This window comes from Roseivirga echinicomitans (genome assembly GCF_001592935.1).
GTDB lineage: Bacteria > Bacteroidota > Bacteroidia > Cytophagales > Cyclobacteriaceae > Roseivirga > Roseivirga echinicomitans.
Genome location: NZ_LRDB01000003.1, coordinates 1 through 56,805 on the forward strand (window position 1 = coordinate 1; position 56,805 = coordinate 56,805).

Genomic DNA, 56,805 nt, shown 5'->3' on the forward strand with positions numbered 1-56,805 from the left:
GGTAATCAGGTAATCAGGTAAGGCGAACTTTAGGACGGAAATAGGGTTACCAATTTCAGAGTTTTATTCTCCGAAATATTCTACAAAATTTCTTGGGGTTTCATAAAGACGCAAGCTATGGAGTTTTCCTGTGCTAGTGATTTTGGCTACTTCAGGTTCTAGAATCTTCCAGATTTCCATTACCAAAATTTCGCAGCTGGCCATTTTACCTTGCATGAAATCCACATCGATATTCAGGTTCTTGTGGTCTAATTTTTCGATCACTTCTGCCCTAATTACATTGGAAAGCTGTTTTAGGTCTACCACAAACCCAGTTTCAGGATCTGGTTTTCCTTTCACAGTCGTAATCAATTCGAAATTATGGCCGTGCCAATTGGCATTAGCACATGGCCCAAAAACTTCAACGTTTTTTTCTTCCGACCAATTAGGATTGTACAGCTTGTGTGCTGCGTTAAAATGCTCTTTCCTACTGATGTAGATCATACCTTCTCTTCAATTTCGGTGCAAATATAATGGGTATTTGCTTAACTTTGGCAAGCACAAATTCAGATACTTTATGATTGTAGTAACGGGAGCAGCGGGTTTTATTGGAAGTTGTCTAGTAAGCAAATTGAATAGTGAAGGTTTCAATCACATCATCGTGGTTGATAAGTTCGACAATGAAGAAAAAAACAAAAATCTAGAGGGTAAACTTATTCTCGAGTCTATCGACAGAGACGACTTTTTTACTTGGCTCGATACCGTAGGCGAAAAAGTGGAATTCATTTTCCACCTAGGCGCCAGAACAGATACCGCTGAGTTTGACAAAGCCTTGTTAAGTAAAATGAATACAGAATACACCAAACAGATTTGGGAGAAATGTATTCAGTATCAAATCCCAATGGTTTATGCTTCCTCTGCTGCTACTTATGGTTTGGGCGAATATGGCTATGATGATAACCAAGAAAACATCCCTAAACTGATTCCTCTTAACCCCTATGGAGAATCTAAAAACGACTTTGATAAGTGGGCGATCAAGCAAGAAAAGCAACCTTTCTTCTGGGCTGGTTTGAAGTTCTTTAACGTGTATGGCCCTAATGAATATCACAAAGGCAGAATGGCTTCAGTGATCATGCACGCCTTCAACCAAATAGAGAAAACAAGCGCAATGAAACTCTTCAGATCTCACAATCCTGACTTTAAGGACGGTGAGCAAATGAGAGATTTCGTTTATGTAAAAGATGTGGTTGACGTTTGTTATTTCTTAATGCATCACCGAAAAGACTCTGCCATCTACAACTTAGGAAGTGGCAAAGCCAGAACTTTCTTAGATCTTGTAAAGGCCACTTTCAAGGCAATGGACAAGAAAGAAGAGATTTCATTTATAGATACACCTGCCGACATTCGCGACAAGTATCAATATTTTACTGAAGCCAATATGGCCAAGCTAAAGTCGATTGGCTTTACGCAAGAGTTCACTTCTTTAGAAGCTGGTGTGGAAGATTATGTGAAGAACTATCTGTCCAACCATAGTTATTACTAGTATTCCCAGCAGCGTATAGACATGAAAAAAGGTAGAGCGCAAACTCTACCTTTTTTGTTTTAAAGTTCTTCAGTTGCTGATCAACCCCCAATCCATTCGGCTACGAAGAGATTGGTATCTCTTGTCCCTCCGTTATTTCTGTTGGAAGAGAACACCAAGTATTTACCATCATTCGAGAACACAGGAAAAGCATCAAAAGTATCGTCTTGTGTAATTCGGGTTAAGCCAGTTCCATCAATATTGATCATGTATAAATTGAAAGGAAAACCACGCGTAGCCGTATGGTTTGAAGCGAAAATGATTTTCTCGCCAGAAGGATGAAAGAAAGGTGCCCAGTTGGCTTGCCCTAAATCTGTAAGTTTTTTCAGGTCAGAACCATCTGCATTACAAATGTAAAGCTCCATGTTGGTAGGCATTACCAAACCTTCTTTGAGTAAGTCCTGATAAATCTTAATGTCTTCTTCCGTCTTAGGTCTAGAAGATCTGAAAATCAATTTCTCGCCATCAGGAGAGAAAAAAGCACCGCCATCATAACCCAACTCATTCGTAATTTGCTTTACATCAGAGCCATCAATATTCATAGTGAAAAGCTCCAAATCACCAGTTCTCATGGAAGTAAAAACGATTCTATCTCCTTTTGGAGATACGGTAGCCTCCGCATCGTAGCCAGGATTATCAGTAAGTTGAGCGATGATCTCACCATCCATATTGGCCGTGAAAATATCGTAGTCAGGATAAATAGGCCAAATATACTTACCGTCTTCGCGAGGCCCAGGAACAGGAGGACAATTCTCATCCCCTAAATGGGTAGAGCCATAAACGAAGGTGTTGTCTGGCAGAAAATAAGCACAAGTAGTTCTTCCCATGCCGGTGCTCACTATTTCCGGTTTATTGTTTTTTAAATCGTCATTACGCCAGTCTGTAATAAACATTTGATCACAACTAACACCCCATTCAGCATAATCTGATTGAAACACTAGGTAGTTGTCATCAAAGCTCCAGTAAGCTTCGGCATTATTTCCTCCAAAAGTCAATTGCTTAATGTTCTTAAGGAATTTCATTTCCTCTGGCTTTAACAGAAGTGAATCCAAATTTTCTTGTGACTCTACTTCTGTAGTTTTCTGCTTGGGGGAATTACAGCTAAAAACAACAAACAGCGTTAATAGCAGACAATACTTATTCTTCATTATGATGTCGTAAATTGAAGCTGCGAAGATAAGGATTATTATCTTTGACCATAAATTCTAAGACATGAGAAAAATCACTTTTTACATAAGCATCATCAGTTTTATTGGGCTGGGCAGCTGTACTAGCTATACTACCGATAAGGAAATCCGCACGGGTGTAGAAAAAGACGTAGCCTACTTGGCCGATGACAAATTAGAAGGCAGGGCCATTGGAACTCCAGGAGAAGAATTGGCAGCCGAATACATAGCCGCAGCTTTTAAAAAGTATGGTCTTGAGCCTAAAGGCACTGACGGTTATATGCAGCCTTTCAATGTGAAAAAATCAACCAGCCCGCATGAAGAAGCCGTCATTGGCGATGCTGAAGGTGGAATTACCGGAAGAAACGTAGTTGGATACATTGATAACGGAGCCGAAAACACGGTAGTCATTGGCGCTCATTTCGACCATTTAGGATATGGGGAAGAGGGCTCTCTTTACCGAGGAGAAAAGGCTATTCACAATGGAGCCGATGATAATGCCAGCGGTACGGCTGCCATGATTCAATTGGCAAGAATTCTTAAGAATAAAGGGAAAGATAAAAACTACCTTTTCATGGCTTTCTCTGGAGAAGAGAACGGGCTTTGGGGTTCGAATTACTTCTCTAAAAACTCAACCATTGATTTAGGTACCGTGGATTACATGATCAACATGGACATGGTAGGTAGAATGAATGACGAAAAAACAGTAGCCATTAATGGCGTTGGCACCAGTCCAGTATGGATGGATAAAATCGAAGCCGCCAACACAGATACTTTGAAGTTAGTAACTTCTGAGTCTGGCATTGGCCCATCCGATCACACTTCGTTCTACCTACAGGATTTACCCGTGCTGCATTTCTTTACAGGCCAACATGAAGACTATCACCGTCCTTCGGATGATGCTGATAAAATCAATTACCATGGCATAGTGAAAGTGGTTCGACTTATTGAACGTCTCGTATTGTCGCTAGATCAAGAAGAGAAAATCGCCTTTACCAAAACAAAAGACGAATCCGGTGATAGCCCACGATTCACAGTTTCCCTTGGCGTAGTGCCCGATTACCTTTACGATGGCCAAGGCATGAGAATAGACGGTGTTTCTGAAGAAAAGCCAGCGCAAAAAGCAGGCATGCAAAAAGGAGATATTGTAATGAAGCTTGGCGACTCTACCATTGTGGATATGATGAGTTATATGAGGGCCCTTGCGGCTTTCCAACTTGGTGACGAAACCAAAGTGGAATTTAAACGAGGCGAAGAATTAAAAACGGTGGATATTAAATTCTAAGGGAATTGTCCTTAGTACCGTAGATTATCTAGGTGCTCACGATATGTGAGCACCTATTTTTTTTTGTACTTTAGATAAATAATAACCAGCAATGTATAGTGAGTGATAATTAGAATGGAAGAGGAAAATCAAATACTAAAAATTATTCATCTATCTAGTGACTTTCGAGGTCCTGATAACAATCAATCTATTTATAACTTACTAGAATCAACAGGCTATTTTTCAAATTTCGACCAAATAAGTATAGACGCTATTCAAGCTGGACTTACAAAGCATCCAAAAGTCATTGAAGAATGGCTTGAATGGTCTGAAAGTAAACGGGGCAATTCGGGTTGGTATTTCAAAAATGATAATGAGAAGTCAGTTGTAGGTTATTATACTGGATCGGAAGACACAAGCTCTTCGATAAATTATTCAGACTTACATGAAGCATGTGCAACATTTATTAAGAATGAAATTGAAGATGTCAGAATGAATGAGTGATGCACCACACTCAAACAAGCCGCTTACCAAAAGCTCTTCAAGCAGATTTAGTGGTCAGTTAAATCATATAGTCGCAGCGAGACGCAACGGCTAGTGGGGGCGCCATGGCTTGTGGGGCTGAATCACCAATAATCACAATGACAAGTTCAGCCAGAAAATATTCATTTTTTAAATGGCTGATTTTTACTTACTTATAACCCTTAATAGCGTACCTAAACCTAAAAAGGTTATTTTTTAGCTTTGCTTCGTTTAGCCTTGGTCAAAACTTTTAAAATCAGAAATATATTTTTTACTCGTAAAAACTCAATCACATGTATCATCAACAACCTTGGTCGGGTACTCAAAAAGTAGGATTTAGATTCACATTTATATTCTTTCTGCTCTTCATTCTACCCTTTCCATTTTCCACAATTTTTGGTGTTTTCGATCTCTATATTTTAGATCAGTTATTCTCCAGTTTCTGGCAATGGTTTGCACAACTAATCGCAAGCACATTTTTAGGGATAAGCGAATTGTCTGTTAACCCAACGGGCAGTGGAGATAAAACTGTCGACTGGATCTTCTATATCTCGTTTTTCGCTTTAGCCATTTTTGGAAGTCTTATTTGGACAGCATTAGATCGCAAACGCACCAATTACTACAGATTATGGAGGATTTTCGTGATGATAGTGGTTTACTATCTGGTTTATTATATGGCCATTTATGGTTTCATCAAGGTTTTCTGGCTACAAATGCCAGAGCTTCATATAGATAGACTCCTCAAAACTTATGGACAGTCATCTCCTATGGGGCTTCTGTGGACTTTTATGGGCGCTTCTAAAACGTACTCTGTGTATGCAGGCCTCAGTGAGGTGATTGCAGGAACACTGCTACTTTTTAAGCGAACCCGCACGCTGGGCGGCATGGTCACTTTCGGGGTAATGTTCAATGTGTTTATGATGAACATGGCCTATGACGTTCCCGTAAAATTGTTCTCTGCCCAGTTAATGATTATGGGGCTTTACATTGCTATGATAGACTATAAAGCAATCTTTGGCCTGCTCATTTTCAGAAAAAGCGAAGACCTTATTGCTTGGCCGCCATTCTTTAAATCTTCCCGTAATAACGCCATATTATTGACCTTGATGGTACTTTTTGTTGCATACAACTATTACCAAAGAATTGATGCTGGAATTTCAGGCAGAGCTCAATATGGAGAGTTAAGACCAAAATCGAGTTTATATGGGCTTTATGATGTAGAACACTTCGTTCAAAATGGTGATACCATACCTCCACTGATGACAGACGATATACGCTGGCAAAGAATGATATTTGACTCCCCTGTGAATACGCAGGTGATGTACATGGATGATCGACTTCAATATTATACTACACAGATCGATACAGTAGAAAGGCTCATTACTTTCAAGATAGGTAGAGACAGTTTACAAAAGAGCTATGATCTGAATTACGAAAAGCTCGAGGATGGCATGAAAATTAGTGGAGTATTCGAAAGTGACACCTTGAACATCAGGCTTAAAACTTACGACCTCTCCAATTTCTACCTCACCAACCGTGGTTTTCATTTGCTCAACGAAGTGCCATGGCATAGGTATGATCCAATACCAAAACCTAATTGGTAGGCATTATCTAGTCTTAGGTACTGTCTTAAAAAGCAAGTATATATTTTAGATTTTCATTAGACTTCTACCATTCACATCTTGGGCTTATGTTCATGCGAGAAAGTCTTAATCTAATTGTATATTGATTTTTCTATCCTAGCATCATTGCTACCTCTTAAGTTCTGGCGCTATCTTTTCATTGTTTTTTAAACCATAAGTATCACCATATGTGTTTTTCTGCTGGAGCAAGTTTTGGAGCAAGTGCAGTGCTAGCAACTGTGGGGGTTGTCACCCTGAGGAAGGTACAAACACCAAATCAACTACCTTTCGCAAGCATACCCATACTATTTGCTATTCAGCAATTCTCTGAAGGCATGCTTTGGGTTGCTTTATCCAATTCAGATTATAGTGCTTGGCAAAACATTTCTATGTATGTTTTTCTCACTTTTGCACAGGTTATTTGGCCTTTATTGGTCCCTCTTTCAATATGGATGGTTGAAAAAAGAGAAAAAGAGAAAAGGATTTTACTCTTTCTGACTGGGGTCGGTGTAATTGTTGCCTCTTATTTAGCTTATTGTATTGTTGCTTACCCTCTCCATGCACAGATTGTTGGATATCATATCAGCTATACACTTGAATTCCCTTATCAACTAGTCCAAATCAGTGGTATTTTATATTTTATTTCTACAGTGTTATCACCATTCATGTCAAGTCAAAAAAGGATGAAATTGCTCGGGGTTACCATTTTAGCTGCTCATTTTATTAGCAAAATGTTCTTTTCCGAATTTGCACTTTCGGTATGGTGCTTTTTTGCAGCTGGGCTTAGTATAATTGTTTTGTCTGTTATCACCCTCCAGAGCAAGGATTCACAGCAAACAGTAAAGTTATTCTCTTGGAGAGACTGAGCTTTCGGCTCTGAACACTTTTAGTGCGACAAACGAGGGAAGGAAATAGAGAAGAGAGGGAAGCGTAGCAATAGGCTAATTTTTTAGTAATTTTAAAGTAAAACTCCAGGTTGATTATCCTCAGAACGATACTATCCTTTCTACGCGACAAGCATTACAGAAATTTACTTTTTGCAACGGTATCGGTATTGGTCATAGGCACTGTTACCTATCATTATTTGGAACAATGGACTTGGTTAGATTCGCTCTACTTTTCAATCATCACTTTAACCACTGTGGGTTACGGAGATTTTTCACCTCAAACCGATTGGGGTAAAATCTTCACTATCATCTATATCATTATTGGAGTTGGCCTTATTCTTACCTTTATCAATACTGTATACAACCATTTCAAAAACATCCCCCAAGACCACTTTAACCAGAAGAATTAAATTGTTTATTGTATTTGGCATTATTGAGCCAAACTCACAATTGATCTAAGTGTAGTATTTAGACGAATACTGAAAACCACTTTCGTCATATTTAGTGATAAGTATTAACTTACATAGTCGCTGCGAGACGCATCGACTAGCAGAAAATAATGACGATCATAAAATGAATAAAACCCATAAGTATGAGCCTTAAAACTCTAGCTCTGATATCAATGGTAGTGGGGTTAACAAAGCTTGGGATTCGATTTTATGATCTCATCGTTAAAAAGCCTGCTTGGGAGTCTCATGTTCCTCAGACCATTTTTTTAAGCAAGAAAATAATTATTTTATATCTAAAGTTGCTAATAAGCACATTCCCGATTTTCTCATTCAGAATTACGAACCGCACATTGCAATGGATTCATAATATATTGGTAGTTCTAATCTATGTAACAGCTCTGCTGGTAAATCAGAAACTTCAGAATATTCACTAATGCTCACTTGTATAATAAGTTAATGAGCCCGAAAAATGAAGAGAGATAAAGAAGTAGTTGAAGATAAAAAAGAACCAGAATTTGAAGAAAAGAATTTTGGCTTAGCTGCAAAAGCTTATTTGTTTGCCTTAATAGGCTTGGGAATAATTGCCTTGATCGTTTGGCTAGTAAAGCTATTTCGATAAGAACGGGAGGAACCTAACTAGTCGAAACGAAACGCCACAACTAGTGACATCACAAACCCACAATTTCATGAACCATCTTATTCCCGTAGCAGTTTGAATACCATGCAAAACCATTTTGATTTAGTAATTATAGGAGGCGGCCCCATCGGACTTAATTGTGCTATTGAAGCCACAAAAGCCAACTTAAATTACGTGGTGTTGGAAAAAGGAACTTTGGTGAATTCCATCTATCACTTCCCTACCAATATGACCTTCTTTTCCACCTCCAATTTGTTAGAAATTGGTGGCGTACCCTTTATCTCCCATACGGATAAACCCACAAGAAGGGAAGCCTTAGAATATTTTAGAAGGGTTCAAGAAAGCTGGAAACTGAACATAAAACCCTACACCAGGGTAGATAAAATGACTTCTGAAAACGAAGTGTATCACATCGAGACAAAGAAAGGCACATACACCGCCAACAGCGTAATTGTCGCGACTGGCTTTTATGATACACCCCGACTCTTAGGCATTCCAGGCGAAAACCTACCGAAGGTGAAGCATTTTTATGATGATCCTCATCCTTATGTAGATCAAAACCTGGTGGTAATTGGTTCGGCCAACTCGGCCTGCGATGTGGCTTTAGAAACCTATTACAAAGGAGCGGAAGTCACTATGGTTATTCGTGAGTCAGAAATTTACCCTAAGGTGAAGTACTGGATCAAACCCAATATTGAAAATAGAATTAAAGAAGGGGCAATCAAGGCTTATTTTAATTCCACAGTTACTGAAATTACAGAACACCAAGTTCGGATCAATACACCTGACGGCCCATTAACCATTGAGAACGATTTCGTTTTGGCCATGACAGGCTACAAACCCAACTATGCTTTATTCGAAGCCTTGGGCATTCATATTTCAGAAGATGAGTTAAAAATCCCTGTGCATCATGCAGACACGCTGGAAACCAATTTGCCCAATGTATATGTGGCTGGAGTGATTAATTCTGGAATGCAGACAAGCACGCTGTTTATTGAGAATACAAGGGTGCATTCTGAAATGATTATTAAGGCTATTCAGGCTAAGAACCCATCTTTATAGTCGCAGTGATAGCAAAGAACCCTCCAAGGGTTTGAAACCCTTGGAGGGTTGAGTGATTTGTATCCCCATCTGGTCTAAGCGTCTGGCTTAGACCAATTCTTCATAGTCGCAGCATGAAGCTACGACTAGTGGAGCAATTTGTATCGCTATCCTACCTTCCATTTGATATTACAGCCCACACTTGGTCGCTGTTCAAAATCAATTTTCTCGTTATTCAACACGCAATCTAAGGCAGAGCGTAATTCTTTGCCTGTTACAGGCAGGCCATTCCCCGGCCTTGAATCATCAAATTGGCCACGATACACGCATTTTAATTCGGCATCAAACACGTAGAAATCGGGCGTGCAAGCCGCTTGATAAGCTTTGGCCACTTCTTGGGTTTCATCAAACAGGTAAGGAAAAGTATAACCTACTTTTTCGGCCTCCACTTTCATTAAGTCTGGCGAATCCTGCGGGTAGTTTTCAACATCGTTTGAGCTGATGGCTATAAAAGACACACCTTTCACTTGATAGTCTTTTGCCAAAGCTACAATTCCTTCGTCCACGTGCTTTACAAAAGGGCAGTGATTACAGATAAACATAATCACCGTGGCTTTGTCAGATTTCAGTTCATTCAATGAAAGCATTTGACCAGAAACGGTATCCAGTAATTTAAAATCAGGAGCCGTTGTCCCCAGTGGTAACATGTTGGAAGGAATTCTTGACATGTTTACTGTTTACTGTTTACTGTTTACTGTTTACTGTTTACTGTTTACGAAGAAACGCATTAGCATTAAGTCAGCCGATGGTTATTTCCTGTGTTATCAAACCAAATGCGCCAACGCCAAACCAGCGAAAGTTAGGGCTAGGAAGAAACCGAGCATATCGGTAACTGTCGTTAAAATTGGGCCGGAAGCCAAAGCTGGATCTACTTTCATTTTCTTTAAAAACAATGGAATTGTACCTCCAATAGCAACGGCAACAACCGTGTTAATGGCCAATGCACCACCCACGACTAAGCCTAAATAGGCATTGCCCTGCCAAAAGAAAGCCGCCAAACCAATCAGTGCGCCAAGCACTACTCCGTTGATCAAGCCCACTTTGACTTCTTGCCAAAGCACACGCATTAATTCATAAGGCTTTACCACCCCCAGCGAAAGCTCTCTTAAACTTACCGCTACGGCTTGGTTACCAGAACAGCCGCTCATATCCGAAATTACTGGAAGGAAAACAGCCAAGGCAATCACTTCCTGAAGGGTGTCTTGATAAAAAGCAATGATACTCGCTGCTAAGATGTTCAAGAGTATGTTGACACTCAGCCAAGAAAGTCTTCTGCGTGAACGAAGCAAAACGGGCATGGTACGCAGCTCTTCCCCGCCCACAATACCTTGCGTTTCTAATAATTCTGTATTAAAACGATCATTTTCCGCTTCTCTCACATGCTTCCGCATGACGATACCGAGCAATATATTCGCCTCGTTGACTACGGGTACTCCATAAAAATCGTATTTATCGAAAAAGCTGATGAGGTCAGTAAGGTGATCTGTATCCTTTACTGTAAGCGCATTTTTTATTACAATTTTTGAAAGCGGAACGGACGCTTTTGAAAGCAGCAAGTCCCGCATTTGGAGCACACCAACAAACTCTCCCTTGTCCACTACATAAATGTACTGAACATTATAGTCCTCATATTCTTCAGAGTTATCTCGCAGTTTCGTGGTGATTTGGCCAACGGTTTCGTTGCTTTCAAAAGCCAAATACTCCGTAATCATTACCCCGCCAGCACAGTCCGAATCGTAGTGAATTAGTCTCCGAATATTCTCCGCCTCCTTAGGGTACATTTCCTCCAAAATGGCGTGTGCGTCATCGTCATCCAGTTCAGAAATAATGTCTACCTGCTCATCGGAATAGAGTTGGTTTAGAATAGAAGCAGCTGTTTCCGTCTCCGTGTCTTCTATGAGCTGGACGGCCTGTGATTGCGGAATTCGCTCTAGTAAGCTTGCGCCATCTTCGGCACTCATCAAACCCAGCAAATCATTCTGCTCGGTTCTATTCAAATGGCTAAAAGCATGGACAATGTCTTCCGACTTATTCTCATCCATGTAATCATGAATACCCTCTTGATCCGAAGAAGCAATCAACTCAGCCAGTTGCTCCCACGATTTCACTTCCTTCTCCATGCTACTTTTTCTCTTTTACTTTCTTACCCCAATATGCATCAGGGCATCCCCTTGGTGAACGATTGGATTGTTATTCAAACCTATCACATAACCAGAAACAGGGCTTTTAATTTTAATTTTTGAACCACCAAAAGGATCACTGATATGACCGATAAGCTGGTTTTTCTCTACTTCTGAACCATAGGGAACCATGGTTAAGAAAACCCCTGAGGTTTTCGCTCTAATCCAAGAGGAGCTATTGATGATTTTGGTCACATGTGGCGCTTCTGGTGCGCGTTCACGCATGCCCAAATGTTTCATCACTCTCAAAGCCCCGTTGATGCCTTGCTGTATTGCAAATTCGTCAAATCGAGCCGATTCTCCCCCCTCATACACCAAAATTTGCTTGCCCATTTTAGCAGCCGTTTGGCGCATAGATTTAGGTCTAAAAGGGCTATTCAGGATAAATGAAGGCTGAAATATTTCAGCAAGTTGCTGGTTCTTAGGCTCCTTCATCGCGCAACGAATCTGCGGATAGTTCGTGCGGTCCGCTCCTCCGGTATGGAAGTCCAAACCCATATCGATTTTAGGAATTATATCCGTAGTAAGAAAATGGGCTACTCTAGCGGCCAAAGAACCATTCTTGTTTCCCGGAAATGATCTGTTCACATCTTTGCCATCGGGCACATAGCGGCTAAAATGTATAAAGCCAAACATATTAATGATGGGAATACAAATGACGGTTCCCACCCGCGGTATGTGTTGATCTTTCTCTATAATTCTACGGACAATTTCGGTACCGTTAATTTCATCACCATGCATACCTCCACTGAGGAGCAAAGTAGGCCCGTCAATTTCTGAACGGGCTACTGTGATGTGTAAATCAATTGGCGAATGCGAAGGAAGTCGCGCAATATTAATATTGATTTTAGTCTCTTGACCTGGCAATATTTGTTTGCCTCCGATTACTAATGGCGCTCTCAATACTTATTTCTTTTTCAGTTGAATATCGTAAACATCCGTTCTTCGGTCTTTCAAATTGCGCACCGCACCTTTGTTGTGCAATGTCCAAAGCAAGTCTAAGTCTACATCGGCCACCAAAATCATTTCTGTGTTGGCCGTGGCTTCAGCCTTAATTCCTGTGGTTGGGAAAGCAAAATCGCAAGGAGTAAACACAACTGACTGAGCAAACTGGATGTCCATGTTTTCTACCTTCGGAAGGTTACCCACAGAGCCAGCAATGGCCACGTAGCATTCGTTTTCGATTGCCCTTGCTCTAGCGCAATAACGCACACGAGAGTAACCATTTTGAGTATCGGTCAGGAAGGGAACGAACAGAATATTCATGCCATCATTCGCCAAAATCCTTGGCAGCTCGGGGAATTCCACATCGTAACAAATCAACACGCCAATTGGGCCGCAATCTGTTTCATAGACTTTAACAGTATCTCCACCCGTCAAGCCCCAATATTTAGCTTCATCTGGGGTGACGTGCATTTTGGTGTATTCTTCAAAAGTACCATCTCTTCGGCACAAAAAGCCCACATTATATAGCTTAGGGCCATCCATTTTAGGCATACTGCCTGTAATGATGTTTACATTATAGCTAATGGCCAGTTTGGAAAAGCGCTCTCTAATTTCTTCGGTAAACTCTGCCAACTTACGAATGGCTTCGGCCTCAGAAAGGTGATTGTACTTGGCCATTAAAGGCGCGTTGAAGAATTCTGGAAACAAAGCGAAGTCACTTTTGTAACCCGAAACGGCATCCACAAAAAACTCAATCTGCTCAAAAAGCTCATCGATTCCATTGTACGGCCGCATTTGCCACTGAATCAATCCTAAGCGAACTACTTTCTTTTGATCGCTAAGCTGAGGTTCCTGTTCAACATAATAAATGTTGTTCCATTCTAAAAGTACTGCATAATCCTCCGACTCGTCATCACCTGGCATGTAGCCCTTGATCACTTTGTTGACGTGGAAATCATTACTCAACTGAAAGGTAAGGGTAGGATCGTAAAGCTGCTTAAGCTTCACTTGATCTATATATTGTCTTGGCGTAAGCTCATTTGAATACTTGTGATAGTTCGGAATTCGCCCACCGAAAACAACCGCCTCTAGGTTCAAGTTTTCGCAAAGCTCCTTACGGGCATCATAAAGTCTTCGACCTAAGCGCAAGCCTCTAAAGCCCGGCTTAATAAACACCTCAATACCATAAATCACATCGCCATTTGGGTCGTGGGTAGAGAAAGAATAATTACCTGTTATTTTTGCATAGGTGTGGTTGTCACCGAATTTATCGTAGTCTACAATTAAACTCAGCGCACAACCCGCTATTTCATCGTCAGCCACAATGACCAACTGACCTTCAGGGAAAATATCTATGAGCTTCTGGATATGGTGTTCGTCCCACCATCCGCCTGACCAATTTTCATAGGCCGCTTTCATAGATTCTGTTAAGTTTTTGAAGTCACTGATTTCAAGTTGCCTCAGTTCAATTTTCTGTATTTCCCTCATATCCTATTAAGATAGTAAATGCCTGCAATGTTCAAATAAAAAATGATTGATTGTAAGAATATTTTCTCTTAGAAAACACCCCAAACCTTGTTATGGATCATTTTATCTAAGACAGTCATTCTAAGGAAAAGTCACTTCTACACCCCTTGTTTTTTAACAATCCTTAACACCTTCATACCGCAAGTAAATTGTCAAAGCCTACATCTAAGCTTTCAAACGAATGAGAATTTAAAAGTCAAAAATTATGAAAAAGTCAAAAATGAAATGGTTAGGAACACTAGGGCTTGCAGTATTATTAGCGTCTAATTTAAATGTAAATGCACAAGGATTCAGAGGGGATCAAAAGCCTCCTTCAGATCATCCAATGGAGATGAATAATGGGCAAAAACCAGAACAGAGAGGACCAGAACGTAGGGGGTTAGAAATTCCAAACCTGACTACCGCGCAAGAGAGTCAGCTGAAAGAATTTCACTTACAAGAAGTGAAGAAAGCGCAGCCCATGGAAAATCTGGTCGCAGAAAAAGAAGCTCGACTCAATACACTTACCTCAGCTGAAAAATATGATGAGAAAGCGGTGAACAAGGTGATTGAAGAAATTGGTGATTTGAAAACTGACTTGGCCAAGTTGAAAGTAGCTGGTCAACAGAAAATCAAAAGTATTCTAACCGATGAGCAGTTGGTGATCTTTAACCAACATCAGAAAAAAGGACCTAAAGAAAATGGGCCTAGAAGAAATTAAAAATCAGTAGCTTAGTTTTCATAAGGGTTTAGGTAGCATAATCAGCTACCTAAACCTTATCATATCAACCATTACTTGTCAGAAAACCAACTCATATCGGCATTGAAAGAAGGCTCAGAAAGTGCCTTCCGTGACTTGGTAGAAACTTACCAAAATCGCGTATACAATACCTGTCTTGGTATGCTGCAAAACGAGTCGGATGCTGAAGAAACTGCGCAAGATGTATTTATTGAGGTGCACCGTTCTATTGGTGCTTTTCGTGGAGAGTCTAAATTATCGACTTGGCTTTATAGAATTGCCACTACAAAGTCATTAGAGCTGATCAGGAAAAACAAACGCCAAAAGCGTTTTGCCTTTCTTCAGTCTTTGGCAGGAAATGATGAAAAAAGTGACAGCCTAAAGCAAGCGCATTTTGTTCACCCTGGTATTGAAATGGAACAAAAGGAAAATGCGGAAGCACTTTTTCAGGCCATTGGCCAATTACCAGAAACTCAAAAAGTGGCTTTTACCTTACATAAAATTGAAGGCCTAGCCTACCAGCAAATTTCCGAAATTATGGAAACGAGTGTTTCTTCGGTAGAATCACTCATGTTTAGGAGCAAAAAGAATTTGCAAAAGACTTTAAAGAGTTACTATGAAAAAAACTTTAGGGATTAGCGCAAGTATTTTTGAAGAACAGCATCGAATAGAATGAGCATGAAAAACGAGAACAACATAGAGAACAAAATCAGTCAAGCCCTCAATAGCATTGAAGGCATTGAGTCGGCTGAAGTGAAGCCATTTTTCTATACCCGCTTACAGGCGAAAATGGAAAATGAGATTGCTCCTTCTTACGGACGTTTCTCTATTCTAGCCAACTTAAAGTTGAGTTTGGCCATGCTGGCTGTAATAATGGTTTTCAACCTTACCAGTTTAGTGTTTCTTACGAGTAGTCAAGACACCAGTTCAACAGCAACCTCTGCCCTTGATGAGTTTTCTGAGGAGTATTTCTCAAGCCCGAATAATTACGATTACCTAAACGAATACTGAGATGGATTTTATCAAACGCAATAAACTTTTAGGTGGTGCAGTTATAGTGCTAGTAATTTTTAATGCTGCCCTCTTGGTTTTCTTGTGGCTTGGCCGACTCGAGAACAACCGGATGAATAATGGCCCTGAGGCCAAGGGTAGATTTTTAGAAGAGAGCTTAAGCCTTTCACCAGAACAAATCGATCAGTTAGAAATTCTTAAAGCAGCGCATTTCAAACGGATTAACCAATACCAACGAGATTTCAATGAAGCAAGAAGACAACTTCATGGTCTTTTGATGACAGAAAATTCAGACCAAAAAGCCAAAGCGCTATCTGTAAAGATGGGTAATATTCAATCTAAAATTGAAATCTCAACCTTTGATCATTTTGCTTCAATTAGGGCAATATGTACACCAGAGCAGCAACAAACTTTTGATAGAATTATATCAGAAGTACTCCGCAAAGAACCAAGCGGAAACGGACCTCAAGGCGTGAGACCACCCCCACAAGGCGGCCCAGAGGGTAAGAAACCACCTCCCAGAGGAGGCCGGTAAATACAAACCGATTGTCAATTACCCACACGACAATCTGTTACTGATAGCCAATACCTAAAGGAACAAACACATGAAAAAATTACTTCTATTTAGTGCCCTTATGGGGCTAATGTATCAATCATGTACAAACTCTACTATTGAGGGGGAAGAAGAGTTTGAAAACATTATGAAATCTGATTTTTCGAGCATTCTCGATTTGCCTAATGTTTCATATAATTATGCCAACCCCGATTTACCTTCCCATTTTAGAAGTAATGCCTTAGAAAGCATTGACAATACGCCAAGCAATAACCTTATCACCGATGCAGGAGCTACTTTGGGGAGGGTGCTTTTCTACGACAAAAATCTTTCGGCCAATAACACAATCGCCTGTGCATCATGCCACATTCAAGCCAAGGGTTTTGCAGATGCAAACAAATTAAGCGAAGGCTTTTTAGGGGGTAATACGGGAAGAAATTCAATGGCTTTGGCCAATGCGCGGTATTATGATAACGGGAGGTTCTTTTGGGACGAACGAGCGAGAAGCCTTGAAGAACAAGTGTTATTGCCCATTCAGGATGAGGTAGAAATGGGGCTGTCATTATCAGAACTCGTTGACAAACTACAGGCCTTAGATTATTACACTCCGTTATTCCAAGCCGCATTTGGTTCAGCCGAGGTAACGGAAGATCGTGTATCAAAATCATTAAGTCAGTTTGTGAGAAGTATGGTTTCATACCAAGCAAAATTCGATGCAGGTGCAACTCAAGTGAATAATATTGGCAATGATGATTTTCCTAATTTTTCACAAATCGAAAATCAAGGCAAAAGGCTTTTCTTTAGCGGCAGAACTCAATGTAGTAATTGCCATGAAACGGTTGCTTTTTCAGGAGATCAGGCAAGAAATAATGGACTAGATGCCCTTACCAAAGATGCTGGCACGGGAGGAATCACTGGTAGAAACCAAGATTTAGGAAAATTCAAAGTAAGCTCTTTGCGTAATATAGGTCTTACAGCACCTTATATGCACGATGGAAGGTTCAATTCTTTAAGAGAAGTAGTACAGTTTTATAATAACGGAATTCAGGATCACCCCAACTTAGACAATAGACTTGCGCAAAGAAACGGGCGGCCTATTCGCATGAACTTAAATAATCAAGAAATTGATGCAATTGTTGCCTTTTTAAATACGCTAACCGATCAAGAGTTCGTTACAGATGTGAAGTTCTCAAGCCCCTTTGTGGCAAGATGATTTTAACAAATATGTTTTGGTTGATAAGGAGTTCATACGGGACTCCTTTCTATTTTTAGCCCAGCGTATAAAAGAAAACCCCAGCCAAAGGCCAGGGTTTTTATATGTGTAGAGTAGGGTGCCTATTATTCTTTAGGCCCTTCTTCTTTCTTTTTACTTGCTCTTTTCTTCTTCGCTTTTAACGTCAAAGCTTCACCTTCTCCACTGTAATCAGCAATAAGGGTATCGCCTTCATTCACACTCCCTTTCAGGATTTCTTCGGCAATTTGATCTTCCAAATATTTCTGAATTGCTCTGTTCAAAGGTCTGGCACCAAACTGAGGATCAAAACCTTTATCGGCCAAGAAATCTTTGGCTTTTTCAGTCAACTCAATTTTATATCCCATCTCTTCAACACGAGCGAACAACTTCGCGAGCGTAATGTCGATGATTTTGTGAATGTCTTCTCTTCCCAAAGAATTGAAAATAATCACATCATCCAAACGGTTTAAAAACTCAGGGCTGAAAGTCTTTTTCAATGCACGTTGGATCGTGTCCTTCATCACTGAATCTTCATTCTCCTTTCTTGTCTGTGTACTGAAACCTATTCCAGAACCGAAATCCTTCAAATCACGCACTCCAATATTTGAAGTCATAATAATGATGGTGTTTCTAAAATCCACTTTTCGGCCCAAGCCATCAGTAAGAATACCATCATCCAATACCTGCAATAGAATATTGAAAACGTCTGGGTGTGCTTTTTCTATTTCATCTAGCAACACTACAGAGTAAGGTTTTCTTCTCACTTTTTCAGTAAGCTGCCCACCTTCTTCATAACCCACATAGCCCGGAGGCGCTCCTACCAAACGAGACACAGAGAATTTCTCCATGTACTCACTCATGTCTATTCTTACCAAAGAATCCTCTTTGTCGAATAAATAGGTGGAAAGCTTTTTCGCCAATTCTGTTTTACCTACACCCGTTGGGCCTAAGAAAACAAATGATCCGATTGGTTTCCCTGGATCTTTCAATCCAACTCTGGTACGCTGAATCGCTTTGGTCAATTTGGCAATTGCCTCGTCCTGACCAATCACACGCTTCTTCAATTGTTCGCCCATTCCCACCAGTTTCGACTGCTCTTTTTGAGCAATACGTTTTGTAGGAATTCCTGTCATCATTGCGATAACTTCGGCTACATTTTCTTCATCAACAGTATAGCGTTTGGCTTTACTTTCGTCTTCCCATTTGGCCTTAGCTCTGTCAAGCTGGTCAATGAGTTTCTTTTCTTTATCTCTTAACTGAGCAGCCTCTTCGTACTTCTGACTTTTAACTACTCGGTTTTTCTCCTTCTTAATATCCTCAATGGCAGCCTCCAAAGTAACAATATCATCTGGCACATGGATATTGTTGATATGTACTCTCGCACCTGCTTCATCTAAAACGTCTATGGCCTTATCAGGCAGAAAACGATCAGAAATGTAGCGATCAGAAAGCGCAACACAGGCCTTAATGGCTTCCGGAGTATAATTCACATGGTGATGCTCTTCATACTTTTCTTTGATGTTATCAAGGATCATAACAGTTTCTTCTACCGTAGTAGGGTCTACCATAACCTGCTGAAAACGTCTGGCCAAAGCACCATCTTTCTCAATGTACTGACGGTACTCATCTAGAGTTGTCGCCCCAATGCATTGAATTTCGCCACGGGCTAAAGCCGGTTTGAACATGTTGGAAGCATCTAGCGACCCCGAGGCCCCACCTGCACCAACAATCGTATGTAGTTCATCAATAAACAGAATCACTTCAGGAGACTTTTCAAGCTCGTTCATCACGGCTTTCATTCGTTCTTCAAACTGACCTCTGTATTTGGTTCCAGCCACAAGAGATGCCAAATCAAGCGTCACCACTCTTTTATTAAATAGTATTCTCGACACCTTCTTCTGAATAATTCTTAAAGCCAAACCTTCGGCAATGGCAGATTTACCAACACCTGGTTCTCCAATAAGAATTGGATTGTTCTTTTTTCTTCTACTCAAAATCTGAGCGACTCGCTCAATTTCTTTCTCTCTACCAACAATAGGGTCGAGTTTATCTTCTTCCGCATATTTAGTCAAATCACGACCGAAGTTATCGAGCACGGGTGTGCGAGACTTCTCGGTTCCTTTTTGCCCTGGTTTGTCAGAAGAAGCTCCTGCCCCACCTCCAAACATTTTTGAAGAATCATCATCTGAGTCGTCTGTGTCAGACGAAGCTAATGGTGTATCACTGTCTGTCTGGTATTCTAGCATTTCCTTGACCACCTCGTAGTTCACATCAAATTTCTCTAAGATCTGAGTAGCAATATTGTCTTCATCTCTTAAAATAGACAACAACAAATGCTCAGTACCAATCAATTGGCTCTTAAATATTTTTGCTTCTAGGTAAGTGATTTTGAGCACTTTCTCTGACTGACGGGTAAGCGGAATATTTGCCAAATTTTTGACATTATGATTGGCCGTACCTTTGGTAGCACGTTCCACCGATTCTCGCAACTCTTCCAGCGAAGTACCAAGCTTTTTCAAGATACTCACTGCAATGCCTTCTCCTTCTCTGATCATTCCCAACAAAAGGTGCTCTGTGCCTATGTAATCATGGCCTAAACGGAGCGCCTCTTCACGGCTCAACGAAATGACTTCTTTTACTCTATTCGAAAATTTAGCTTCCATTTATTCCTTTCTGAATGGCTTGTTCTAATAATTATAGGATAGATCAATATAGTATTTTCTAGTAATGATCTACCACAAAACGTAATCAAATCACTATTTGTTCTCTAATGTAACAATTGACCTTTTTAAAACCTCTATGGCTTCTGGCCCTGTACAAAACAAAAGGTCTAAGATATTAAGGTTAGAAACAAAGTTACTGCCAAATATTTGTTGGTAGGGTTTAGGAGCGAACCAAGACAGTTCGGAAATAGGCTTTCTTGGATGAATATCACCCCTCATATCCGTTAAATCGGGTTTATCCTTTTCATCAAGGTTTTCTTCCCAAAACACAGGTGTGTCAATTTGCAGAAACTTAAGACACATTGTCAGTAGTGACTTGTTGAGGTTGAATAAATGGCTTGACTCAGCATACAGAATAGCCTTAAATTCTTCTGAATAGAAATCAAAGAAGGGGGATTTACCATAAGCAGACTGAATGGCACGCCAATGATTATTCATCCATTTTTCATGATAATCTATTTTCACTTCTTGAATTGGGATCCTTTTATTAGCGCCAAACACAGGCACTGACAAGTCAAGCGGTCCGTTGGCAGTTAAAATGGTGCTTCTATTTAAATATGTTCTTTTTTCAAACCTCCCTTGACTCGCAATAGAGATTTCATCTGCTTTATAGATAGCAGCAAAATACGCAACGCTTGGCAAGTAGTGTAAATCGAGTAAAATGCTCTGCATCAAAACAACCCTTCTACTTCTCCCAAACCTTCTCTAATAATTTCGAACTGGTCGTTAGAGCAATCAATAACGGTAGAAGGCACGTTGCCCCCATACCCCCCATCAATTACGATATCCACTAAGTTTTCATACTTCTCGAAAATTAAGCTTGGGTCGGTTGAATATTCAATCACATCATCTTCTCCTTGAATTGAAGAAGTAATGATTGGCCTTCCTAATTCTTTCACTAAAAGGCGCGGAATACTATTGTTAGGCACCCTAATACCTACCGTTTTCTTTTTAGCGTTCAAAATTTTTGGTACGCTGCTATTAGAGTTCAAAATAAACGTGTAAGGACCAGGAAGCACCTTTTTCATGACTTTGAACACAGGAGTACTAAGCTGCTTTACGTATTCAGAAATTTCACTCAAGTCGTAACAAATGAACGATAGGTTCTGTGGTTTTACGTTTTTTATTTTACAAACTCGCTCTACAGCTTTGGTATTCGAGAAATCACAGCCAATACCATATACCGTATCAGTTGGATAAATAATCACCCCACCATCTCTCAAAACCGACACTATGTAATCGATTTTTTCCTGTTCAGGGTTTTCAGGATAAATTCTTATTAACTCGGCTTGCATTAGTATTCATTTAACGAATCGAAGTTATGACAAAAACCCTATTTTTGTAACCCAATGAAGAAAAGAAAGATTTTCCTATTAGCCATGGTGGTGTTTTCAGTAATGCTCACCTCCTTTAGTTTTTACTTCTACCAAGTGTTTTATGGCGCCAATATTCTAATTGAGCGAGAAAACACAACCGTTACCATTCACTATGGTGAAAGTTTTGATGAGGTGCGCAACAAGTTTTATGATGCTCAAGTAATCAACGATGTAATCTCCTTCAGCTTTGTTTCGAAAACTTTAGGTTATCAGGATGCAGTAAAACCTGGCGTATATTATCTAAAGACAGGCATGTCGAATATTGAAACGGTAAGAATGCTCAGGGCTGGAGACCAAATCCCTGTTAGAATCACTTTCAATAATGTAAGGTTGAAATCCGAACTGGCTGATAAAATCACCGACAATACGGGTATTGAACCAGAGGTATTTGAAGCACTTTTAAATGATGATGCTTTTTTAGCTGACTATGGAGTGAATTCAGAAAATGTAATGACATTGTTTTTGCCCAACACTTATGAAGTGTATTGGACGATTAAAGCCGAGGAGCTTTTTTCCAAAATGGCAGAAGAACACAAGAAATTCTGGACAGCCGACCGTGTTGCAAAAGCAAAAGCACTAGACTTAACTCCTGTTCAAGTGTCAGTTTTAGCCTCTATTGTTCAAGCCGAAAGTATCAAAAATGACGAGCGACCAACAATTGCGGGGCTTTACCTCAACCGCCTTGAAAGAAATATCGCACTTCAGGCCGACCCAACATTGGTATTTGCTTTGGGCGATTTCACTATTCAAAGGGTGCTGAATGAACATAAGAGAGTTCAAAGCCCATATAACACCTATTTAAATAGAGGTTTACCTCCAGGGCCAATCAACTTACCAACGATATCTTCCATAGATGCAGTACTGAATTACGAAAAGCATGATTATATTTATATGTGCGCCAAAGAAGATTTTTCCGGGTATCACAGGTTTGCAAAAACATTGGTACAGCACAATAAGAATGCAGCCTTATTCCAAAGAGCACTCAACGAAAGAAGAATATTCAGATAATGTACACTGCTTCCACCCAAATCAGGGTAAGATATGCCGAAACCGACCAAATGTCTTATGTCTATTATGGCAACTATGCTATGTATTACGAAGTAGCAAGAGTTGAGGCATTGAAAAAAATCGGGTTCAGTTATGGAAAATTAGAAAAAGCAGGGATTATGATGCCTGTTCATGAAAACTATAGCAAATATCATAATCCAGCCAAGTATGATCAGCTGCTCACCATTCAAGTAACCGTACCAGAAATACCTAAGGTAAGAATGCGCTTCAATTACGAAATACGAAATGAACAGAATGAACTTATTAATGAGGGTATGACTTCGTTGGTTTTCGTAAATATGGAATCCAATAAGCTGACCAAGGCACCAAAAGAATTAGTTCAGGTATTAGAACCCTATTTCGATGAAAAGTAGGATTCTTAAGTTTGTGTTTGAAAACAAGTACTACCTGAAACTGGTCGCCTTTCTCCAGAAGATCAAGCTGGGGAAAGATAAAATTGGTCTTTATGACGCTATCCTTATCTTTATTAGGAAGATGTCTAATGACGAAATTCTAGATCGCGCTAATGGCGTTGCCTTTAGTTTCACCATGGCCATTTTCCCAGCGATCATTTTCCTTTTTACTTTAACACCATATATACAAACCTTCTTTCCCGAACTCACCAACAATGAGATTATTGGATTTTTGAAAGACATTCTGCCTTCAAATTTATACAACGCAGCAGAAACGACAATCCATGACATTATTGGTAAACAGCGTGGCGGACTCCTCTCCATTGGTTTTATTCTTACGCTGATTTTATCTACAAATGGCATGGCCTCATTGATGAGTGCCTTCAATGCATGCTATAAAACCAATGAAACTAGGGGCTTTTTCTCCGTAAGGTTCATCGCTACCATATTAATTTTCATTCTTGCGCTATCTTTTATCATATCCATTGCACTCCTAATTGTAGGGCAACAAATGATCCAAGACTCGGAAATAAGATCCATTATAAATGATAACATTTCAGTAGATTTGGTCTTTATTTTGAGGTTCGTTTTCCTTTACCTTATCTTTCAAATTGCCATATCATCCATTTACTATTTAGCACCTGCTATTCACGAAAAGTGGCATTTCCTGAGTATAGGATCAGTATTTTCAACATTAGCCATTATCGTTTCTTCATTTGGATTCTCTTATTACGTCAACAATTTTGGGAACTATAATAAGCTTTATGGTTCCATTGGAGCGCTACTCGTTTTAATGCTATGGTTGTTCATAATTTCCCTAATTCTACTGGTAGGTTTCGAGATGAATGCCGCTATTGATAAGGCCAAAATGGAAATTCGGGAAGCAAATGATAAATAATTTTGCCTAGGCTATTTGCAAAAATAAAATTACCACTATCTTTGCAGTCCCAAACGGGAGATCACACACAGAGGAGTGGCAGAGTGGTCGAATGCGGCGGTCTTGAAAACCGTTGTACCGCGAGGTACCGGGGGTTCGAATCCCTCCTCCTCTGCACTATTAAGGGTCCGTTCGTCTAGGGGTTAGGACACTGGGTTTTCATCTCAGCAACAGGGGTTCGATTCCCCTACGGACTACTTCAAAAAGCTCAGCAAATGCTGGGCTTTTTTTGTTTTAATTGCCTTATGTTGAATATCCCGGGGAGCCTCCCTACAAGCTGGCTCAATTCTAAATTCTTCCAGCGGAAGAATTCTTAACGAATTGCCCTCCTACGGACTACTTCAAAAAGCTCAGCAAATGCTGGGCTTTTTTGTTTTTAACCCCTTCATATTGAATACTTCGGGAAACCCACATTAAAACCTGGAGCAACTTAGATTGAGATCTTTTTGTGCCTTTTCGACAAAGAGTAATTGTTTATTTTTAACTAGATCGAAAGAATTTTAGCGATTCTAAACTCGTCAGCATCAATTTTCTTAATGGTTTTAACGGCTTCGTTAATGGGCGTATAGACTACGTTACTATTTACCACGCCAACCATAACATTTGATTCACCATTTAACAAGCCCTCAACAGCAGCCACGCCTAAACGGCTGGCCAATACCCTATCAGAAGTAGTAGGGGAACCACCTCGCTGTAAATGCCCTAAAACGGAAACGCGAATATCAAAATAATCTAGCTGAGCTTTTACTTTGGCTGCTATTTCATAAGCAGAACCAAGCTTACAGCCTTCTGCCACAATTACAATGTTAGAAGCCTTTTGATTGGAGGCTCCTCTTTGAAGTCTTCTGATCAAATCATCAATTCCCCAATTATGCTCTGGCAATAACATCGCCACGGCACCACCACTTATTCCAGAATTTACGGCAATAAAACCAGCATCACGCCCCATGACTTCTACGAAGAACAGCCTTTCGTGAGAAGAAGCTGTATCTCTTATTTTATCAATAGCTTCAGTAGCAGTATTGCATGCCGTATCATACCCAATTGTAAAGTCTGTTCCTGCCAAGTCATTATCAATAGTGCCTGGAATTCCTAAAACAGGCACATCATATTCCTGACTAAACACATCGGCACCAGTGAACGAACCGTCACCACCAATCACCACTAAGGCATCTAGATCATTTACTTTGAAATTTTCATAGGCCTTGGCCCTCCCTTCTTTTGTTCTGAACTCATCACTTCTAGCGGAAAGTAGGAACGTGCCTCCACGACTTAGAATATTAGATACTGAGCGCACTTGAAGCTGCTCTATGTCTCCATTAATAAGGCCATCATAACCCTTATAGAATCCATAGACATCGAGGTTATAATAGACACTAGACCTTACAACTGCCCTAACAGCCGCGTTCATTCCTGGTGCATCGCCCCCTGAGGTTAAAACAGCAATTTTCTTGATGTTGGCTTTCATACTATTCATTCAATAGAGTTTCTAAATCTAAGTGATGCTCAAATAAAAAGGTGACCCTTTCGAATCACCTTAAATATAAGTTCAATATGTTTAATTCTTTTAAACTCCTTCAGCTACTACTTCTCTTACATCATTAGGAAGCATTCTTTTTAGTAAGTTCTCAATACCTGACTTTAAGGTAACCGCTGAGGCTGGGCAGCCACTGCAAGAACCTTGAAGATTCACCTTCACCACTCCATCATTGAAAGAAGCGAAGCCAATGGCTCCACCGTCTTGTTCTACTGCTGGGCGGATATATTCGTCCAAAATACCTTTGATTTGTTTTACTACTTCAGAATCGTTTTCATCAAACAATGGATCTTTATCCAACTCCTGAAGAATCAAAGGCTTCTCGTTCTCCAAATATGGCTTAATTACATTTTTAACCTCGTTCTGAATTTCCGGCCATTCAACCGATTCAGACTTAGTCACTGTAATGAAGTTACTCATGTAGAATACTCTTTCAACCGAAGGAATATTGAGTAATTCTTGGGCCAAAGGAGAATCCTTTGCCGACTCCATATCTGGATAATCAAAACTAACGCCCTCTTGTAGAAGCATAAAATTCACCACAAATTTCATTGAATTTGGGTTAGGGTTAGCCTCCATGTATATGTTTACCGCTTTCATATCTAACTGTCTAGTCCTTTTGAACTACAAAGGTAATCGAAAAGTTTCTCAGTCTTCCTTTAATTCGTTTTCAGATTTAGCAACTAAGGTGGCTACCGTGGCATCACCCGTTACATTCACCACCGTTCTTAACATATCTAAAGGTCTATCTACAGGGAAAATAATAGCGATCCATGCTGGATTCAAGCCAACAGATTGAAGTACGACTACCATCATTACGATACCAGCGCTTGGCACTGCTGCCGAACCGATTGAAGCTAAAGTAGCAGTAAGGACAATTGTAAGCTGTTGTGTTATAGATAAATCTACCATGTGCATTTGCGCCATAAACACAACCGCTACTGCTTGATACAAACTCGTACCATCCATATTAACTGTTGCTCCGATAGGCAAAACAAAGCTCGAAACGTTTTTAGATACCCCTAGATTATCTTCAACACACTCCATAGTCACCGGCAAAGTTGCTGCACTAGAACTGGTTGAGAAGGCTAAGAATTGAGCCGGACTGATCTTTTGAAAGAATTTTCTATAAGTAAGACTCTTAACGAAAGTCTTAACAATAAGCGGGTAGAATATAAAAATCAAGAAAAGCAGACCTAATACTAGCGTTACGGAATAAGACGCGAGGCCTTTAAATATTTCCAAAACCTCTCCTGGTGTATCCGCCATTTTGGAGATTACCCCCGCAAGCAAGGCAAAAACAAAGAATGGCGCAGACTTCATAATGATGTCTACCATTTTAAGGAACACCTCGTTGGTTGCATCAACGAAACTCTTTAAACCAACTGCTTTTTCGTCTGGCACCAGGGCCAAACAGACCCCGAAGAATATCGCAAAGAATATTACTTGTAGCATTAACTTATCATTGGAAAGGGATAAGATGATGTTCTGAGGCACCATATCAACTAAAAATGACAACGGCCCTTCATCTTTCTTCTCTAAGGCGGTTGCTTTCTTTTCCTCAACTAGTTTCTTTTCGGCTTCAGTCATTTCCTGTCGGAAATCAAGCCCATTATACTTAGGGTCATCTAAGTAATGCTTTCCATCCAAAATTTCAACTCCATCTGTAGCTGAAACCCATTCTTCATACTGTAGACGGTTCTTAATTCTTTGCTCTTCATCTATAAAATCCCCAGGCCTAATTACGTTCACTAACACTAGACCAATACCTACGGCAAAAACAGTGGTTACTAGGTAGAACGAAAGCGTTTTACCACCCATTCGGCCTAATTTAGACATGTCTTTTAAACCAGAAATACCACCAATGATTGAAAACAACACCAATGGTACAGCGATGTATTTCAACATTCTAATAAAAATCTGCCCGAAAGGATCGATCCAATTCGTGGTAAATTCATTCCAGCCTAAAGCACTTGATATAAATGCCCATATAACACCAGCCAAAAGGCCAATCATTATTTTGACATGAAGAGGAAGCTTTTTCATATAAAACGGGGATAGTCTAAATTCGATTAGTCACGCTAATTAGCAAATAATCAGCAATTACCAAAGCGGCCATTGCTTCAACAATAGGCACCGCACGTGGTACCACACAAGGATCATGGCGACCTTTACCCTCAACGGTAACAGTACCTCCATCTTCATTGATGCTCTCTTGATCAGTCATGATTGTGGCAACGGGCTTAAAGGCTACATTGAAGTAGATATCTTGTCCATTAGATATGCCACCCTGTATGCCGCCAGAGTAGTTAGTTCTGGTTTTCACCACGTTATTGTCCATATAAAAGGCATCGTTATGTTCCGATCCATTCAATTTTATACCTTCAAAACCACTCCCATACTCAAAGCCTTTTACCGCATTAATAGATAGCATGGCTTTGCCAATTTCGGCATGAAGTTTATCGAAAACCGGCTCTCCCAAACCAGCTGGAACACCCTGAATTACCCCAGTAACAATTCCACCAATGGTATCACGGTTTTTACGAGTTTGGTCAATTAACTCAATCATTTTCTCGGCCATTTCTGCATCGGGGCAACGAAGAATGTTGTCTTCGGTTTTTGTAAGGTCGAGCTGAGTATAGTCTTTATCCAGTTTCAAGCTCCCTACTTGAGATACATAAGCATAAAATGAAATCTTATGATGTCTGAGGAAGATCTTGGCAACGGCTCCAGCCGCAACCCTGGCAACTGTTTCTCTTGCAGAGCTTCTTCCTCCACCTCTATAATCACGAATGCCATACTTTGTCTGAAAAGTATAATCGGCATGCGATGGACGGAATTTATCTGCTATATGAGAGTAGTCTTTGCTCTTCTGATCTTGATTTCGGATGATAATACTAATCGGTGTTCCAGTAGACTTCCCTTCAAAAACACCGGATACAATTTCAAACTCGTCTGCTTCTTTACGTTGTGTCGTAATTTTTGACTGTCCAGGTTTTCTCCTGTCAAGTTCTGACTGAATAAATGCTTCATCAATAAGCAAACCCGCTGGGCAGCCATCAATGATTACACCCAAGGCCTTTCCGTGAGATTCACCGTAGGTATGGATTCTGAAAAGATTACCGAAAGTATTGCCCATTTATTTTTTAAAGTAGATGAAACCCGCGCCTGCGAACATAGCCAATATTAAAATATTGGCAAGGACTTGCATGGTCTTATCTTCGGTCAAACTTTCTAAATTATTTGATTTATCCTCAATGGAGTCATAAAATGAACCCAAATCAACCGAAGAAATTGAGATGTTCTTTTTGCTTTCTCCTGTTACCTCAAATTTCACTTCAGATTTAAGGGTATCATATTTCGCTGTTTTCGGATTGAAGTACACCCAACTGAAATAGTCCTCCATATTATACTCACCGGGTTCGTTTGGCAAACCATAGTAGGTGAATTTTTTCGACCCCGTTACTTTGCTATTATTACGGTTTATATCTTGACTCACATCTGGAGGGTAAAATTCAATGGATTTATTGTCAGGAATTTTCGGTCCACTAATTCCAGAAATATTCCCTTCTCCATAAATTCCAAAGGAATACTCAAAGCTACCGCCAGTTTCGAGCTTTTTCTTGCTCATTTTTTCATCTAAAAAGAACTCACCAACGGCAACAGCATCTTTAAGAGGGTGAGGGGGCAAAGCTTTCACCTTCACTGTCTTCTCCTTAGAGTAGAAGGTTTTAAAGTCCTCTTTTCTATCTCTCCCAAAAAACGAAGGAGATTTGGCCACTTGGTACTTAATCATTTCAAATGGCACAGAAGGGAAAACTATCGGATCAAGGTTGAGCGGAAAATAAGTGGCTCTATAAATTTTATACCTAATATATCCCTTTCCACCAACATTTACCTTTTCCCCAGTAATGCTCTCAATATTAAAATTCTCTTCCCAGCTATTGGTAGGGCGCAGGGTTTTAAGTACTTCCGACAATTGAGTACCAGGGTCATTAAATTGCAAAGGTGCTCTATTATCTTCAGCTACATAAAAGGCAAAAGTCGCTGTAAAGCCTTCTCCCACATAAACTTCGTCCTTATCTGTAGTTAGAGCTAAAAACGCATCTTCTTTCACCTCCACAAATTCAGGGTCCTTTTCTTCTCCAAACAGGTTATCAAAGGTATTATGGCCGTATGTTGTTCTATTACTATTTCTTCTGGTTTCAACCGGAGGAGTAATCTTAATTTTCTTTCCTTTTGAGGAGATCGCTACTCCATTCACATCAATAGTAAAATCCTCTAATTGATACGTACCCTCTTCTAAAGGAAGGTAGCGCTGAATAATACTCTGAGAGGAACTCACCTGCCCGTTTATTATATTGGTACTGCTACTAGAAGAGGTTCCTCTTTTGGCAAACCCATCAATATTTGGAAAATCTGTATACGATTTCAGTTTACCATCCAACACGGTTACCTTAATCGTAAAAAGCTGATTGAGGCCTACTTCGTCTGGCCCTAATTCAATAGAAGTTGATTGTGCTTTTGCCACCCAACCAAAGCATATGAGACAGGCGACAAGAATGAATTTTGAACTGGTAATTCTCATGTCAATTTATTATATTCGCTTCTCCTCAAACGAAGAGGTTTTAAATATAATTTAAATTTTTGGGGTAACTAAATCCTAATCGCTTCGTTCGTGATTATGTGCGAAAGGCACAATAGATTTATAACCAATTAAACGATCTTGACATGTTGGAATATTTCAAAACGATCCTCGCGAAGGTGAGCTTCGATAAGAAGCTATTTGAAAAAGAGTTGAGAAAGGCTATTCACTCCGTCATCGGAGAAGAATTAGAAGAATTAAAACGTTGGTGCTATGCAAAATTTGGGCACTTATACGGAAATGTTCTCGAAGAACAGTTTTTACTCGCAGGATAAAATCATTTAATCACACCGCCCGTTGCCGCCTTAGCAATGGGCTATTTTTTTGCCATTTTTATATTCCTTTTTAACCCTTCAATCTTTGTTCTTTTTACTGCTGAACCCTTAAAAACAACCCTAAAAACCTCCTCCGTTAAATCTTGCCAATTATTGTTAAATAATTCTAATAGCTCATTTTTAGGACGAAAGGCAGCCTCTGAATGGGGTTTTGAGAAGCGATTCCAAGGACAAACCTCTTGGCAGATATCGCAACCGAAAATCCAGTTGCCCATTTTGCCTTGAAAACTATCTGGAATCTGATCCTTAAGTTCAATGGTCAGGTAAGAAATGCACTTGTTCGCGTTTACTTCATAAGGTGTAATGGCATCTGTCGGACAAGCGTCTATACAACGGGTGCAGGTGCCACAATAGTCCTTAATTGGGCCATCGGGCTCAAGTTCTAAATCAATAATTAGTTCGGCTAAAAAGAAGTAGCTGCCTTGCCCTTTATTAATCAGCAGCGTGTTTTTCCCCAACCAACCCAAACCACTTTTAGCCGCCCATTGGCGTTCCATTACGGGAGCCGAATCCACAAACACGCGCCCCTCCACTTCGCCAATTTCTTCCTTTAAAACTGACATGAAGGTTTTCAGCCGATCTTTAATCACAAAGTGGTAATCCTCTCCATAAGCGTACTTAGCCAGTTTCAAATGCGCTGGATGTTCTTCGGACAAATCCTTTTCTGGATAGTAATTGTAGAGTAATGAAACAACAGATTTAGCACCAGGCACCAGTTTACTTGGGTCAAGCCGTTTATCGAAATGGTTTTCCATATAACTCATTTCTCCATGATTGCCCCTCTTTAACCATGCCTCCAAGCGCGGGGCTTCATCAGCCAAAAACTCTGCTTTGGAAATACCACAGAAATCAAAGCCTAGTTTATGGGCCGTTTGCTTGATTATGGCAGTATTTTTTGAAATGTTTTGCAAATGTTTTATGTGTTGAATTTTTATGCGGTTACCTCTAGCGTATTGTCACCTCCCTACCCTCCTCTGCTCCTTAGGCTTCGGGCGCAAGAGAAAGGAGGGAATACTTTGTTAGTTTAAGTCAGGCTTTTCCACAAAACAATCAATCGCCTTTTGCTCCAAAACCTTAATATCACCTCGAAACCATTCCCCTCTCGAGAGGGGCTAGGGGTGTGTTGTTAAGACACCATAAATCCTAACTAAGCATCAAACAAACTACCTGTTTGCCCACCAGGAGGTTTAATACTTAAATGTTTATAGGCCAATTCTGTTGCTTCGCGGCCGCGGGAGGTACGCTTAAGATAGCCTTCTTGAATCAAAAATGGCTCGTAAACTTCTTCTATGGTTTCGGCCTCCTCACCCACTGCTGTGGCAATGGTAGAAAGACCCACTGGTCCACCTTTGAATTTCTCAATAATAGTGAGCAAAATACGATTGTCCATTTCATCCAACCCATGCGAATCAACATCCAAAGCGTTCAATGCCATTTCGCTTATGGCTTTGGTGATGGTTCCAGTCCCTTTTATTTGAGCAAAATCCCTTGTTCTGCGTAGAAGGTTGTTCGCAATACGTGGAGTTCCTCTGCTTCTTCGGGCAATTTCATAGGCCGCATCATCATCAATAGGCGTATTCAATATTTCGGCCGATCGTTGGACAATGGTGGTCAGTAGTTTCGCATCGTAATATTCCAGTCTGGCATTGATCCCGAAACGCGCACGTAATGGTGATGTCAATAAACCCGACCTTGTGGTGGCTCCAATTAAAGTAAATGGTTCCAATGAAATTTGAACTGAACGCGCATTTGGCCCCGAATCAAGCATGATGTCGATGCGGTAATCTTCCATAGCGGAATACAGGTATTCTTCCACAATTGGATTCAGCCTGTGGATTTCATCGATAAAAAGCACATCACCATGCTCCAAATTGGTCAGTAAACCGGCCAAATCGCCAGGTTTATCAAGCACAGGGCCAGAAGTAATCTTTAAGTCAGACTTAAGCTCATTGGCGATAATGTGAGACAGGGTGGTTTTACCCAAGCCTGGGGGTCCATGTAACAACACATGATCCAAAGGCTCTGACCGTCCCTTGGCTGCCAAAACGAATATTTTTAAGTTCTCAACAATTTTGTGCTGTCCCGTAAAATCTTCAAAACTCAGCGGCCTCAGTGCTCGCTCAATATCCTTTTCTTCAGGGTTGAGATTTTCATCTTCAGCATTTAAATAGTCTTCGCGCATTCACCAATCTTTTTGCTAAGATAGCAGTTAGTTTTTTTCACTTAATCAATCTTTTACTCTTTAACCTTACATCAAGGAAAAGCACTCATTATCTTTGCTCAAATTTTGAGACAATGGACAAGAATCAAAGGTCTAGAATATACCTACTCGTGTTAGTAATTGCAATTTTTGTGGTTTGGAAATACCGCGAGAGTCAAAAACCAAAAATGGTATTGGTTCAAGGTACCACAATGGGCGTTATTGCTTACAACATAAAGTATATTGACGAAGACCTCAGAAACTTCAAAAAGGAAATTGATTCACTTTTAATAGACTTCAATCAATCCCTTTCTACTTACATCCCTGATTCTGAAATTTCAACCTTTAATAAAGATGGAAAGGTGACTTTCAGCTTCCCCTACTTTTCAGAAGTACTCATCGCCAGCCAGGAAGTGTATAAAGCATCCGGAGGCTATTTCGACCCAACCGTTGGCCCATTGGTAGATGCTTGGGGTTTTGGTGATGGCAAAAGTGTTACTTTGGACAGCGGCCAAGTAGATTCAGTATTGAAATATGTAGGCTTTGAAAAAGTGAGTTTCACTAGCGAAGAAGTATTCAAAACCATTCCAGAACTGAAGCTTAACTTTTCAGCCATAGCCAAGGGGCAAGCGATTGATGTTGTTGCAGAATATTTAATGAAGCAAGGAATCCAAAACTTCATGGTTGAAATTGGTGGCGAAGTGCGAGCGAAAGGAAAAAACGACATTGGTGAAACTTGGACGATTGGAATTGAGGTACCCGATGAAAATCGAGTTGGTGGTGTTTTCGATGCCATTCAATTGGAAGACCATGGAATGGCCACTTCAGGAAACTATCGTAATTATAAAATTGTAGACGGGAAAAAAGTAGCCCATACCATTGACCCAAAAACGGGTTACCCTAAAATGATCACGCTTTTGAGCGCAACCATAGTCGCCCCTACCTGCATGTATGCCGATGCTTATGCTACCGCATCAATGGCCATGGGATTAGACAAAGCGAAAGCAATGGTAGAAAGTAACTCAAGCTTGGAAGCCTACTTTATTTATTCTGACCAAGATGGAAATACGCAAACCTATATCTCCCCTGGCCTAAAGGGAAAAACCATAAACGAACAATAAGTAGCCGGCCTCGCGGAACTATTTCAATGAAAATTCGATTTTCTTTATCATATTTGCAATGTTGTTGCATTAACGATTTTTAGGTTTGCTGATAAACGTCACCATTTTACTGCTCTGCGCACTTGTTCCAGGCCTGTTCATTTTAGGGAATGCAACTTTTAGCGACACTAAAATTCGCTATTTTCTTGTTTTTGCTGGTGCTTACTTGTTTTCTGTAACTGTAATTCACCTTATCCCAGATTTATTTATGAGTGGAGAAGATCCATTCAATCTTGGTCTATATATCCTTATTGGGTTCTTTATTCAGAAAATATTAGAAAATTTTTCCAGCGGAGTGGAGCATGGACATATCCATGTTCATACCAAAGTACCTGTCACTTATTTATTGATTGCCCTTGTCCTTCATTCCTTTTTAGAAGGTTCTATTCTAACGGATTCGTTGCACTCTAACCACACCCCGGATTCAGTGTATAGCCATGGCAGTTCTCCTAAAATATTACTTGGTATTGTAATGCACAAAATACCGGCCTCATTGGCGTTAATGGCATTATTGGTAGCTCAACTTAAAAACAAGTACAAGGCTTTTGGTTTGCTGTTCATCTTTGCCATCAGTTCTCCTTTGGGTTTAATTACCTCTGAGTATTTTAGCCATTCCAACTTATTGCCCGAGAAATACTTGATCATTTTCTTTGCGGTAGTCGCTGGTAGTTTCCTTCAAATTTCGACCACTATTTTTATAGAAAGTGACCCACATCACAAACTTGACTGGAAAAGATTTTCGGTTTCTTTGGTGGGTGCGGGAGCAGCAGTTTTGGCGCAGTTGATGATTTAATTTACGGATGCTTCACCCCAGTCAAGAGCATTTCAATTGTCTTTTGTAAACGCTTGGCTTTCGTTTCTTCACGTTTTGCTGTATCAATCCATCGGGCGTATTCTTTACGGTTGGTATAGGAGAGCGAATTATAAAAAGCTTCGGCTTTGGGGTAAACTTTGAATTCGGCTTTCAATGCCTCAGGTACTTCAACCACTCTTTTTTCGGTATCCTTTTGAACGGTTACAGTGACTGTATCTCCATGACCTTTACCAATAGCAGCCCTAACATCATTCCTTAAAATCAAAATATGGCCAGTACCCATATTGGCGATAGATCCGCGATATGGCTCTCCATCAAAAGTGGCCTTCACCTTCACTTGACCTTTCGTGCCAAACTCTTCTTCCACACTAAATGGAAGTGAAATACAGGCCGCTTCTGGCCATTTCTCTCCTCCATTTTGGATGACAGCTTCGAACTCATAAATTTTTTCGCTCATGATTTACGGCTTTCACCAAATCTACAATTCCGCAACTAGAATAGAAAACCTCTTTCAGTTAAGCGCATAAATGATTAAAATGGGCTGTAAATTCAGCAATCATGAGCGACAGAATCCACAGCCTTAGCGGTTATATGCACGAATACCAAAAGAGTGTTCAAGATCCAGAGTCTTTTTGGGCAAGAATTGCCGATTCTTTCCATTGGAGGAAAAAATGGGATAAGGTTGTGGAATGGAATTTTGAAACGCCAGACGTAAAATGGTTCGTAAATGGAAAGCTGAATATTACCGAGAATATTTTAGACCGTCACCTTTATACCCGAGGCGACCAAGCGGCCATTATTTGGGAACCGAATGACCCCAACGAAGAGCACATCACCCTCACCTATAAAGAACTTCACGCCAAGGTATGCCAGTTTGCCAACGCCATAAAGGCCAAAGGAGTTGGTAAAGGCGACCGTGTAATTATTTATATGCCCATGGTACCAGAAGCCGCCATTGCTATGTTGGCTTGTGCGCGGGTGGGTGCTGTTCATTCCATTGTATTTGCTGGCTTCTCGGCCAATGCGTTAAGCGACCGTATTAATGACTGCCAAGCCAAAATGGTCATTACATCGGATGGTAACTTCAGAGGCAACAAACAGATTCCTGTGAAAGATGTGGTGGACGAAGCTTTGGAAAAGTGCGATTCTGTTGAAACCGTAATTAGTTTAAAAAGAACTGGGCAGCAGGTTGAGATGACTGAAGGCCGAGACATTTGGTGGCACGATGCCATTGAAGGCGTTTCTTCCGAAAACAAGGCAGAGGAAATGGATTCGGAAGACATGCTCTTCATCCTCTATACTTCTGGCTCGACAGGACAGCCCAAAGGTGTGGTGCACACCTGCGGTGGCTATATGATCTACACCGCCTATTCTTTTCAAAATGTGTTTCAATACAACCAAGGCGATGTCTATTGGTGCACAGCCGATGTCGGCTGGATCACAGGCCACTCTTACATTGTATATGGGCCGTTATTGGCAGGTGCTACTTCCATCATGTTCGAAGGTGTGCCTACTTTTCCTGATGCCGGCCGATTCTGGGCCATTTGCGACAAACATCAAGTCAATCAGTTTTATACTGCGCCAACAGCCATCAGGGCTTTGCAAGCCTATGGCACCGAACCGATTGAACCATATAAACTAGATTCATTAAAAGTGTTGGGTTCTGTAGGTGAACCTATCAACGAAGAGGCTTGGCATTGGTATCATGACCACATAGGAAAAGGGAAATGCCCAATCGTAGATACCTGGTGGCAAACCGAAACGGGTGGAATTATGATTTCGCCTTTGGCAGGAGTTACACCAACCAAGCCCGCTTATGCCACTTTACCACTACCGGGAGTTCAACTCGTGATTTTAGACAATGAAGGAAACGAACTAAAAGGCAATTCAGTAGAAGGAAATCTTTGCATCAAGTTCCCTTGGCCCTCTATGCTTCGCACCACTTATGGCGACCACGACCGCTGCAAGCAAACTTACTTCTCTACTTTCCCTAACCATTACTTTACTGGCGATGGTGTTAAAAGAGATGAAGATGGCTACTACAGAATTCTAGGTCGAGTGGACGATGTGATTAATGTTTCTGGACATAGAATGGGCACGGCCGAAGTTGAAAATGCCATTAACGAGCATCCAAAAGTCATTGAGTCTGCCGTGGTAGGTTATCCGCACGATATTAAAGGACAAGGGATTTACGCCTTTGTGATTTGCGATATGGAAGGCCGATCTGAGGAAGGATTGATCAAGGAAATCAAAGAGACGGTTACCAAAATTATTGGACCAATTGCTAGGCCTGACAAGGTACAGATTGTACCAGGCTTACCTAAAACTCGATCGGGCAAAATTATGCGTAGAATCCTGAGAAAGATAGCCTCGGGTGACGGTGCTAACTTAGGAGATATCTCAACGCTGTTCAACCCAGAAGTGGTAGAAGTAATTAAGGAAGGGGCGAATAAGTAAACAGAAATCAGGGATCAGTGTATTAGTTAAGAATGAAATCCTTGGTTAAGAATTTCACAGAATGATTGTGTCTAGATTTATTTTAAATAAATTAATAGTTCAAACAAACCCAATGTATAAATCAAGTCATACGATACTACTTTTATCAGCCTGTTTTCTTACCCTGTTTTCATGCCAGCAGGAAAAGAAGGGCACCAATGAAAGCCGCACAACTCAAACCCTAACCATTACTGACGGTGGAATTAAGACTTTGGATCTTGAAGACGGGGTCAATTTTGAAGGTTTAACAGCTCTCAAATTAGCCTCCATTGATAACAAGGAATACATCACATTCTATGACTATAAAACTCACTCCATTTACTTGTATGACCATGTGACTAATGACCTTTTCAAAAAAATTAGCATGGAAAAAGATGGTCCTAACGCAGTAAAAAGCGCTAGCAAATTCTTCATACATACCATAGATTCAATTTTTATAGATAGCTCAATTGGTATCTACCTAATCAACAGTAATGCAGAAGTACTTACAAAGAAAAGCAAGGGCGCTAGGCATAAAAATGGAGTTGTTATGGTAAGCCCTGATTCAAAAAGCTACCGCTTCAACCAAGATTCATATTTTAAAAATGGCCAAATAGAAATGGTGATTTCTCAAATACGTAGAAATAGCAAAAGTTATGAATACGCAATTTATGATTTTGAGAAGGACTCCATCATCAAGGAGTTTGTTCAAACAGAAGAGATAATCAACAATTTTGATGCGGTATTAAAAGTACAGGAAGAAGCAAAAAAAAGGCGCGAGTGGAACTCCAATATTTTTCGATTCTTTAACCGCAATAAAAATCATCTCTATAGTAGCACTTCAATTTCTGATAGTCTTTATATTTTTAATAAAGGAGAATTGGTTAAAGCAATCTATGCGGGTGTTCCTAAAATAGAGATTGCTGATTATACTGATTACGCAACTATCAGTATAGCAGAGTACTTTGAAGGAGGAATGAGTATTCATGAAAACCCAAAGCAGCCAGCTTATTACAAACAAATGCTAATGTCTCCTAATGGTCGGTATGTATACAGGGTACTTTATCATGGTGCTAAACCAAAATTTGTTGACAGCAATGAAAAACCTATCCCTAGCTCAATTGGAACAACCCTTATTGTAATTGACACTGAAACAGAAGAATTGAGCTACCATGAACTGCCAATTGAGGAAATCGACATAGACCGTAATCTCTTTGTCAGCAATGAAGGCATTTTCTTTCGGGTGAAAGACCAACAAAACGAAGATCAGGTTCAGTTTAGGTTTTTTAAAGTGACTAAATAAATTCGGCCCACAAACCAAAGTCTTCTTGAAGCCCTGTTGCATGGTTTTGTCTTGTACATTTGGGCATGGGGCACGATCATCATCACGGACATCACCACCATCATCATGGAACGGGTAACTTACGCGTTGCCTTCTTCCTAAATCTATTTTTCACGATTGTCGAAATTGTTGGCGGAATCTATACCGGCAGTTTGGCCATTCTTTCCGATGCCCTTCACGATTTAGGCGATAGCCTCAGCATTGGACTGTCATGGTACTTCCAAAAACTTTCTCAAAAAGGCCGTGACAAGAAATTCTCTTACGGTTACAAGCGCTTTTCCCTACTAGGTGCTATCATCAATTCTGTAGTGCTGTTGGTGGGCTCTGGTATTATACTTAGCAAAGCCATTCCAGCATTATTCGCCCCCGAAACAGTAGACGCAAAAGGCATGATGTACCTGGCCATTTTTGGAGTAATCGTCAATGGAGCGGCCGTGCTGAAACTCAAAAAAGGTTCTTCCATCAATGAAGAAGTCATTTCTCTCCATTTAATGGAAGATGTGTTAGGCTGGGTGGCTGTGCTCATCGGTAGCTTGGTGATGATGTTTTGGGACTTGCCCATTATCGACCCAATTCTATCGCTACTCATTGCGATGTATATCATTTACAATGCCTTCCGAAATCTTAAAAAGAGCACATTCATTATTCTTCAGGCCAAACCCAATGAGGTGGACATTGAGCAAATTCACAAAACCTTACTTTCTATTCCTGAAATTACGGGTGTTCACGATTGCCATGTATGGTCGATGGACGGAGAATACAATGTACTTTCTGCACACCTTGTCATTGAAAAGGAAATTTCTATGGACGAAATGGCCAGCATAAAATCAAAAGCCAAATCCTTGCTTAAAGAAGAACACATCGACCACGCCACCTTTGAATTTGAAGGGAAAGATGAGCATTGTGGGGGGATGTTAGGTTAGAATGAATCCAACATGACACAGTACATCAACACATTAGAAGCTGAGTTCAAAGCCAAGGAAAATCTGAAAATCGCTTCGGAACAAAAGGCTTATTTGCGAAACCAGTTTGAGTTCTATGGAATCAAAACTCAGGACAGAAGAGAGATTCAAAAACCATTTTTAGCCAAAGAATACCTTCCCGCTAAAAGAGACTTACACCTAATTGTAAAGAGCCTTTGGGAAAAACCTCAAAGGGATTATCAACTCTTTGGACAAGAGCTTGTCTTCAAATATGTGAAGCAATTTGAGAGAGAAGACATCCAGTTGCTTGAATATATGGCAACCCACAAATCATGGTGGGACACTGTAGATTTTATTGCTTATAAACTTATGGGAGCCTATTTCAAGCTTTATCCAGAAGAAAGACAACCCCAAGTAGACAAATGGCTCAAGTCCAGAAACATTTGGCTGCAACGCTGTGCGCTATTATTCCAATTAAAGTACAAGGCCGATATTGACACCGAAATACTAAGTACTACCATAAACGCATTGTTGGGCTCAAAAGAATTCTTTATCAATAAAGCCATTGGCTGGGTATTACGAGAATACAGCAGAACCAACCCTGAATGGGTAATTGCATTTGTGTCAAACACACAACTTAGCCCATTGAGCAAAAAGGAAGCGCTGAGATTGATAAAATGAAAACCAAAAATTCTTATGTGACGGTTATGTGACTAAGCTTAACAATAATAGCTATATTGATCTAGAAACCACACTTCTTATATGATTTATGACTGATCGAGAGTTGAATATTCTATTGAGTGAGTTGCGTTCATTTCCCAGTGAAACGGAATGGCTTGAATTCAAGATTAACAATGATGCTGAACTTGGAGAATATATTTCAGCATTATCAAATTCAGCATGTATTCATGACAAACCGTATGGGTATATTATTTTCGGTATTGACGATAAAACTCACAGAGTTGTTGGCACAAATTTTAATCCTAATAAGAAGGCAAAGGGCAACGAAGACTTAGTTCCATGGATTAATAGAGTTTTGAGCCCTAGAGTTCACTTTGAAGTATTCAAGATTAATCATGCCGATGGGGGTGTTGTCATATTCCGAATAAAAGCAACAACCAATACACCCGTTTCATTTCAAGGAACTGCTTTTGTAAGGGTTGGTTCTTACAAACAAAAACTCTCTGATAATCCTGAGAAAGAAAGATTGATTTGGACTAAGAGGCCTGTTGTTCAATTTGAGAATGAAATAGCAGAAGATAATTTAGACATAGATCAAGTATTAAAGCTTTTGGATTATCCATCATACTTCGACTTAATGAATCTTCCCCTTCCTTCGAATAAAAGTGGGATTGTTGAAAAGCTAATAAATGAAAAACTTATTCAGAAGGAGGGCTCTAAATATGCTATCACAAATCTCGGAGCCATATTATTTGCAAAGGAAGTAGAACACTTTGAAACTCTTGAGAGAAAGGCTGTCAGAGTTATTATATACGATGGGAAGAATAAAAGAAAAACCATAAAAGAACAAACTGGAAAAAAAGGTTATGCTGTGGGTTTTGAAGGTTTAGTAAACTATATAGATGATCAACTACCATCCAATGAAATAATAGATAACGCCTTAAGAAAAGAAGTAAAAATGTACCCCAAGTTGGCTATTAGGGAACTCGTAGCGAATGTAATCATTCATCAAGATTTTAGAGAAAGAGGTACTGGCCCAATGGTAGAATTATTTTCGGACAGGATTGAGATCTCTAACCCTGGCAAACCATTAATTAATACACTCAGATTCGTAGATCATAACCCTCAATCAAGAAATGAAAGATTAGCCCAATTTATGAGGAGGTTGAATATATGTGAAGAAAGAGGAAGCGGAATAGATAAGGTGTTATTTGAATGTGAATTTTTCCAACTCCCTGCTCCAAAAATCATCGAAGGAGAGAACTATACAAGAATCATTCTGTACTCCTATAAGACATTACGTCAAATGGATAAAGAGGATAAAATTAGAGCATGTTATATGCACAGCTGCTTAAAAATTGTATCCGGAGAATACATGACAAATCAAACACTCCGTGAACGGTTTGGGATTGATGAAAAGAATTATTCCATAGCATCTAGAATAATATCGGAGACGATTAAATCTGGCTTGGTGAAAGATTATGATCCAGATAGTAGCTCAAAAAAACACGCTAAATACGTTCCATTCTGGGCTTGACTTAAGTAACGCCTATGTGACTGAGTGTAATGAAACCACTTTCAAACAGCCCTAAAAGTGTCCTTTTTATGTGATCGAGTTCTAAAACTTGTTTCTGTCAAGACTATTGGTTACTTCCTTAGACTACACTCTCCTAACTCAACACCGCAATATTCGGAATAACAATTTGACTGCGAGAGTAGGACAATGCTCCTTCTTCTTTGAGTTCGTTGATAATGGTGGTTACGGTTTGGCGAGAAGAGCTGATCAAACTGGCGATTTCATTATGGGTTAAGTAGTTTTTAATCAACACACCTTCGGGAGTGTCTTTGCCTTCATTGATCGCCCACATTTTAAGGAAGTCTTTGAGCCTTTCTTTTACATCTTTAAACACCAAATTGGCATGTCGATGCTCGAGTTTGCGCAGCTTATCCCCGATCTTTTTGGTGAAGTTTAAGCACAGCATTGGGTGTTTGTGCATCAACTCTTCAAACTCGTCCATGGTAAAAGTGCAGAGAATTACTTCGCTAGAGAGTATTTCGGCATACTCATGACTGAGCGTAAGCATATTGAAAGAGATTTCGCCAAACAGGTCGCCAGTAAGCAAAATGTCCTTGATCATTTCATTGCCCGACTGGTCCATTTCGCTGATTTTTATTTTCCCGTTAATGAGAAAGTAAACGCGTTTCACCTCATCGCTAGCAAAGTAAATGGTGTGGCCTTTCTTCATTCTTACGAATTTAGAAATACCACAAAGGTCATTGATTTGTTCTTTTGTGAGGTTTGAGAAAAGGTCGTAGTTCCTCAAATACCAGTACTTAATTTCTCTTTGCATTGCTCTTACAGGTTTATTACCAGTTGAAAAACTGCCACTGCGAGGATTACTGCCCCGAGTATTTTGTTGTAGTTCTTCGTTAATTTCATGTATACAAACTCCCTCTTTTTCGAGGTAAATACCGCCACCAAATATTGTAGCAGAAAAGCCCCTGCAGCAGTGCCAATTACGAATGCGGCTTGCACAGGCCAGCGCTCATCCGTAAGCAGATTGTTGCTTCTGAGGTTTGTAATAATGAAGAGCCAAAAAGGATATAATTGAGGGTTTAGAATTCCGAAACCCATACCGCGCCATACGTGGTTGCCTTTATCTGGACTGTCCTTTTCACTTGCCTCAGTGGGCTTTTGAAATATCAGATATATTCCAAAAATGAATAAAACACCGATTGTCAGGTATTTGAGGTAGTCATCGAGGTATTCGTAACGACTGAGTAAATTCGAACTACCCAAGGCCAAAGCGCTATAGAATAATTCGGGTAAACTTCCCCCAAAACCGAAAAGTATGGCTGATTTTTTATTGTACCGAAGGGCAGTTCTGATGGTGCCGAAATTTACCGGCCCCAATTGAATCGACCCTGCGAAACTAATTGCTGTTGCTAAAATTAAAGCTTGAAATATGTGCCAAATCATGTAGTCATGCTTTGGTTTACAGTTTCATTTTTCTCACGCCCAAAGTGTGATTTAATCAAGCGCGCCATTTCAAAAACTGGAGTCACTTTTACCCCTTGTTTTATATTGGCCTTACTCACCCTGTACATCATGGTCATGTTCTGGGCAATTTCTTTATAAGCCCTGAACAATGAATAAGATGGGTCGTAAATGTGCGCTGGTTCCGAAGTTACTCCGTTTAGTTCTAAAATTTTGATGTTTTCTCCTTTGTAAAGGTCTTCCACCGATTTCACTTTTAAGTCAAACCGACCGAAATAGAAACCATCAATTTCAGAAGCTACATCATCAAACACTTCCACCAATTGGTCATTCAGCAAATGCATTGCACTTAAAAACTTGGTGCCTCGGCAGTGATTTCCAATGGGTTCCAGATTTCTCTTTTCACCTTCAGGAAGCACTTCATTCATCGCAGCGCCTAGTCTTTTCGTCATGCTTTCCAACTGAAGTCTAGCGCGGTCATCGTATTCCATCAGTTCGCGAATAGTGGATTTACCATCACCTGTTACCGTCAAAAACTCTTTGACTACGATAGAGGTAATTCCCGTTTCATCGCTGTCTGGGAAACGATAGTACAAAACGCCCAACTCGATATCAAAACTCACATATTCCTGAATAATGAAATCCTCCTTCGACCTTTTGATGTACCGATCCAATGCCGCTACATTTTCAACTTTCTCCACCTCATTCCCACGCTCGCCTACATTGGGTTTCACAATAATCGGAAACTCCAATTGGATGCTTTTCAACTCCTGCATTACGTTTTCACAAGGCGTTAGCTTTTTGAAGAAAAGGGTTTTGGGTAAATACTTCGCATCGATTTTCTTAAGAATATCAATTTTCGATTCGCCAAAAACACCTCCGTGCTCTATACCTGGGTTGGCTGCCGTAAAGTAAGTGAACGACCGTGCTCTGATAGCAAGGTAAATCCACCATGGCACCAAAGGTGTAAAAAACAACCAAAAGGGCCAGTACTCATAACTCAACCACTTGACGATAAACAGGGGTAACTTCTTTTTCTTCATTTGCGGGTCGAAAGATAAACAACCGATTAAAACCTTAGACACTTTTAGCTCTACTTTAATTAGCAAGCCATACTTGTCATTCTGCCGTCTGCAGAATTGTCTTCCTTGAGACAATGAATGTGCCAAGTGACAATACAAAAACGCAACTATCTATTATACAGATTATTATGGAGAAAGATAAGACAAATCAAGTCTGAACCCGCAGCATTTTCTCACGATATAAAGTGAATATCATGAAATAAACGGAATTGTATTTCAAGAAGGTAATTTGAGCGACAAATACGACAAGCATCAATTAGTCAGATGGTTATGAGGCAAACACCCTGACCTAATTAACAGCCAGAAGAAATAATTACGATATTTCGGGAAAAACAAACCTTAGCCGAATCATCTTTTAATCCCTAATTTCTTCATTCTAGACTCTAGCGTGGTAGGTTTCATTCCTAAGATCTTTGCTGCACCTTTCTCTCCGCTCACTCGCCACATGACTTCATTCAAAACTTTGAGGATGTATTTCCTTTCGAAGTCTTCCAAGCTTAGCAATTCAGTTTCTGATTGCTCAGTAGTTTTGTTGGGCATCCAGCCTGCCAACTCGAGCTTTTGAGTACCGCTAATAATTACGGCCCTTTCTATTACATTTTCCAATTCCCGAATATTACCCGGCCAGTGATAGGTTTGTAGGGCCCTAATTACAGACTTTGGAATATTGACGATTCTTTTACCCAACAATGGGCCATACTTATCTACAAAATGTCTGACCAATAATGGAATATCCTCTTTGCGTTCGCGCAACGGAATACTGTAAATCGGGAATACATTCAATCGATAATAGAGGTCTGCTCTGAACCTTCCTTCTGTCACTTCCTTTTCCAGCTCACGGTTGGTAGCGGCTATAATTCGAACATTCACTTTTATGGTTTTAGTACCGCCAAGCCTTTCGAACTCGCCTTCTTGAAGCACGCGCAACAACTTCGCTTGAAGCTCAATCGGCACCTCTCCTATTTCATCTAGGAAAATGGTGCCTCCATCAGCCAGTTCGAACCTGCCGGATTTCCGCATAACGGCTCCTGTGAAAGCTCCTTTCTCATGACCAAAAAGCTCACTTTCAATTAGGTTAGCAGGAAGTGAAGCACAATTGATCTTCACCAACGGACGATTTTTTCGATTACTGATATTATGCACTGCACGTGAAAGCAACTCCTTACCAGTGCCAGACTCACCCAAAACCAAAACTGTAGCATCCGTTTTAGCCACCTGTTCTACCTGAGTTAACACCTGTTTAAACTTTAGACTATGGCTTATAATTTCTTCAAAGTTGTGCTCTATTTTTATCTCCTGCTGTAAGTATGTGTTTTCTGCTTCGAGTCGATCCTTCAAATCTTCGACTTCATTTAAAGCTTTCACCAGCTTTATATTTGCAGCATTACGTTCAATTTCTAGGCTTGCTCTTTCTGCCAAGGTGTTGAGTATTTGTATTTCCTCTTCTGAAATACTCAATTCCTGATTACTGAACAGGGCCAAATTACCAATACACTCACCCGTTCTAGAAACAATAGGAAAACCGATATAGCCTACAACCCCCTCATCTTTATAAAAATCATTCCCTACCTGACGCTTCTGGTGATAGGGCTTCTTTGTTTCGAGAATAATCTCACAAGGAGTTCCTTCCACATCGTATTCAATATTCTCTTGCAACTGACCATTTTCATAATAAGCCAAAGTCCTCAATCTAGTTTTCTCAGCACTGGTGCATTCCGTCACAATGGCCATGGTTACGCCAAGGGCATTGGTAATATTTTCTACCAAAAGTTTGAAATAGTCCTCGCCAATGGCAGCAGTAGTGTTTTGAGTAATTGACTTTAAGAGCTTCTCCTTTCTTTTTCGTTCACTGATGTCCAGTACGAAACTGATATTGTAGGCCTGTCCCTCAAACTCAACATAATTCAAAAATATCTCAACGGGAATTTCATCACCGCTTTTCGTGAAATGGGTAGACTCTAGTGTAAACCGAGTCTCGGCAGGAAACCGTTTCCACATTTCTTGATAACTACTCTGAGTGTAATTTCTGTTGATATCATAAATCAACATGCTTAGAAATTCGTCCTTTGTATAGCCATAATTTTGGCAGGCCGTTTCATTGGCGTATACAATTCTACCCTCACTATCCATCCAGAAAATAGAAGCCAAAGCCCGTTCGAGCGTAAAGTAGGATAGGCGAGTAAGGTCCTCTAAGCTATATTTTCGTGGTGACATCGACGCTATTTTTCCCGAAATATCGTTAAAAATTCTTCACTTTACTACTCTGTTCATTAGATCAATAGAGAATCAGTCTTCACCAAACAGTATACACTCTAAAAATAATGTCTATTCATCTAAGTAGATAAGTAAGGGATTTCCTTTCCATTCTTGTATATTTAATTGAACAAAATTAGCCTTAACAATGAAGTCCTTAATTAAAACATCCCTTGTCATGTTTCTATTCCTCTCTCTAGGAGCCTGCGCAAGCACTGCTGGGTCGAGCGGCAAAAAAGGAAAAGACTATTCCATTTACCAAACGCTTGGAGATGCCTTGCAAAGTGTTGGAAGCCTTAAAGTAACCGGTCAAGGAGGGTCGTTTACCGTCAATCTTATTGCTGGAAAGTATGCCAATTCCAATTTGGGTGCCGATCAAGGAAGCGTATTGTATGTCATTAATGGGATTGATCAAGGTAAAGATTACGGAGCCGCTTCTTCATTGGTAGTCCCAAAAGACATTATATCCATCCGCGTTTTAAATGGCTCAGAAGCGGTCATGAAATGGGGAGACAGAGGAACAGGTGGGGTTGTTGAAATTAGGACCTCTACAGGTAATGAATAACTATTGTAACCTTTGTTTCAAACATTGATTTTCTTCCAAAAAAACACGCTATTACTGATCCGAAAAACCGAATCAAGTATTTGTTATATAAGGGATTACCATAAGTACATTGTTCCTTTATTAAGCAATCAACCTTAACTTTTATTATGAAGTACCTTACCAAAACAATTGTCATTTTTTCAATTCTGCTTTTTGGCTCCTCTTGTGCAAAGAATATGCAGAACTCGAGAACCAGAGCTCCTGAAAAAGACTACTCCATCTATCAAACATTAGGAGACGCTTTACAGAGTATCGGGACACTGAAAGTAACTGGGCAAGGCGGAATGTATACCGTAAACCTAATAGCAGGTAGGTATGCCAACTCAAACCTTATGTCGAACCCAGGAAGTGTGCTGTATGTCATTAATGGTATTGACCGAAGTAAAGACTATGGAGCAGCTTCCTCTTTGGTTACCCCTAAAGACATTATCTCCATAAGAGTGCTCAATGGGCCTGAAGCAGTAATGAGATGGGGTGAACGTGGAACAGGTGGCGTAGTACTTATAACAACCAAAGAAAAAGAACCGGACAATACTTAGCAAACCTATTGTTTCACAAATTGAATTGTCTTCAATTCAACACTTTGACTAAATGCGTAAGTAGATATAACAACTACTGAGTTGTTACTCGCGTAATCTTGACAATCGAAAAAGTGTCATGAAAAACTCTAAATATATAATATTGCTGGTCATCTGCATTTATGCTACCCATGCTCTAAATGCGCAAGACGTTAAAACCAAAGATTATAATCTAGAAAATGGTTTGGCCATACAAGGTTATGACCCCGTAGCCTACTTTACAGAAAATAAAGCTGTTGAAGGCACTAAAAACATTTCATCAAGGCATAACGGTGTCACCTATTATTTTGCCAACATGAAACACAAAACAATGTTTGATGTCGATCCATCAAAGTACGAGCCCGCTTATGGAGGGTATTGCGCCTATGCGATGGCCTTTGGCGATAAAGTGAAAATTGATCCTGAAACCTTCAAAATTAAGAATGATCGCCTTTTCCTTTTCTATAATTTCAGGTTCAACAATACATTAAAAGACTGGAACCAAGACGAGGGTAATTTATTTAATAAGGCCGAGAGTGAATGGCGAAAAATAATTTCCATAAAATAATATCCTTACTTCTCAGCTAAATGCGTAACTTATTTGGGTTTTAGCAGGCCTACATAATTGAATATTTTGGTAACTTTGTCCATTAGTGACCTAAATTATAATACACTTTAAATGCAGTTACAGCAAATTTCGGTTGAAATACTCAACCAGCTCATTACGATCTCAAATCAATTAAAAGATAATGAGTTTAGGTCTCCTTTGAATATTCTATCTAAGAATTCTATCGGGAAACACATTAGGCACATTATCGAATTTTATGATCTAATGATGGTAGGTCACACCACGGGAAAGGTAGATTACGATAAGCGTTCACACGATAAAGTACTTGAAGAGAATAGGGTTTTGGCCATTGAGAAAATGAATACATTAGGTCAAGAAATCATGGCCATTTCAATAGACCAGCCCATCACCATGTCTGCCAATTACTCTCTAGATGGAAACGACCCTGTAACCATTAATACTACTCTATTTAGAGAACTGCAATACAATATCGAGCATGCGGTTCATCATATGGCCATTATTAAAATAGCTTTGCTAAATGCCTTTGCTGAAGTGAGAATTCCAGAAAGCTTTGGCGTAGCTTATTCTACCATAAAATATCAGAGAGACTCTGAATGTGCACAGTAACCTTCCTTCCTAAGGGAAAATCCTCCTACATTTTAACTTCTAACCGGGACGAAACGCCTAAGCGAGCTGCTTTGGCTCCAGAAGCTTATACAGCTCACGGTAAAGAAGTATTCTTTCCTAAAGATCCGCTTGCTGGAGGAACTTGGGTAGCCACGGACAAGCAACAATTCACGCTGTGTTTGCTGAATGGCGCTTTCGAAAAACACCATCACAAACCACCCTACAAGCTGAGTCGTGGCATTATGCTACTTGATTTTTTCAAGTATAACAATATTCAAAGTTTTGTAGAGCAGTACGACTTCAGCGGAATTGAGCCCTTCACCCTAATTCTCATTGAAAGCAACAATAGCCTGAGCGCTACTGAGCTAGTGTGGGACGAAATGAAGCTATATGTCAGGTCTTTGGATGTAACTCAGCCTCAGATATGGAGTTCCAGTACGCTTTACCCTGAAGCGGTGAGAGCGGAAAGAAAACACTGGTTTAAACTGTGGCTCGAAGCGCACGATAAGTTTCAACAAAATGAAATTATCGACTTCCATAAAACAGGTGGCAAAGGGGATGAATGGAATGACTTTGTAATGAACCGAGAGGGCAAAGTGCAGACGGTGAGCGTTACCTCTATTGAGAAAAACACAGACTACTACACCATGGTGTATGAAGACTTAATCAGCTAAACCTCCAGCTTTTTAGCTTTCCTTCTCAGTATTCGAATCCCAAAGAAAAGCAGACCAACATAAAGAATTATGGTAAATACCTTAATGGGTAAATTCCACAACCTTTCGAACAGTTCTATTTCTATTGTTCCAATAACAAAAAAGACAAGCCCCCCTGTAAGAATACCCAGCACCATCAAAAAGCAACCTAAGGCTTTCATTTGCATTTTGTTAGCCAATGAAAGACACAAAAAAAGCCTTCACATTGCTGTGAAGGCTTTTTGTTAGTAGTAAAAATTCTTATCAACTACCACAAGCTTCGCAATCATCTGGATTATCGATGGAGCAAGCCATATCGGCTGCTTTTTGTTCGATTTGCGCTGCCGTTGGTGTAGCGGCTGATGCCTTGTCTACCGTAAACTGAATAGCATCGGCTGCTGCTCTTGATCTCAAGTAGTACATTCCCGTTTTCAAGCCTTTCTTCCAAGCATAGAAATGCATAGAAGTCATTTTTCCGAAATTCGGATCTTGAATGTGAATGTTCAAACTCTGAGACTGACAGATAAATGCTCCTCTATCGGCAGACATTTCGATAATACTCTTTTGAGAAATTTCCCAAACTGTTTTATAAAGCTCTTTGATGTGCTGAGGAATTTCAGGTATGGCCTGAATAGATCCTTTTGCACCAATCAGCTTATTCTTCATGTTATCATTCCACAAGCCTAGCTCGATCAAGTCTTTCATTAAGTGTTTGTTCACAATAATGAATTCACCAGATAAGGTTCTTCTTGTATAAATGTTTGAAGTATAAGGCTCAAAGCATTCGTTATTTCCTAGAATCTGAGAAGTTGAAGCCGTAGGCATTGGCGCTACCAACAAAGAGTTTCTCACTCCGTGTTTCTTCACTTCTTTTTTCAAGTTATCCCAATCCCAAAGACCAGAATCTGGAGTAACACCCCACATATCATACTGGAAAATTCCTTTTGATACTGGTGAACCTTTGAACGTTTCATAAGGACCTTCCACTTTCGCCAAATCCTTAGAAGCCGTCATGGCTGCAAAGTAGATGGTTTCAAAAATATCCTTGTTCAATTGGCGTGCTTCAGGAGAATCGAATGGCATTCTCATTAAGATAAATGCATCGGCCAAACCTTGTACCCCCAAACCAATTGGTCTGTGGCGCATGTTCGAATTCTTGGCTTCTACAACAGGGTAATAATTTACATCGATTACCTTGTTCAAGTTCATCGTTGCTACATAAGTAACATTATACAAAGTCTCGAAGTCGTACTTACCAGTTTCTTCGTTTACGAATTTCGGCAAAGCCAAAGAAGCAAGGTTACAAACAGCCACCTCGTCTGGAGCAGTATATTCTATAATTTCAGTACATAAGTTGGATGACTTGATTGTACCTAAATTTTTCTGATTTGATTTTTTGTTGGCCGCATCCTTATACAACATATAAGGTGTGCCCGTTTCAATCTGAGATTCCAATACTTCGAACCAAAGGTCTTGTGCTTTTACCGTTTTACGGCCTTTACCTTCGCGCTCATATTTCTCATACAGTCTTTCAAACTCTTCTCCATAACAATCAGCCAAACCTGGCGCTTCGTTAGGACAGAAAAGTGTCCAGTCTTCATTGTTCTCAACTCTTCTCATGAAGAGATCAGAAATCCAAAGTGCGTAAAATAAATCTCTAGCCCGTAGTTCTTCTTTTCCGTGGTTCTTTTTCAAGTCAAGGAAATCGAAGATATCAGCATGCCAAGGTTCCATATAAATAGCAAAAGACCCCTTTCTTTTCCCACCACCTTGATCTACATAACGAGCCGTCATGTCAAAGTTTCTCAACATTGGCACTATACCATTGGAAACCCCTCCAGTTCCTTTGATATATGACCCTTTTGCTCTCACATTATGAATGCTAAGCCCAATACCACCCGCTGACTGTGATATTTTTGCAGTTTGCTTAAGCGTATCGTAAATACCATCAATACTATCATCTTTCATTGTTAGTAGAAAGCAAGATGATAGTTGTGGTTTTGGCGTACCTGCATTAAATAATGTAGGCGTGGCATGTGTAAACCATTTCTCTGAAAGTAGATTGTAGGTTTCGATTGCCTTTTCAATGTCTTCTCCGTGAATACCCACCGCTACTCTCATGAGCATGTGCTGTGGACGTTCAACGATTTTACCATCGATTTTCATTAAGTACGAACGCTCCAAGGTTTTGTAACCGAAGTAATCGTAGCTAAAATCTCTATCGTAGATAATAGTGGAATCTAGTGTTGCAGCATGTGCTTTCACTATTCCGTAAGTTTCTTTCGATACCAGTGGTGCATTTTCACCTGTTTTAGGGTCTACATAAGTATAGAGCCTCTTCATCGTGTTTGAAAATGACTTACTGGTGGTTTTGTGCAAATTGCTAATGGCAATTCTTGCCGCAAGCTTCGCATAATCGGGGTGTTTCACGGTCATAGTGGCCGCAATTTCAGCTGCTAGATTATCCAGGTCTAGTGTGCTTACTCCGTCATACAATCCTTCAATTACTTTCTTGGCCACTTCCACAGGCTCAACAAAAGCGGGATCTAATCCGTAGGATAGTTTGTCTATCCTGGCAGTGATCTTGTCGAACTTTACCGACTCGTGTCTGCCATCTCTTTTTACTACTAACATATTTGGGGTTTTTGGGGGTGTTTATAAATATAAACTAAAAATCTTCATCCATACTAAATTTGTGCGCATCCGGATCGTCACCTTCCTTCATCACGCCAGCTTTTTGGTATTCACCTACTCTTCTTTCGAAGAAGTTGGTTTTACCTTGAAGTGAAATCATTTCCATGAAATCAAAAGGATTGGTGGAATTGTATTCTTTTTCGCATTCCAATTCCATCAATAGTCGATCAGCAACAAACTCTAAGTATTGAGTCATTAAATCGGAGTTCATACCGATCAGACGCGCAGGAAGAGATTCCGTAATAAATTCTCTTTCTATATCCAATGCCTCAATTATAATCTCTCTAATTCTTTCTTTCGGCACCTTATTAATCAAATGCTGATTATGGAGGTGACAGGCAAAATCACAATGCAAACCCTCATCACGAGAGATGAGTTCATTGGAAAACGTAAGCCCTGGCATTAACCCTCTTTTTCTTAACCAGAAAAGCGAACAGAAGCTACCAGAGAAGAAAATCCCTTCTACAGCAGCAAAAGCAATAAGCCTTTCTCCAAAAGATGGGGACTCAATCCATTTCAAAGCCCATTCTGCCTTCATCTTAATGGCATCAAAGGTTTCAATGGCATGAAAAAGTTCATCGGCCTCTTTTGGATTCTTTATATAGGTGTCAATTAAAAGCGAATAGGTTTCTGAATGGATATTCTCCATCATAATTTGAAAACCGTAGAAAAACTTCGCCTCGGTATACTGAACCTCATTGATAAAGTTCTCCGCCAAGTTCTCATTCACGATACCATCAGAAGCAGCGAAAAATGCAAGCACGTGTTTAATGAAATAACGTTCGTCATCATTTAACTTATTCTCCCAATCGGTTAAGTCTTGATGCAAATCTATTTCTTCAGCAGTCCACATACTGGCTTCTGCTTTTTTATAGTAACCCCAGATGTCATCATGCTTGATTGGAAAAAGCACAAATCTGTCCTTGTTCTCTTTCAATAATGGTTCTTCTGTTATCGCCTTTCGCTCACTCATCTTTCGATATCGGTTTTATTCTTTAAATAAAAAGATTACGCTGCGTCATTTTTTTGTCTGACGCATTTTTTTATCCTCGGGCATCACCTTGGGATAGTATTCCTATACAGTATAAGGTACTTCTGCTATAAGTGTCTGACATTCTTGGGAATGAGACTTTAACAGAAAGATAGGTTGTTGTTTTGGGGTCGTAACCTGAAACAAATATTACACAAAACTGCGTAAAAATCAACGTGATTTTTATGATTATTTTTCATATGTAGCACCTTCAATATGATCACATAAATAACTGTATAATAACAAATTATATATTTTAATATAATCCATAACTTATACTTGTATTCCCCGCAATTGAAGATGAAAAAAAAAGAAAATTTAATATTGCAAAAACTCTTGCATTTATGATTTGGTTTTGGTTTGGATTTAGAAATCAAACTGTTATCTTTGCATTCCGTTTTTGAAAAGATTCAAATTAATGTACGCAATTGTAGACATATCAGGGAAGCAGTTCAAAGTAACACAAGACCAGTTCGTTTATGCCCCATTAATGGCAGGCGAAGAAGGCGCTTCCGTAGAGTTCGACAAAGTCTTATTGATAGACAATAATGGCACAGTCGAGGTAGGCGCACCTACCGTTAGTGGTGCAAAAGTTTCCGGTAAAATTATCGGACACGTAAAAGGTGATAAAGTAATCGTCTTCAAGAAGAAAAGAAGAAAAGGTTACAAGAAGAAAAATGGCCATCGCCAGAACTTCACCAAGGTCCTAATCGAAACAATATCTAAATAACAACTTACCATGGCACATAAGAAAGGAGCAGGTAGTTCGAAAAACGGTCGTGAATCGGAAAGTAAACGACTAGGTGTTAAAATATATGGTGGTCAAGCTGCTATTGCTGGTAACATCATTGTAAGACAAAGAGGAACTAAACATCACCCAGGCACAAACGTAGGCATTGGTAAAGACCATACGCTATTCGCTTTGTCTGATGGTGTAGTTGAATTCAGAAAAGGTAGAAAAGACAGATCTTTTGTTTCTGTTGTTCCTTTTTCAGGAGAAGCTGCTGAAGCTTAATCAATAAAGTTCTTAAAATATAAGAAAGCTCAATCTCAAAAGGATTGGGCTTTTTCTATTTCACTTCTGACAAGGCAACCGTTAAAGGAATATCAAAAGACCTATAGGTATCTACTCCCAATTCCTTTTCCATTCTTCTTCTGGCCTGAATTAGCTTTATATCAAAAGGGTTGAACAATATTAGTTCTGAAACCGCACCATAAGCCTTTTTGGTCTTTCCCTTTGCTACGTACTTTTCATACTGCTTCATTTTTAAATTGTAGCTTTTTAGTTGATACCCTTCCAATGGCATTTTCGGTTCATTATAAGTAGTTCGGTTTGCAGATGCTTCTGCAGCACTTATCATGGCTTGTGCTTGTGCACTACTCACTTGCCCTGAAGTTCTTACCGACACCCCTGACACCGTTCCGGAAACAGAGCGAACCCTCATCATTACCTCAGCCCTACTGGGCTCTAGCCACATTCCATCATAATCAGTTTTAAACCCTTCTACCGAGCTTTTGAAAGCATCTTGATAGCTATGATGTAGACTAAAGAAAATTGTCTGGTAAATGGAATACTCTTCAGGTTGAACCAGAAACTGATCACCTAAACTTCCGATCAGAGCCGTCACGGCTTCGTTAATCTCCGTTCCTAAATCAGTAAGGAGTGTCGCTTTCATACTACCTTCAGGAGTTATTGTGATCTTAAAGATCATAGTCCCTTGCTTTTCAGCCATAGTCGCCTCTCTTGGGTATTGCAGACTCCAGATCTTCTTCAAATAGGCTTGCTTCCCGTACTTGAAAATTAAAGAGTCCGAATTAGAGTGCTCATTTAGGTTACCATTACCAAAGCCCCCCTCTAATGATGAGGAATGAATATTTACTTTAGCGTTTAAAGTGAGGGATAGAAGACAGAAGGAACACAGCCAAATAAATTTCATGGAAATATAATTAAAAATCATGCTTAGCTATAAAGGTATATTTTTTCATGTTTAAAACACAAAAAAATAACCCAATTTCTACTCAAATGATTTCTAAAAAATTGCCTCAATAAAATAAGACAAGGTAGAAGGGCGAAGGAGTAATGTGAAGATAACACCATAGATGGCACCAAAAAGATGGGCATCGTGGTTAATGTTGTCAGAATTACGCTTACTCATGATAATGGAGTAAATAATAAAGAGTCCACCTAGAATGTAGCCCGGCAAACAGATAATCGCATAGAGACACAGGTCTCTAATAGGATCGAAAAGAATAAAGGCCATCACTAAGGCCGAAACCCCACCGGATGCCCCTAATGAATTGTAGTTATAGTTATTTTTATGCTTAATTGTTGTAGGGATATTCGCCACAATAACGGCTGTAATAAAAAGAAGGATATAAAGAACAAGGCCAAACTCACCAAAATAGCTGTAGAAAATTTGTTCTATCGCCAGACCGAAAAAGTAAAGCGTAAAGAGGTTTAAAAGTAAATGGATACCATTATTATGCACAAAACCCGAAGTAATGAGCTGGTAATACTTCTTCTCGTGAACCACAGTGTACGGATTAAGCATTAAACGCTTCTGCCATTCTGGGCGCTCCCAAGCAAAATACGTGATCAAACCAATCACGGCCATTAATATGTAGGTAACCTGCATCTAGTGTTCTCTATCAATTAAGTATTCTGCAAACCTCTTTAACGAGGTTCGTTTCTCTTCTTCAATACCAAGCTGTTCCAAATCTGAAAAACCATGGTCGAAGTATTCATTCATTTTGGCTTTGGTCAATGCTTCAATGCCAATGGCATCATAAATAGCACGCACCACCTCCACTTTAGCCACAGCATCAAAAGTTTCTAGCCCCAACCAATAATCGAGTTGCTTTCTCTGATCTTCATTGGCCAGTTCTAGGGCTTTGAGCAAAAGGAAAGTTTTTTTATTAGAAATAATATCCCCTCCCACCTGCTTTCCAAACTTGGTCTGATCGCCATATACATCCAGCAAGTCATCCTTTAACTGAAACCCAATCCCAATACTCACCCCGAAGTCGTAGAGCAGCTCAGCATCCTCCTTTGAGCTTTGAGCAAGCATGGCGCCCAGCTTCAAGCTAAAACCTAGAAGCACGGCAGTTTTCAGCCTAATCATATTGATATAAGCCGACTCATCTACAGTTGCTAAAGTTTCGAAATTCATGTCCAGCTGCTGGCCTTCGCAAACCCCAGCAGCACAGGCATTAAAATCCCGTACAATTTGTTTTAGGTTTGATGGAGCGTCCAAAAGCATATCATAGGCTTTCACCATCATCACATCTCCAGAAAGAATCGCTGTATTCGCATCCCACTTTTCGTGCACAGTGGCCTTGCCCCTTCGCAAAGGGGCATTGTCCATAATATCGTCATGCACTAGGGTGAAATTATGAAACACCTCCACGGCCAAGGCCTGGTCTACAACGGTTTCGGGGTCGTCTTTAAAGAGTTTGTAGGCCAGAAGTACGAGCAAAGGGCGCATTCGTTTTCCACCCAAAGACATGATGTATCTTATAGGATCATAAAGCTCCTTTGGCTCGCTACCGTAATTCCGTTCCTCTAATCTTTTATTTATGAGCTGAACCAGCTCTAGGTGATTTTCGGTCATCCTCTGCAAATGTTAAATCGATGGTTCTTCTGTCAATGTCGGTGGCTTTCACTCTCACATCTACATTGTCGCCAAGGGTAATAATTCTCTTGTTTCGTTTACCA

At 40.0% G+C, this 56,805-nt stretch carries 59 protein-coding genes and 2 tRNA genes (1 of these 61 only partly in view); 33 read left to right on the forward strand and 28 right to left on the reverse strand.

Annotated features, from left to right (window positions below):
* Positions 1 to 63: 63 nt before the first annotated feature.
* On the reverse strand, positions 64 to 483 hold the full coding sequence (locus AWN68_RS04850) for a 6-pyruvoyl trahydropterin synthase family protein (RefSeq protein ID WP_068412229.1): 420 nt from the start codon (positions 481 to 483) through the stop codon (positions 64 to 66).
* Between the two features lie 73 nt (positions 484 to 556).
* Between AWN68_RS04850 and rfaD the strand changes: the two genes are divergently transcribed.
* Positions 557 to 1,522, forward strand: a complete 966-nt coding sequence (gene rfaD, locus AWN68_RS04855; protein WP_068412232.1) for an ADP-glyceromanno-heptose 6-epimerase — start codon at positions 557 to 559, stop codon at positions 1,520 to 1,522.
* An 80-nt stretch (positions 1,523 to 1,602) separates the two neighbouring features.
* Here the strand turns inward: rfaD and AWN68_RS04860 are convergent, their stop codons facing one another.
* A complete protein-coding gene (locus AWN68_RS04860; protein ID WP_221405704.1) occupies positions 1,603 to 2,583 on the reverse strand; it encodes a TolB family protein in 981 nt (326 codons plus the stop codon).
* A gap of 190 nt (positions 2,584 to 2,773) precedes the next feature.
* Here AWN68_RS04860 and AWN68_RS04865 point away from each other — a divergent pair, with 190 nt between their 5' ends.
* From AWN68_RS04865 to AWN68_RS04895, 7 genes are all read left to right on the forward strand, one after another.
* Positions 2,774 to 4,012, forward strand: coding sequence for a M20/M25/M40 family metallo-hydrolase (locus AWN68_RS04865; protein ID WP_068412238.1), 1,239 nt, complete (start codon positions 2,774 to 2,776; stop codon positions 4,010 to 4,012).
* 114 nt (positions 4,013 to 4,126) lie between these two features.
* Positions 4,127 to 4,495 carry a hypothetical protein gene (locus tag AWN68_RS04870; protein ID WP_157716089.1) on the forward strand — a complete coding sequence of 123 codons (369 nt, stop codon included), beginning with the start codon at positions 4,127 to 4,129 and terminating at the stop codon, positions 4,493 to 4,495.
* Positions 4,496 to 4,806: 311 nt separating this feature from the next.
* A complete protein-coding gene (locus AWN68_RS04875) occupies positions 4,807 to 6,117 on the forward strand; it encodes a hypothetical protein (RefSeq protein ID WP_068412242.1) in 1,311 nt (436 codons plus the stop codon).
* Between the two features lie 206 nt (positions 6,118 to 6,323).
* Entirely contained in the window at positions 6,324 to 7,001 is a 678-nt protein-coding gene (locus AWN68_RS04880; protein ID WP_068412246.1) for a DUF6629 family protein, read from the forward strand.
* Positions 7,002 to 7,111: 110 nt separating this feature from the next.
* Positions 7,112 to 7,432 (forward strand): potassium channel family protein, encoded by a 321-nt coding sequence (locus tag AWN68_RS04885; protein ID WP_089082100.1) that lies wholly within the window; start codon positions 7,112 to 7,114, stop codon positions 7,430 to 7,432.
* Positions 7,433 to 7,940: 508 nt separating this feature from the next.
* Complete coding sequence (locus tag AWN68_RS18960; RefSeq protein ID WP_157716090.1) at positions 7,941 to 8,090, forward strand: hypothetical protein; 150 nt, start codon at positions 7,941 to 7,943, stop codon at positions 8,088 to 8,090.
* A 102-nt stretch (positions 8,091 to 8,192) separates the two neighbouring features.
* Complete coding sequence (locus tag AWN68_RS04895) at positions 8,193 to 9,170, forward strand: YpdA family putative bacillithiol disulfide reductase (protein WP_068412251.1); 978 nt, start codon at positions 8,193 to 8,195, stop codon at positions 9,168 to 9,170.
* A gap of 146 nt (positions 9,171 to 9,316) precedes the next feature.
* Here the strand turns inward: AWN68_RS04895 and AWN68_RS04900 are convergent, their stop codons facing one another.
* From AWN68_RS04900 to AWN68_RS04915, 4 genes are all read right to left on the reverse strand, one after another.
* The gene (locus tag AWN68_RS04900) at positions 9,317 to 9,877 is read right to left on the reverse strand and encodes a thioredoxin family protein (protein ID WP_068412252.1); all 561 of its coding nucleotides are present in this window, start codon (positions 9,875 to 9,877) and stop codon (positions 9,317 to 9,319) included.
* A gap of 96 nt (positions 9,878 to 9,973) precedes the next feature.
* The gene (gene mgtE / locus AWN68_RS04905; protein ID WP_068412254.1) at positions 9,974 to 11,329 is read right to left on the reverse strand and encodes a magnesium transporter; all 1,356 of its coding nucleotides are present in this window, start codon (positions 11,327 to 11,329) and stop codon (positions 9,974 to 9,976) included.
* Between the two features lie 15 nt (positions 11,330 to 11,344).
* Positions 11,345 to 12,292, reverse strand: a complete 948-nt coding sequence (locus AWN68_RS04910) for a succinylglutamate desuccinylase/aspartoacylase family protein (RefSeq protein ID WP_068412255.1) — start codon at positions 12,290 to 12,292, stop codon at positions 11,345 to 11,347.
* A gap of 3 nt (positions 12,293 to 12,295) precedes the next feature.
* The gene (locus AWN68_RS04915) at positions 12,296 to 13,822 is read right to left on the reverse strand and encodes a carbon-nitrogen hydrolase family protein (protein ID WP_068412256.1); all 1,527 of its coding nucleotides are present in this window, start codon (positions 13,820 to 13,822) and stop codon (positions 12,296 to 12,298) included.
* Between the two features lie 244 nt (positions 13,823 to 14,066).
* On the opposite strand from AWN68_RS04915, the gene AWN68_RS04920 reads away from it, so the two are divergent.
* The 5 genes from AWN68_RS04920 to AWN68_RS04940 all read left to right on the forward strand — a co-directional run bounded on the left by AWN68_RS04920 (position 14,067) and on the right by AWN68_RS04940 (position 17,356).
* Positions 14,067 to 14,561, forward strand: a complete 495-nt coding sequence (locus AWN68_RS04920; RefSeq protein ID WP_068412257.1) for a Spy/CpxP family protein refolding chaperone — start codon at positions 14,067 to 14,069, stop codon at positions 14,559 to 14,561.
* Positions 14,562 to 14,636: 75 nt separating this feature from the next.
* Positions 14,637 to 15,218, forward strand: coding sequence for an RNA polymerase sigma factor (locus AWN68_RS04925; RefSeq protein WP_068412260.1), 582 nt, complete (start codon positions 14,637 to 14,639; stop codon positions 15,216 to 15,218).
* Positions 15,219 to 15,257: 39 nt separating this feature from the next.
* Positions 15,258 to 15,590 carry a hypothetical protein gene (locus AWN68_RS04930; RefSeq protein ID WP_157716091.1) on the forward strand — a complete coding sequence of 111 codons (333 nt, stop codon included), beginning with the start codon at positions 15,258 to 15,260 and terminating at the stop codon, positions 15,588 to 15,590.
* Between the two features lies 1 nt (position 15,591).
* Positions 15,592 to 16,125 carry a Spy/CpxP family protein refolding chaperone gene (locus tag AWN68_RS04935; protein WP_068412264.1) on the forward strand — a complete coding sequence of 178 codons (534 nt, stop codon included), beginning with the start codon at positions 15,592 to 15,594 and terminating at the stop codon, positions 16,123 to 16,125.
* Positions 16,126 to 16,195: 70 nt separating this feature from the next.
* Positions 16,196 to 17,356, forward strand: a complete 1,161-nt coding sequence (locus AWN68_RS04940; RefSeq protein WP_068412266.1) for a cytochrome-c peroxidase — start codon at positions 16,196 to 16,198, stop codon at positions 17,354 to 17,356.
* 125 nt (positions 17,357 to 17,481) lie between these two features.
* Here the strand turns inward: AWN68_RS04940 and AWN68_RS04945 are convergent, their stop codons facing one another.
* The 3 genes from AWN68_RS04945 to AWN68_RS04955 form a co-directional block, all read right to left on the reverse strand.
* Positions 17,482 to 20,040 carry an ATP-dependent Clp protease ATP-binding subunit gene (locus AWN68_RS04945; protein WP_068412268.1) on the reverse strand — a complete coding sequence of 853 codons (2,559 nt, stop codon included), beginning with the start codon at positions 20,038 to 20,040 and terminating at the stop codon, positions 17,482 to 17,484.
* A gap of 93 nt (positions 20,041 to 20,133) precedes the next feature.
* Positions 20,134 to 20,772: a WbqC family protein gene (locus tag AWN68_RS04950; protein ID WP_068412269.1), complete on the reverse strand. Its 639-nt coding sequence runs from the start codon at positions 20,770 to 20,772 to the stop codon at positions 20,134 to 20,136.
* Positions 20,772 to 21,395 carry an L-threonylcarbamoyladenylate synthase gene (locus tag AWN68_RS04955; protein WP_068412270.1) on the reverse strand — a complete coding sequence of 208 codons (624 nt, stop codon included), beginning with the start codon at positions 21,393 to 21,395 and terminating at the stop codon, positions 20,772 to 20,774. Before AWN68_RS04955 ends, AWN68_RS04950 begins: the two co-directional genes overlap by 1 nt.
* Positions 21,396 to 21,449: 54 nt before the next feature.
* Between AWN68_RS04955 and mltG the strand changes: the two genes are divergently transcribed.
* The 5 genes from mltG (at position 21,450) to AWN68_RS04980 (ending at position 24,070) form a co-directional block, all read left to right on the forward strand.
* Positions 21,450 to 22,484 carry an endolytic transglycosylase MltG gene (mltG, locus tag AWN68_RS04960; RefSeq protein ID WP_068412273.1) on the forward strand — a complete coding sequence of 345 codons (1,035 nt, stop codon included), beginning with the start codon at positions 21,450 to 21,452 and terminating at the stop codon, positions 22,482 to 22,484.
* Positions 22,484 to 22,897, forward strand: a complete 414-nt coding sequence (locus AWN68_RS04965) for an acyl-CoA thioesterase (protein WP_068412276.1) — start codon at positions 22,484 to 22,486, stop codon at positions 22,895 to 22,897. Before mltG ends, AWN68_RS04965 begins: the two co-directional genes overlap by 1 nt.
* A complete protein-coding gene (locus tag AWN68_RS04970) occupies positions 22,887 to 23,834 on the forward strand; it encodes a YihY/virulence factor BrkB family protein (RefSeq protein WP_068412279.1) in 948 nt (315 codons plus the stop codon). The genes AWN68_RS04965 and AWN68_RS04970 overlap by 11 nt, the downstream gene beginning before the upstream one ends.
* A 69-nt stretch (positions 23,835 to 23,903) precedes the next feature.
* Positions 23,904 to 23,988: transfer RNA gene (locus AWN68_RS04975), tRNA-Ser, on the forward strand.
* A 10-nt stretch (positions 23,989 to 23,998) separates the two neighbouring features.
* Positions 23,999 to 24,070: transfer RNA gene (locus AWN68_RS04980), tRNA-Glu, on the forward strand.
* A 287-nt stretch (positions 24,071 to 24,357) separates the two neighbouring features.
* Here the strand turns inward: AWN68_RS04980 and pfkA are convergent.
* The 5 genes from pfkA to AWN68_RS05005 all read right to left on the reverse strand — a co-directional run bounded on the left by pfkA (position 24,358) and on the right by AWN68_RS05005 (position 29,998).
* Positions 24,358 to 25,350 carry a 6-phosphofructokinase gene (gene pfkA, locus AWN68_RS04985; protein ID WP_394330274.1) on the reverse strand — a complete coding sequence of 331 codons (993 nt, stop codon included), beginning with the start codon at positions 25,348 to 25,350 and terminating at the stop codon, positions 24,358 to 24,360.
* Positions 25,351 to 25,440: 90 nt separating this feature from the next.
* On the reverse strand, positions 25,441 to 26,010 hold the full coding sequence (locus AWN68_RS04990; protein WP_068412280.1) for a NifU family protein: 570 nt from the start codon (positions 26,008 to 26,010) through the stop codon (positions 25,441 to 25,443).
* A 48-nt stretch (positions 26,011 to 26,058) separates the two neighbouring features.
* Positions 26,059 to 27,456: a dicarboxylate/amino acid:cation symporter gene (locus AWN68_RS04995; protein WP_068412281.1), complete on the reverse strand. Its 1,398-nt coding sequence runs from the start codon at positions 27,454 to 27,456 to the stop codon at positions 26,059 to 26,061.
* Positions 27,457 to 27,472: 16 nt separating this feature from the next.
* Complete coding sequence (gene aroC / locus AWN68_RS05000; RefSeq protein WP_068412283.1) at positions 27,473 to 28,549, reverse strand: chorismate synthase; 1,077 nt, start codon at positions 28,547 to 28,549, stop codon at positions 27,473 to 27,475.
* Positions 28,550 to 29,998 (reverse strand): BatD family protein, encoded by a 1,449-nt coding sequence (locus AWN68_RS05005; protein WP_068412286.1) that lies wholly within the window; start codon positions 29,996 to 29,998, stop codon positions 28,550 to 28,552.
* A 143-nt stretch (positions 29,999 to 30,141) separates the two neighbouring features.
* Here AWN68_RS05005 and AWN68_RS05010 point away from each other — a divergent pair, with 143 nt between their 5' ends.
* A complete protein-coding gene (locus AWN68_RS05010; RefSeq protein WP_068412289.1) occupies positions 30,142 to 30,330 on the forward strand; it encodes a hypothetical protein in 189 nt (62 codons plus the stop codon).
* Between the two features lie 41 nt (positions 30,331 to 30,371).
* Here the strand turns inward: AWN68_RS05010 and queG are convergent, their stop codons facing one another.
* Together queG and ruvB are read right to left on the reverse strand one after the other, a co-directional pair.
* Entirely contained in the window at positions 30,372 to 31,301 is a 930-nt protein-coding gene (queG, locus tag AWN68_RS05015) for a tRNA epoxyqueuosine(34) reductase QueG (RefSeq protein ID WP_068412290.1), read from the reverse strand.
* A 236-nt stretch (positions 31,302 to 31,537) separates the two neighbouring features.
* A complete protein-coding gene (gene ruvB, locus AWN68_RS05020) occupies positions 31,538 to 32,572 on the reverse strand; it encodes a Holliday junction branch migration DNA helicase RuvB (RefSeq protein WP_068412291.1) in 1,035 nt (344 codons plus the stop codon).
* Positions 32,573 to 32,685: 113 nt separating this feature from the next.
* On the opposite strand from ruvB, the gene AWN68_RS05025 reads away from it, so the two are divergent.
* Positions 32,686 to 33,711, forward strand: a complete 1,026-nt coding sequence (locus AWN68_RS05025; protein WP_068412292.1) for an FAD:protein FMN transferase — start codon at positions 32,686 to 32,688, stop codon at positions 33,709 to 33,711.
* An 85-nt stretch (positions 33,712 to 33,796) separates the two neighbouring features.
* Entirely contained in the window at positions 33,797 to 34,543 is a 747-nt protein-coding gene (locus AWN68_RS05030; RefSeq protein ID WP_068412293.1) for a ZIP family metal transporter, read from the forward strand.
* A 1-nt stretch (position 34,544) separates the two neighbouring features.
* Here the strand turns inward: AWN68_RS05030 and AWN68_RS05035 are convergent, their stop codons facing one another.
* Positions 34,545 to 35,021 (reverse strand): YdeI/OmpD-associated family protein, encoded by a 477-nt coding sequence (locus AWN68_RS05035; RefSeq protein WP_068412295.1) that lies wholly within the window; start codon positions 35,019 to 35,021, stop codon positions 34,545 to 34,547.
* A 101-nt stretch (positions 35,022 to 35,122) separates the two neighbouring features.
* Here AWN68_RS05035 and acs point away from each other — a divergent pair, with 101 nt between their 5' ends.
* The 5 genes from acs (at position 35,123) to AWN68_RS05060 (ending at position 41,522) form a co-directional block, all read left to right on the forward strand.
* Entirely contained in the window at positions 35,123 to 37,021 is a 1,899-nt protein-coding gene (acs, locus tag AWN68_RS05040; protein ID WP_068412300.1) for an acetate--CoA ligase, read from the forward strand.
* A gap of 112 nt (positions 37,022 to 37,133) precedes the next feature.
* The gene (locus tag AWN68_RS05045) at positions 37,134 to 38,342 is read left to right on the forward strand and encodes a DUF4221 family protein (protein ID WP_068412301.1); all 1,209 of its coding nucleotides are present in this window, start codon (positions 37,134 to 37,136) and stop codon (positions 38,340 to 38,342) included.
* A 65-nt stretch (positions 38,343 to 38,407) separates the two neighbouring features.
* Positions 38,408 to 39,304 carry a cation diffusion facilitator family transporter gene (locus AWN68_RS05050; protein WP_068412302.1) on the forward strand — a complete coding sequence of 299 codons (897 nt, stop codon included), beginning with the start codon at positions 38,408 to 38,410 and terminating at the stop codon, positions 39,302 to 39,304.
* A 12-nt stretch (positions 39,305 to 39,316) separates the two neighbouring features.
* Complete coding sequence (locus AWN68_RS05055; protein ID WP_068412303.1) at positions 39,317 to 39,985, forward strand: DNA alkylation repair protein; 669 nt, start codon at positions 39,317 to 39,319, stop codon at positions 39,983 to 39,985.
* Between the two features lie 88 nt (positions 39,986 to 40,073).
* Entirely contained in the window at positions 40,074 to 41,522 is a 1,449-nt protein-coding gene (locus AWN68_RS05060) for an ATP-binding protein (RefSeq protein ID WP_068412306.1), read from the forward strand.
* Positions 41,523 to 41,655: 133 nt separating this feature from the next.
* On the opposite strand, the gene AWN68_RS05065 is transcribed toward AWN68_RS05060, so the two are convergent.
* The 4 genes from AWN68_RS05065 to AWN68_RS05080 all read right to left on the reverse strand — a co-directional run bounded on the left by AWN68_RS05065 (position 41,656) and on the right by AWN68_RS05080 (position 46,279).
* On the reverse strand, positions 41,656 to 42,336 hold the full coding sequence (locus AWN68_RS05065; protein WP_062590566.1) for a Crp/Fnr family transcriptional regulator: 681 nt from the start codon (positions 42,334 to 42,336) through the stop codon (positions 41,656 to 41,658).
* Between the two features lie 5 nt (positions 42,337 to 42,341).
* The gene (locus tag AWN68_RS05070; RefSeq protein ID WP_068412310.1) at positions 42,342 to 42,965 is read right to left on the reverse strand and encodes a LysE family translocator; all 624 of its coding nucleotides are present in this window, start codon (positions 42,963 to 42,965) and stop codon (positions 42,342 to 42,344) included.
* A complete protein-coding gene (locus AWN68_RS05075; RefSeq protein WP_068412311.1) occupies positions 42,962 to 44,026 on the reverse strand; it encodes an ATP-grasp domain-containing protein in 1,065 nt (354 codons plus the stop codon). The genes AWN68_RS05070 and AWN68_RS05075 overlap by 4 nt, the downstream gene beginning before the upstream one ends.
* A gap of 387 nt (positions 44,027 to 44,413) precedes the next feature.
* On the reverse strand, positions 44,414 to 46,279 hold the full coding sequence (locus tag AWN68_RS05080; protein WP_068412313.1) for a sigma 54-interacting transcriptional regulator: 1,866 nt from the start codon (positions 46,277 to 46,279) through the stop codon (positions 44,414 to 44,416).
* A 217-nt stretch (positions 46,280 to 46,496) separates the two neighbouring features.
* On the opposite strand from AWN68_RS05080, the gene AWN68_RS05085 reads away from it, so the two are divergent.
* The 5 genes from AWN68_RS05085 to AWN68_RS05105 all read left to right on the forward strand — a co-directional run bounded on the left by AWN68_RS05085 (position 46,497) and on the right by AWN68_RS05105 (position 49,348).
* Positions 46,497 to 46,883, forward strand: a complete 387-nt coding sequence (locus tag AWN68_RS05085; RefSeq protein ID WP_068412314.1) for a TonB-dependent receptor plug domain-containing protein — start codon at positions 46,497 to 46,499, stop codon at positions 46,881 to 46,883.
* Positions 46,884 to 47,029: 146 nt separating this feature from the next.
* Entirely contained in the window at positions 47,030 to 47,461 is a 432-nt protein-coding gene (locus AWN68_RS05090) for a TonB-dependent receptor plug domain-containing protein (protein WP_068412315.1), read from the forward strand.
* Between the two features lie 118 nt (positions 47,462 to 47,579).
* Positions 47,580 to 48,047 carry a YHS domain-containing (seleno)protein gene (locus AWN68_RS05095; RefSeq protein WP_068412316.1) on the forward strand — a complete coding sequence of 156 codons (468 nt, stop codon included), beginning with the start codon at positions 47,580 to 47,582 and terminating at the stop codon, positions 48,045 to 48,047.
* Between the two features lie 111 nt (positions 48,048 to 48,158).
* A complete protein-coding gene (locus tag AWN68_RS05100) occupies positions 48,159 to 48,674 on the forward strand; it encodes a hypothetical protein (RefSeq protein WP_068412317.1) in 516 nt (171 codons plus the stop codon).
* Positions 48,662 to 49,348 (forward strand): NRDE family protein, encoded by a 687-nt coding sequence (locus AWN68_RS05105; protein ID WP_068412319.1) that lies wholly within the window; start codon positions 48,662 to 48,664, stop codon positions 49,346 to 49,348. Before AWN68_RS05100 ends, AWN68_RS05105 begins: the two co-directional genes overlap by 13 nt.
* On the opposite strand, the gene AWN68_RS19060 is transcribed toward AWN68_RS05105, so the two are convergent.
* The 3 genes from AWN68_RS19060 to AWN68_RS05120 form a co-directional block, all read right to left on the reverse strand.
* On the reverse strand, positions 49,345 to 49,548 hold the full coding sequence (locus AWN68_RS19060; protein WP_172796035.1) for a hypothetical protein: 204 nt from the start codon (positions 49,546 to 49,548) through the stop codon (positions 49,345 to 49,347). The two genes, AWN68_RS05105 and AWN68_RS19060, sit on opposite strands and share 4 nt — an antisense overlap.
* Before the next feature lie 82 nt (positions 49,549 to 49,630).
* On the reverse strand, positions 49,631 to 52,000 hold the full coding sequence (locus AWN68_RS05115) for a ribonucleoside-diphosphate reductase subunit alpha (RefSeq protein WP_068412325.1): 2,370 nt from the start codon (positions 51,998 to 52,000) through the stop codon (positions 49,631 to 49,633).
* 34 nt (positions 52,001 to 52,034) lie between these two features.
* Complete coding sequence (locus tag AWN68_RS05120; protein WP_068412327.1) at positions 52,035 to 53,033, reverse strand: ribonucleotide-diphosphate reductase subunit beta; 999 nt, start codon at positions 53,031 to 53,033, stop codon at positions 52,035 to 52,037.
* Between the two features lie 475 nt (positions 53,034 to 53,508).
* Between AWN68_RS05120 and rplU the strand changes: the two genes are divergently transcribed.
* The gene (gene rplU, locus AWN68_RS05125) at positions 53,509 to 53,820 is read left to right on the forward strand and encodes a 50S ribosomal protein L21 (protein ID WP_068412329.1); all 312 of its coding nucleotides are present in this window, start codon (positions 53,509 to 53,511) and stop codon (positions 53,818 to 53,820) included.
* 9 nt (positions 53,821 to 53,829) lie between these two features.
* Entirely contained in the window at positions 53,830 to 54,105 is a 276-nt protein-coding gene (gene rpmA, locus AWN68_RS05130) for a 50S ribosomal protein L27 (RefSeq protein ID WP_068412330.1), read from the forward strand.
* 55 nt (positions 54,106 to 54,160) lie between these two features.
* Here the strand turns inward: rpmA and AWN68_RS05135 are convergent, their stop codons facing one another.
* The 4 genes from AWN68_RS05135 to rnr form a co-directional block, all read right to left on the reverse strand.
* Positions 54,161 to 55,027, reverse strand: coding sequence for an energy transducer TonB (locus AWN68_RS05135; RefSeq protein ID WP_157716092.1), 867 nt, complete (start codon positions 55,025 to 55,027; stop codon positions 54,161 to 54,163).
* A 93-nt stretch (positions 55,028 to 55,120) separates the two neighbouring features.
* A complete protein-coding gene (locus tag AWN68_RS05140) occupies positions 55,121 to 55,726 on the reverse strand; it encodes a rhomboid family intramembrane serine protease (protein WP_068412334.1) in 606 nt (201 codons plus the stop codon).
* Positions 55,727 to 56,701, reverse strand: coding sequence for a polyprenyl synthetase family protein (locus AWN68_RS05145; protein ID WP_068412338.1), 975 nt, complete (start codon positions 56,699 to 56,701; stop codon positions 55,727 to 55,729). It abuts the gene before it with no gap.
* Positions 56,661 to 56,805, reverse strand: partial view of a ribonuclease R gene (gene rnr, locus AWN68_RS05150; RefSeq protein ID WP_068412341.1) — the final stretch only. Its footprint extends 2,054 nt past the window's final position; the window shows 145 of its 2,199 coding nt (coding positions 2,055–2,199); its start codon lies off the right edge, out of view; its stop codon occupies positions 56,661 to 56,663. The genes AWN68_RS05145 and rnr overlap by 41 nt, the downstream gene beginning before the upstream one ends.

Excerpts from the sequence above, each read along its gene's own strand:
- AWN68_RS04850 (WP_068412229.1), bottom strand. The coding sequence starts at position 483 with ATGATCTACATCAGTAGGAAAGAGCATTTTAACGCAGCACACAAGCTG.
- rfaD (WP_068412232.1), top strand. The coding sequence starts at position 557 with ATGATTGTAGTAACGGGAGCAGCGGGTTTTATTGGAAGTTGTCTAGTA.
- AWN68_RS04860 (WP_221405704.1), bottom strand. The coding sequence starts at position 2,583 with ATGAAATTCCTTAAGAACATTAAGCAATTGACTTTTGGAGGAAATAAT.
- AWN68_RS04865 (WP_068412238.1), top strand. The coding sequence starts at position 2,774 with ATGAGAAAAATCACTTTTTACATAAGCATCATCAGTTTTATTGGGCTG.
- AWN68_RS04870 (WP_157716089.1), top strand. The coding sequence starts at position 4,127 with ATGGAAGAGGAAAATCAAATACTAAAAATTATTCATCTATCTAGTGAC.
- AWN68_RS04875 (WP_068412242.1), top strand. The coding sequence starts at position 4,807 with ATGTATCATCAACAACCTTGGTCGGGTACTCAAAAAGTAGGATTTAGA.
- AWN68_RS04880 (WP_068412246.1), top strand. The coding sequence starts at position 6,324 with ATGTGTTTTTCTGCTGGAGCAAGTTTTGGAGCAAGTGCAGTGCTAGCA.
- AWN68_RS18960 (WP_157716090.1), top strand. The coding sequence starts at position 7,941 with ATGAAGAGAGATAAAGAAGTAGTTGAAGATAAAAAAGAACCAGAATTT.
- AWN68_RS04895 (WP_068412251.1), top strand. The coding sequence starts at position 8,193 with ATGCAAAACCATTTTGATTTAGTAATTATAGGAGGCGGCCCCATCGGA.
- AWN68_RS04900 (WP_068412252.1), bottom strand. The coding sequence starts at position 9,877 with ATGTCAAGAATTCCTTCCAACATGTTACCACTGGGGACAACGGCTCCT.
- mgtE (WP_068412254.1), bottom strand. The coding sequence starts at position 11,329 with ATGGAGAAGGAAGTGAAATCGTGGGAGCAACTGGCTGAGTTGATTGCT.
- AWN68_RS04915 (WP_068412256.1), bottom strand. The coding sequence starts at position 13,822 with ATGAGGGAAATACAGAAAATTGAACTGAGGCAACTTGAAATCAGTGAC.
- AWN68_RS04920 (WP_068412257.1), top strand. The coding sequence starts at position 14,067 with ATGAAAAAGTCAAAAATGAAATGGTTAGGAACACTAGGGCTTGCAGTA.
- AWN68_RS04930 (WP_157716091.1), top strand. The coding sequence starts at position 15,258 with ATGAAAAACGAGAACAACATAGAGAACAAAATCAGTCAAGCCCTCAAT.
- AWN68_RS04935 (WP_068412264.1), top strand. The coding sequence starts at position 15,592 with ATGGATTTTATCAAACGCAATAAACTTTTAGGTGGTGCAGTTATAGTG.
- AWN68_RS04940 (WP_068412266.1), top strand. The coding sequence starts at position 16,196 with ATGAAAAAATTACTTCTATTTAGTGCCCTTATGGGGCTAATGTATCAA.
- AWN68_RS04945 (WP_068412268.1), bottom strand. The coding sequence starts at position 20,040 with ATGGAAGCTAAATTTTCGAATAGAGTAAAAGAAGTCATTTCGTTGAGC.
- AWN68_RS04950 (WP_068412269.1), bottom strand. The coding sequence starts at position 20,772 with ATGCAGAGCATTTTACTCGATTTACACTACTTGCCAAGCGTTGCGTAT.
- AWN68_RS04955 (WP_068412270.1), bottom strand. The coding sequence starts at position 21,395 with ATGCAAGCCGAGTTAATAAGAATTTATCCTGAAAACCCTGAACAGGAA.
- mltG (WP_068412273.1), top strand. The coding sequence starts at position 21,450 with ATGAAGAAAAGAAAGATTTTCCTATTAGCCATGGTGGTGTTTTCAGTA.
- AWN68_RS04965 (WP_068412276.1), top strand. The coding sequence starts at position 22,484 with ATGTACACTGCTTCCACCCAAATCAGGGTAAGATATGCCGAAACCGAC.
- AWN68_RS04970 (WP_068412279.1), top strand. The coding sequence starts at position 22,887 with ATGAAAAGTAGGATTCTTAAGTTTGTGTTTGAAAACAAGTACTACCTG.
- pfkA (WP_394330274.1), bottom strand. The coding sequence starts at position 25,350 with ATGAATAGTATGAAAGCCAACATCAAGAAAATTGCTGTTTTAACCTCA.
- AWN68_RS04990 (WP_068412280.1), bottom strand. The coding sequence starts at position 26,010 with ATGAAAGCGGTAAACATATACATGGAGGCTAACCCTAACCCAAATTCA.
- AWN68_RS04995 (WP_068412281.1), bottom strand. The coding sequence starts at position 27,456 with ATGAAAAAGCTTCCTCTTCATGTCAAAATAATGATTGGCCTTTTGGCT.
- aroC (WP_068412283.1), bottom strand. The coding sequence starts at position 28,549 with ATGGGCAATACTTTCGGTAATCTTTTCAGAATCCATACCTACGGTGAA.
- AWN68_RS05005 (WP_068412286.1), bottom strand. The coding sequence starts at position 29,998 with ATGAGAATTACCAGTTCAAAATTCATTCTTGTCGCCTGTCTCATATGC.
- AWN68_RS05010 (WP_068412289.1), top strand. The coding sequence starts at position 30,142 with ATGTTGGAATATTTCAAAACGATCCTCGCGAAGGTGAGCTTCGATAAG.
- ruvB (WP_068412291.1), bottom strand. The coding sequence starts at position 32,572 with ATGCGCGAAGACTATTTAAATGCTGAAGATGAAAATCTCAACCCTGAA.
- AWN68_RS05025 (WP_068412292.1), top strand. The coding sequence starts at position 32,686 with ATGGACAAGAATCAAAGGTCTAGAATATACCTACTCGTGTTAGTAATT.
- AWN68_RS05035 (WP_068412295.1), bottom strand. The coding sequence starts at position 35,021 with ATGAGCGAAAAAATTTATGAGTTCGAAGCTGTCATCCAAAATGGAGGA.
- acs (WP_068412300.1), top strand. The coding sequence starts at position 35,123 with ATGAGCGACAGAATCCACAGCCTTAGCGGTTATATGCACGAATACCAA.
- AWN68_RS05045 (WP_068412301.1), top strand. The coding sequence starts at position 37,134 with ATGTATAAATCAAGTCATACGATACTACTTTTATCAGCCTGTTTTCTT.
- AWN68_RS05050 (WP_068412302.1), top strand. The coding sequence starts at position 38,408 with ATGGGGCACGATCATCATCACGGACATCACCACCATCATCATGGAACG.
- AWN68_RS05055 (WP_068412303.1), top strand. The coding sequence starts at position 39,317 with ATGACACAGTACATCAACACATTAGAAGCTGAGTTCAAAGCCAAGGAA.
- AWN68_RS05060 (WP_068412306.1), top strand. The coding sequence starts at position 40,074 with ATGACTGATCGAGAGTTGAATATTCTATTGAGTGAGTTGCGTTCATTT.
- AWN68_RS05065 (WP_062590566.1), bottom strand. The coding sequence starts at position 42,336 with ATGCAAAGAGAAATTAAGTACTGGTATTTGAGGAACTACGACCTTTTC.
- AWN68_RS05070 (WP_068412310.1), bottom strand. The coding sequence starts at position 42,965 with ATGATTTGGCACATATTTCAAGCTTTAATTTTAGCAACAGCAATTAGT.
- AWN68_RS05075 (WP_068412311.1), bottom strand. The coding sequence starts at position 44,026 with ATGAAGAAAAAGAAGTTACCCCTGTTTATCGTCAAGTGGTTGAGTTAT.
- AWN68_RS05080 (WP_068412313.1), bottom strand. The coding sequence starts at position 46,279 with ATGTCACCACGAAAATATAGCTTAGAGGACCTTACTCGCCTATCCTAC.
- AWN68_RS05085 (WP_068412314.1), top strand. The coding sequence starts at position 46,497 with ATGTTTCTATTCCTCTCTCTAGGAGCCTGCGCAAGCACTGCTGGGTCG.
- AWN68_RS05090 (WP_068412315.1), top strand. The coding sequence starts at position 47,030 with ATGAAGTACCTTACCAAAACAATTGTCATTTTTTCAATTCTGCTTTTT.
- AWN68_RS05095 (WP_068412316.1), top strand. The coding sequence starts at position 47,580 with ATGAAAAACTCTAAATATATAATATTGCTGGTCATCTGCATTTATGCT.
- AWN68_RS05100 (WP_068412317.1), top strand. The coding sequence starts at position 48,159 with ATGCAGTTACAGCAAATTTCGGTTGAAATACTCAACCAGCTCATTACG.
- AWN68_RS05105 (WP_068412319.1), top strand. The coding sequence starts at position 48,662 with ATGTGCACAGTAACCTTCCTTCCTAAGGGAAAATCCTCCTACATTTTA.
- AWN68_RS19060 (WP_172796035.1), bottom strand. The coding sequence starts at position 49,548 with ATGAAAGCCTTAGGTTGCTTTTTGATGGTGCTGGGTATTCTTACAGGG.
- AWN68_RS05115 (WP_068412325.1), bottom strand. The coding sequence starts at position 52,000 with ATGTTAGTAGTAAAAAGAGATGGCAGACACGAGTCGGTAAAGTTCGAC.
- AWN68_RS05120 (WP_068412327.1), bottom strand. The coding sequence starts at position 53,033 with ATGAGTGAGCGAAAGGCGATAACAGAAGAACCATTATTGAAAGAGAAC.
- rplU (WP_068412329.1), top strand. The coding sequence starts at position 53,509 with ATGTACGCAATTGTAGACATATCAGGGAAGCAGTTCAAAGTAACACAA.
- rpmA (WP_068412330.1), top strand. The coding sequence starts at position 53,830 with ATGGCACATAAGAAAGGAGCAGGTAGTTCGAAAAACGGTCGTGAATCG.
- AWN68_RS05135 (WP_157716092.1), bottom strand. The coding sequence starts at position 55,027 with ATGAAATTTATTTGGCTGTGTTCCTTCTGTCTTCTATCCCTCACTTTA.
- AWN68_RS05140 (WP_068412334.1), bottom strand. The coding sequence starts at position 55,726 with ATGCAGGTTACCTACATATTAATGGCCGTGATTGGTTTGATCACGTAT.
- AWN68_RS05145 (WP_068412338.1), bottom strand. The coding sequence starts at position 56,701 with ATGACCGAAAATCACCTAGAGCTGGTTCAGCTCATAAATAAAAGATTA.